The organism is Embleya sp. NPDC005575, assembly GCF_040605455.1.
Taxonomy (GTDB): domain Bacteria; phylum Actinomycetota; class Actinomycetes; order Streptomycetales; family Streptomycetaceae; genus Embleya.
The window spans coordinates 57,672-113,126 of the sequence record NZ_JBEXCV010000001.1; the positions used below are offsets into that span (position 1 = coordinate 57,672).

The 55,455-nt window shown below is 71.4% G+C and carries 52 protein-coding genes (1 of these 52 cut by a window edge); 21 read left to right on the forward strand and 31 right to left on the reverse strand.

The features are described from left to right. Positions 1 to 366 precede the first annotated feature (366 nt). Positions 367 to 1,767: a M1 family metallopeptidase gene (locus ABZS54_RS00230; RefSeq protein WP_355528768.1), complete on the reverse strand. Its 1,401-nt coding sequence runs from the start codon at positions 1,765 to 1,767 to the stop codon at positions 367 to 369. 792 nt (positions 1,768 to 2,559) lie between these two features. Between ABZS54_RS00230 and ABZS54_RS00235 the strand changes: the two genes are divergently transcribed. Continuing rightward, on the forward strand, positions 2,560 to 3,660 hold the full coding sequence (locus ABZS54_RS00235) for a saccharopine dehydrogenase NADP-binding domain-containing protein (protein WP_355528771.1): 1,101 nt from the start codon (positions 2,560 to 2,562) through the stop codon (positions 3,658 to 3,660). A 234-nt stretch (positions 3,661 to 3,894) separates the two neighbouring features. Here the strand turns inward: ABZS54_RS00235 and ABZS54_RS00240 are convergent, their stop codons facing one another. The 10 genes from ABZS54_RS00240 to ABZS54_RS00285 form a co-directional block, all read right to left on the reverse strand. Further along, entirely contained in the window at positions 3,895 to 4,551 is a 657-nt protein-coding gene (locus ABZS54_RS00240; protein WP_355528774.1) for a TetR/AcrR family transcriptional regulator, read from the reverse strand. Further along, positions 4,548 to 5,864 carry a cytochrome P450 gene (locus ABZS54_RS00245; RefSeq protein ID WP_355528776.1) on the reverse strand — a complete coding sequence of 439 codons (1,317 nt, stop codon included), beginning with the start codon at positions 5,862 to 5,864 and terminating at the stop codon, positions 4,548 to 4,550. Before ABZS54_RS00245 ends, ABZS54_RS00240 begins: the two co-directional genes overlap by 4 nt. A 35-nt stretch (positions 5,865 to 5,899) precedes the next feature. After that, positions 5,900 to 7,108, reverse strand: a complete 1,209-nt coding sequence (locus ABZS54_RS00250) for an alanine racemase (protein WP_355528779.1) — start codon at positions 7,106 to 7,108, stop codon at positions 5,900 to 5,902. After that, complete coding sequence (locus ABZS54_RS00255; RefSeq protein WP_355528782.1) at positions 7,105 to 8,343, reverse strand: MFS transporter; 1,239 nt, start codon at positions 8,341 to 8,343, stop codon at positions 7,105 to 7,107. The genes ABZS54_RS00250 and ABZS54_RS00255 overlap by 4 nt, the downstream gene beginning before the upstream one ends. Then, positions 8,340 to 9,938 (reverse strand): class I tRNA ligase family protein, encoded by a 1,599-nt coding sequence (locus ABZS54_RS00260; RefSeq protein WP_355528785.1) that lies wholly within the window; start codon positions 9,936 to 9,938, stop codon positions 8,340 to 8,342. Before ABZS54_RS00260 ends, ABZS54_RS00255 begins: the two co-directional genes overlap by 4 nt. A 23-nt stretch (positions 9,939 to 9,961) precedes the next feature. Further along, positions 9,962 to 11,254, reverse strand: coding sequence for an ATP-grasp domain-containing protein (locus tag ABZS54_RS00265; RefSeq protein ID WP_355528788.1), 1,293 nt, complete (start codon positions 11,252 to 11,254; stop codon positions 9,962 to 9,964). Continuing rightward, positions 11,251 to 12,393, reverse strand: a complete 1,143-nt coding sequence (locus ABZS54_RS00270; protein WP_355528791.1) for an FAD-dependent oxidoreductase — start codon at positions 12,391 to 12,393, stop codon at positions 11,251 to 11,253. Before ABZS54_RS00270 ends, ABZS54_RS00265 begins: the two co-directional genes overlap by 4 nt. After that, positions 12,384 to 12,770 (reverse strand): cupin domain-containing protein, encoded by a 387-nt coding sequence (locus ABZS54_RS00275; RefSeq protein WP_355528794.1) that lies wholly within the window; start codon positions 12,768 to 12,770, stop codon positions 12,384 to 12,386. The genes ABZS54_RS00270 and ABZS54_RS00275 overlap by 10 nt, the downstream gene beginning before the upstream one ends. Positions 12,771 to 12,831: 61 nt before the next feature. After that, positions 12,832 to 14,118: a SidA/IucD/PvdA family monooxygenase gene (locus ABZS54_RS00280; protein ID WP_355528797.1), complete on the reverse strand. Its 1,287-nt coding sequence runs from the start codon at positions 14,116 to 14,118 to the stop codon at positions 12,832 to 12,834. A 12-nt stretch (positions 14,119 to 14,130) separates the two neighbouring features. Beyond that, entirely contained in the window at positions 14,131 to 14,793 is a 663-nt protein-coding gene (locus ABZS54_RS00285; RefSeq protein ID WP_355528800.1) for a GNAT family protein, read from the reverse strand. Between the two features lie 440 nt (positions 14,794 to 15,233). Here ABZS54_RS00285 and ABZS54_RS00290 point away from each other — a divergent pair, with 440 nt between their 5' ends. Further along, positions 15,234 to 17,453, forward strand: a complete 2,220-nt coding sequence (locus ABZS54_RS00290; RefSeq protein WP_355528803.1) for an NADP-dependent isocitrate dehydrogenase — start codon at positions 15,234 to 15,236, stop codon at positions 17,451 to 17,453. Between the two features lie 185 nt (positions 17,454 to 17,638). On the opposite strand, the gene thpR is transcribed toward ABZS54_RS00290, so the two are convergent. The 4 genes from thpR to snpA form a co-directional block, all read right to left on the reverse strand. Then, on the reverse strand, positions 17,639 to 18,226 hold the full coding sequence (gene thpR / locus ABZS54_RS00295) for an RNA 2',3'-cyclic phosphodiesterase (protein WP_355528806.1): 588 nt from the start codon (positions 18,224 to 18,226) through the stop codon (positions 17,639 to 17,641). Between the two features lie 204 nt (positions 18,227 to 18,430). Beyond that, on the reverse strand, positions 18,431 to 18,886 hold the full coding sequence (locus ABZS54_RS00300) for a hypothetical protein (protein WP_355528809.1): 456 nt from the start codon (positions 18,884 to 18,886) through the stop codon (positions 18,431 to 18,433). A gap of 132 nt (positions 18,887 to 19,018) precedes the next feature. Continuing rightward, on the reverse strand, positions 19,019 to 19,441 hold the full coding sequence (locus ABZS54_RS00305; protein WP_355528811.1) for an NTP pyrophosphohydrolase: 423 nt from the start codon (positions 19,439 to 19,441) through the stop codon (positions 19,019 to 19,021). A 440-nt stretch (positions 19,442 to 19,881) separates the two neighbouring features. Further along, positions 19,882 to 20,553, reverse strand: coding sequence for a snapalysin (gene snpA, locus ABZS54_RS00310; RefSeq protein WP_355528814.1), 672 nt, complete (start codon positions 20,551 to 20,553; stop codon positions 19,882 to 19,884). A gap of 229 nt (positions 20,554 to 20,782) precedes the next feature. Here snpA and ABZS54_RS00315 point away from each other — a divergent pair, with 229 nt between their 5' ends. Together ABZS54_RS00315 and mtnB are read left to right on the forward strand one after the other, a co-directional pair. Next, the gene (locus ABZS54_RS00315) at positions 20,783 to 21,766 is read left to right on the forward strand and encodes a LysR family transcriptional regulator (RefSeq protein ID WP_355528817.1); all 984 of its coding nucleotides are present in this window, start codon (positions 20,783 to 20,785) and stop codon (positions 21,764 to 21,766) included. A 165-nt stretch (positions 21,767 to 21,931) separates the two neighbouring features. Continuing rightward, on the forward strand, positions 21,932 to 22,579 hold the full coding sequence (gene mtnB, locus ABZS54_RS00320; RefSeq protein WP_355528820.1) for a methylthioribulose 1-phosphate dehydratase: 648 nt from the start codon (positions 21,932 to 21,934) through the stop codon (positions 22,577 to 22,579). A 173-nt stretch (positions 22,580 to 22,752) separates the two neighbouring features. Here mtnB and mtnA read toward each other — a convergent pair whose 3' ends face one another. Beyond that, positions 22,753 to 23,748: an S-methyl-5-thioribose-1-phosphate isomerase gene (gene mtnA, locus ABZS54_RS00325; RefSeq protein WP_355528823.1), complete on the reverse strand. Its 996-nt coding sequence runs from the start codon at positions 23,746 to 23,748 to the stop codon at positions 22,753 to 22,755. Between the two features lie 675 nt (positions 23,749 to 24,423). On the opposite strand from mtnA, the gene ABZS54_RS00330 reads away from it, so the two are divergent. Next, positions 24,424 to 25,038: a sulfite oxidase-like oxidoreductase gene (locus tag ABZS54_RS00330; RefSeq protein ID WP_355528826.1), complete on the forward strand. Its 615-nt coding sequence runs from the start codon at positions 24,424 to 24,426 to the stop codon at positions 25,036 to 25,038. Between the two features lie 7 nt (positions 25,039 to 25,045). Then, positions 25,046 to 25,840: a ferredoxin reductase gene (locus tag ABZS54_RS00335; RefSeq protein ID WP_355528981.1), complete on the forward strand. Its 795-nt coding sequence runs from the start codon at positions 25,046 to 25,048 to the stop codon at positions 25,838 to 25,840. A gap of 136 nt (positions 25,841 to 25,976) precedes the next feature. Here the strand turns inward: ABZS54_RS00335 and mtnC are convergent, their stop codons facing one another. From mtnC to ABZS54_RS00350, 3 genes are all read right to left on the reverse strand, one after another. Continuing rightward, the gene (gene mtnC, locus ABZS54_RS00340; RefSeq protein WP_355528829.1) at positions 25,977 to 26,726 is read right to left on the reverse strand and encodes an acireductone synthase; all 750 of its coding nucleotides are present in this window, start codon (positions 26,724 to 26,726) and stop codon (positions 25,977 to 25,979) included. Further along, positions 26,723 to 27,304, reverse strand: a complete 582-nt coding sequence (locus tag ABZS54_RS00345) for a cupin (RefSeq protein WP_355528832.1) — start codon at positions 27,302 to 27,304, stop codon at positions 26,723 to 26,725. Before ABZS54_RS00345 ends, mtnC begins: the two co-directional genes overlap by 4 nt. A 353-nt stretch (positions 27,305 to 27,657) precedes the next feature. Continuing rightward, positions 27,658 to 28,521: a helix-turn-helix transcriptional regulator gene (locus tag ABZS54_RS00350; protein WP_355528835.1), complete on the reverse strand. Its 864-nt coding sequence runs from the start codon at positions 28,519 to 28,521 to the stop codon at positions 27,658 to 27,660. Between the two features lie 250 nt (positions 28,522 to 28,771). On the opposite strand from ABZS54_RS00350, the gene ABZS54_RS00355 reads away from it, so the two are divergent. Then, positions 28,772 to 30,454 (forward strand): AMP-binding protein, encoded by a 1,683-nt coding sequence (locus ABZS54_RS00355; protein ID WP_355528838.1) that lies wholly within the window; start codon positions 28,772 to 28,774, stop codon positions 30,452 to 30,454. A gap of 465 nt (positions 30,455 to 30,919) precedes the next feature. On the opposite strand, the gene ABZS54_RS00360 is transcribed toward ABZS54_RS00355, so the two are convergent. The 3 genes from ABZS54_RS00360 to ABZS54_RS00370 are packed head-to-tail and all read right to left on the reverse strand — an operon-like array spanning position 30,920 to position 34,121. Then, positions 30,920 to 31,732 carry an ABC transporter permease gene (locus tag ABZS54_RS00360; protein WP_355528841.1) on the reverse strand — a complete coding sequence of 271 codons (813 nt, stop codon included), beginning with the start codon at positions 31,730 to 31,732 and terminating at the stop codon, positions 30,920 to 30,922. After that, a complete protein-coding gene (locus tag ABZS54_RS00365; protein WP_355528844.1) occupies positions 31,705 to 33,195 on the reverse strand; it encodes an ABC transporter permease subunit in 1,491 nt (496 codons plus the stop codon). Before ABZS54_RS00365 ends, ABZS54_RS00360 begins: the two co-directional genes overlap by 28 nt. Continuing rightward, the gene (locus tag ABZS54_RS00370; protein WP_355528847.1) at positions 33,192 to 34,121 is read right to left on the reverse strand and encodes an ATP-binding cassette domain-containing protein; all 930 of its coding nucleotides are present in this window, start codon (positions 34,119 to 34,121) and stop codon (positions 33,192 to 33,194) included. The genes ABZS54_RS00365 and ABZS54_RS00370 overlap by 4 nt, the downstream gene beginning before the upstream one ends. A gap of 165 nt (positions 34,122 to 34,286) precedes the next feature. Here ABZS54_RS00370 and ABZS54_RS00375 point away from each other — a divergent pair, with 165 nt between their 5' ends. The 3 genes from ABZS54_RS00375 to ABZS54_RS00385 all read left to right on the forward strand — a co-directional run bounded on the left by ABZS54_RS00375 (position 34,287) and on the right by ABZS54_RS00385 (position 36,895). Next, entirely contained in the window at positions 34,287 to 35,507 is a 1,221-nt protein-coding gene (locus tag ABZS54_RS00375; RefSeq protein ID WP_355528850.1) for a sensor histidine kinase, read from the forward strand. Then, on the forward strand, positions 35,504 to 36,187 hold the full coding sequence (locus ABZS54_RS00380; RefSeq protein WP_355528853.1) for a response regulator transcription factor: 684 nt from the start codon (positions 35,504 to 35,506) through the stop codon (positions 36,185 to 36,187). Before ABZS54_RS00375 ends, ABZS54_RS00380 begins: the two co-directional genes overlap by 4 nt. A gap of 111 nt (positions 36,188 to 36,298) precedes the next feature. Continuing rightward, entirely contained in the window at positions 36,299 to 36,895 is a 597-nt protein-coding gene (locus ABZS54_RS00385; protein WP_355528856.1) for an HhH-GPD-type base excision DNA repair protein, read from the forward strand. A gap of 224 nt (positions 36,896 to 37,119) precedes the next feature. Here the strand turns inward: ABZS54_RS00385 and ABZS54_RS00390 are convergent, their stop codons facing one another. Next, positions 37,120 to 38,646: a DHA2 family efflux MFS transporter permease subunit gene (locus ABZS54_RS00390; protein ID WP_355528859.1), complete on the reverse strand. Its 1,527-nt coding sequence runs from the start codon at positions 38,644 to 38,646 to the stop codon at positions 37,120 to 37,122. A 112-nt stretch (positions 38,647 to 38,758) separates the two neighbouring features. Here ABZS54_RS00390 and ABZS54_RS00395 point away from each other — a divergent pair, with 112 nt between their 5' ends. After that, the gene (locus ABZS54_RS00395; protein ID WP_355528862.1) at positions 38,759 to 39,253 is read left to right on the forward strand and encodes a helix-turn-helix domain-containing protein; all 495 of its coding nucleotides are present in this window, start codon (positions 38,759 to 38,761) and stop codon (positions 39,251 to 39,253) included. Between the two features lie 207 nt (positions 39,254 to 39,460). Here ABZS54_RS00395 and ABZS54_RS00400 read toward each other — a convergent pair whose 3' ends face one another. Continuing rightward, a complete protein-coding gene (locus tag ABZS54_RS00400; RefSeq protein ID WP_355528865.1) occupies positions 39,461 to 39,718 on the reverse strand; it encodes an SCO5918 family protein in 258 nt (85 codons plus the stop codon). A 274-nt stretch (positions 39,719 to 39,992) separates the two neighbouring features. Between ABZS54_RS00400 and ABZS54_RS00405 the strand changes: the two genes are divergently transcribed. Together ABZS54_RS00405 and ABZS54_RS00410 are read left to right on the forward strand one after the other, a co-directional pair. Then, positions 39,993 to 41,420: a helix-turn-helix transcriptional regulator gene (locus ABZS54_RS00405; protein WP_355528868.1), complete on the forward strand. Its 1,428-nt coding sequence runs from the start codon at positions 39,993 to 39,995 to the stop codon at positions 41,418 to 41,420. A 588-nt stretch (positions 41,421 to 42,008) separates the two neighbouring features. Further along, positions 42,009 to 42,599 (forward strand): MepB family protein, encoded by a 591-nt coding sequence (locus ABZS54_RS00410; protein WP_355528871.1) that lies wholly within the window; start codon positions 42,009 to 42,011, stop codon positions 42,597 to 42,599. Between the two features lie 17 nt (positions 42,600 to 42,616). Here ABZS54_RS00410 and ABZS54_RS00415 read toward each other — a convergent pair whose 3' ends face one another. Next, a complete protein-coding gene (locus ABZS54_RS00415; RefSeq protein WP_355528874.1) occupies positions 42,617 to 43,156 on the reverse strand; it encodes an SRPBCC family protein in 540 nt (179 codons plus the stop codon). A gap of 63 nt (positions 43,157 to 43,219) precedes the next feature. Between ABZS54_RS00415 and ABZS54_RS00420 the strand changes: the two genes are divergently transcribed. After that, positions 43,220 to 43,942: a TetR/AcrR family transcriptional regulator gene (locus ABZS54_RS00420; RefSeq protein ID WP_355528877.1), complete on the forward strand. Its 723-nt coding sequence runs from the start codon at positions 43,220 to 43,222 to the stop codon at positions 43,940 to 43,942. 170 nt (positions 43,943 to 44,112) lie between these two features. Here ABZS54_RS00420 and ABZS54_RS00425 read toward each other — a convergent pair whose 3' ends face one another. Further along, entirely contained in the window at positions 44,113 to 45,030 is a 918-nt protein-coding gene (locus ABZS54_RS00425; RefSeq protein ID WP_355528880.1) for a hypothetical protein, read from the reverse strand. Between the two features lie 8 nt (positions 45,031 to 45,038). After that, positions 45,039 to 45,641 carry a SigE family RNA polymerase sigma factor gene (locus ABZS54_RS00430; protein ID WP_355528883.1) on the reverse strand — a complete coding sequence of 201 codons (603 nt, stop codon included), beginning with the start codon at positions 45,639 to 45,641 and terminating at the stop codon, positions 45,039 to 45,041. 221 nt (positions 45,642 to 45,862) lie between these two features. Here ABZS54_RS00430 and ABZS54_RS00435 point away from each other — a divergent pair, with 221 nt between their 5' ends. Further along, positions 45,863 to 46,807 (forward strand): MerR family transcriptional regulator, encoded by a 945-nt coding sequence (locus tag ABZS54_RS00435; RefSeq protein WP_355528886.1) that lies wholly within the window; start codon positions 45,863 to 45,865, stop codon positions 46,805 to 46,807. A gap of 262 nt (positions 46,808 to 47,069) precedes the next feature. Next, a complete protein-coding gene (locus ABZS54_RS00440; protein ID WP_355528984.1) occupies positions 47,070 to 47,432 on the forward strand; it encodes a cupin domain-containing protein in 363 nt (120 codons plus the stop codon). Here the strand turns inward: ABZS54_RS00440 and ABZS54_RS00445 are convergent. Then, the gene (locus ABZS54_RS00445; protein WP_355528889.1) at positions 47,417 to 47,956 is read right to left on the reverse strand and encodes a Scr1 family TA system antitoxin-like transcriptional regulator; all 540 of its coding nucleotides are present in this window, start codon (positions 47,954 to 47,956) and stop codon (positions 47,417 to 47,419) included. The genes ABZS54_RS00440 and ABZS54_RS00445 overlap by 16 nt on opposite strands. Before the next feature lie 127 nt (positions 47,957 to 48,083). After that, positions 48,084 to 48,707, reverse strand: coding sequence for an RraA family protein (locus tag ABZS54_RS00450; RefSeq protein WP_355528892.1), 624 nt, complete (start codon positions 48,705 to 48,707; stop codon positions 48,084 to 48,086). Positions 48,708 to 48,924: 217 nt separating this feature from the next. On the opposite strand from ABZS54_RS00450, the gene ABZS54_RS00455 reads away from it, so the two are divergent. Next, the gene (locus tag ABZS54_RS00455) at positions 48,925 to 49,626 is read left to right on the forward strand and encodes an HNH endonuclease family protein (protein WP_355528895.1); all 702 of its coding nucleotides are present in this window, start codon (positions 48,925 to 48,927) and stop codon (positions 49,624 to 49,626) included. A gap of 67 nt (positions 49,627 to 49,693) precedes the next feature. Here the strand turns inward: ABZS54_RS00455 and ABZS54_RS00460 are convergent, their stop codons facing one another. Beyond that, the gene (locus ABZS54_RS00460) at positions 49,694 to 50,170 is read right to left on the reverse strand and encodes a MarR family transcriptional regulator (RefSeq protein WP_355528898.1); all 477 of its coding nucleotides are present in this window, start codon (positions 50,168 to 50,170) and stop codon (positions 49,694 to 49,696) included. Between the two features lie 101 nt (positions 50,171 to 50,271). Between ABZS54_RS00460 and ABZS54_RS00465 the strand changes: the two genes are divergently transcribed. Both ABZS54_RS00465 and ABZS54_RS00470 read left to right on the forward strand, forming a co-directional pair. Continuing rightward, positions 50,272 to 51,186, forward strand: coding sequence for an ABC transporter ATP-binding protein (locus ABZS54_RS00465; protein ID WP_355528901.1), 915 nt, complete (start codon positions 50,272 to 50,274; stop codon positions 51,184 to 51,186). After that, a complete protein-coding gene (locus tag ABZS54_RS00470) occupies positions 51,183 to 52,829 on the forward strand; it encodes an ABC transporter permease (protein ID WP_355528904.1) in 1,647 nt (548 codons plus the stop codon). Before ABZS54_RS00465 ends, ABZS54_RS00470 begins: the two co-directional genes overlap by 4 nt. 143 nt (positions 52,830 to 52,972) lie before the next feature. Here the strand turns inward: ABZS54_RS00470 and ABZS54_RS00475 are convergent, their stop codons facing one another. After that, positions 52,973 to 54,526 (reverse strand): sugar porter family MFS transporter, encoded by a 1,554-nt coding sequence (locus ABZS54_RS00475; RefSeq protein WP_355528907.1) that lies wholly within the window; start codon positions 54,524 to 54,526, stop codon positions 52,973 to 52,975. A 63-nt stretch (positions 54,527 to 54,589) separates the two neighbouring features. Between ABZS54_RS00475 and ABZS54_RS00480 the strand changes: the two genes are divergently transcribed. Continuing rightward, positions 54,590 to 55,102 (forward strand): VanZ family protein, encoded by a 513-nt coding sequence (locus ABZS54_RS00480; RefSeq protein WP_355528910.1) that lies wholly within the window; start codon positions 54,590 to 54,592, stop codon positions 55,100 to 55,102. Positions 55,103 to 55,236: 134 nt separating this feature from the next. Next, on the forward strand, positions 55,237 to 55,455 hold the 5' end (the start) of the coding sequence (locus ABZS54_RS00485) for an ROK family transcriptional regulator (RefSeq protein ID WP_355528913.1). It continues 993 nt past the right edge of the window; the window shows 219 of its 1,212 coding nt (coding positions 1-219); the start codon lies at positions 55,237 to 55,239; the stop codon falls past the right edge of the window.

Below are 55,455 nucleotides of genomic sequence, written 5' to 3' on the forward strand. Positions count from 1 at the left end.
CCCGGCGGAATTACCCGGGCGGTGACACCGTGTCCACACGCGACCCACTCGGCGAAATCCCGCGACCGACGAACGAGTTGCGGGAACGGGCCGATCGGGTCGCATACGAAGGTCCGGTTCTTCGACGGGCACGTCCCGGACGTCGGTCACCGGCCGGATGCCGGGCCCGGGCTCGGTCGTTCCGGAGCGGGCCCGCGTCGCGTCGACGCGGGCCCGCGTGCCACTGCGCTCGGCCGCGACGGTGAGCGAATCGACCTGACGGCCGATGCTCGCGCACCGCAACCTGGCGAGCTCAGCGCCAAGGCCGGGAGTTGGGTTCGCCGACCTCACCGGGTGTGGTGAGGTCGGCGAGGGTGGGTTACGGGGTTACGGGGTTGCCGGCTTGCCCTGGCCGTAGAGCCAGGTGGCGAAGAGGGCGTCGAGGTTTTTGCCGGAGATTCGCTTGCTGAGGGCGATGAACTGGGCGGAGTCGCCGTGGCCGTAGCGGTGGTCGGTGGCCCAGGTCTTGAGGATGGTGAAGAAGGCTCGGTCGCCGACGGTCTGGCGGAGCTTCTCCAGGACCATGGCACCGCGCTCGTAGGGCGGCTTGGCGAAGAGGTGCCCACCGTCGCCTGGGTCGCCGGCCGGGAAGGACCACAGCGAGTCGGTGGCCGGCAGCGCGTAGTCGGCGGCGAACTGCTGGGCGGTGCTGAGCCCGCCGTGTTCGGCGGCCCAGAGCCACTCGGCGTACGTGGCGAAGCCCTCGTTCAGCCAGATGTCCTGCCACTTGGTCGGCGTGACCGAGTCGCCGAACCACTGGTGCGCCGTCTCGTGGACGAGCGTTCCGATGTCCGGGGCCCGGTCGTAGATCGGCCTGGTCTGCGTCTCCAGTGCGTAGCCGACGTCGGGCGCGTCCTCGACGATGGAGCCGGCCGCCTCGAACGGATAGCGGCCGAACAACCCGCTCTCCCATTCGATCACGGCGGGCAGTTGGTCCAGAACCGGCTTGGCCTCCGCGGCCTGGCTCGGTGCCACGGCGTTGTAGACCGGCAGGCCGCTCCTGGTCACGTACTGCTCGACCTGGAACTTGCCGATGCTCGCGGTGGCCAGATAAGCGGCCATCGGCTTGGACTCGGACCACGAGAAGGTGGTCCTGCCGGCCTGGCTGCGCTGGTCGCGAAGTCGGCCGTTGGACACCGCGGTCCAGCCGTCGGGAACAGTCACTTTGACGTCGTACGTGGACTTGTCGCTCGGGTGGCTGTTGCTCGGGAACCAGGTCATCGCACCCTGCGGTTCGTTGGCCACGAAGACCGAGCCGTCCGGCTGGATGATCCACCCGTCGGGAGAACCGTCGGGGTCGGTCACGTACTCCGGTACACCCGAGTAGGTGACCACGACATGGAACCTGCTGCCCTTGTCCAGCGCATGCGCCGGAGTGACCGTGAGCTCGGCGCCGTCGCGAGTGAACGCGGCCCGCCTGCCGTCGATCCGCACGCTGTCCACGGTCAGTCCGGACAGGTCGAGATTGAACGAGCTGAGCTTGTGCGTGGTCGTGACGGCGAGGTCGGCAGAGCCTTCGAGCCGTCTGGTCGTCGGGGTGTAGTCGAGGTCGAGACCGTAGTGGGCAACGTGGTACCCGCCGTTGCCGGACAGCGGGAAGTACGGGTCGCCCGCGCCCGGGGCACCGGGCGTCGCAGCGCCTCCCGAGGTGGCGGCGCCGACCAGCAGGGCGGCGAGTGCGGGGGTCGCGACGAGGGCGAGGACAGGACGGGCGAACTTCGAAGCCAAGGCGTGGGCCTCCTGTGTCGTGGCTGAATTCCGAGGTGGCGACGGATCCGGCGGCGCACACGATCAACGCGTCGCCGGGTCCGCGTGCCGAGCCCACGCACCTCGGCCACCGACTCGGACGCGACGCGATACGACAGGACACACGAATCCGACCCGGCGAGGGGTCGGACAGGGGAAAACGGACGAACGATAGCTGAAGCAACGAAGGAACGGGGGCGAAGCGACGAAAAAGCGAACGACTCAGCGGCAAGTCGGGAACAGGACACGGACAAAGCAGTACAAAGCACGCGAACACGAGCCGCGCCGGCAATCACTCTACGGTCGAACTTCTGGACGATGAACCAGCCCCGGGCAATCATTCGGGTGATAATCGGCCCACCCTCACCCTCACCCACCCCCGACCGCGTCGGTCGAGTCCGGCCAATGCTCAGGGAAACGCGTCGCGCCGGGGCGGCATCACCGCGTGGGCATCGGCCGATTCGTCCGGGACGTGGATCGGTGTCGGGCGGTACGGGTTGCCGATTCGGGGTCGGTCTCGGTCGCGGAGGGTGGACACGTGTGCCGTGGGTCGACGAGCTCGGAGTGGTCGACGGCGAAGGGCTCACAGTCCGAAGTGGCCTGGAAAGGCGCGCATCCGTCGTGGACCACGAGTGCCCGTTCCCATGTCCGAAACTGTACGACCCTTGTCGTTTAAGCCGATGGTGGGTGTCGTGCCGCCAACGGATCATGGACACGTACTCCTTTCCGCCGGGCCGCATCGTCGGTCGGGCCCCGGTTCCAGAGAGAGAAACAATGACCGAGAACAGCGCCTCGAACCCGTCCGCCGCCGCCGAGACTTCGCGCATGTCCTCGGCTCGCCCGGTCGCCGTCTACGGGGCCTACGGGCACACGGCGCGCTTCGTGGTTGCGGAGTTGCACCGCAGAGGCCGGCCCGTGGTGCTCGTCGGCCGGGATCGGGCGAAGCTCGACGACATCGGCGCCGACTACCCGGACGCACCGCGGTGGGTCGCCGCCGCCGACGATGCCGAGGCGCTGGATCGCGCGTTCACCGGCGCCGCGGCGGTCGTGAACTGCGCGGGCCCGTTCTCGGAGACCACGCTCGCGGTGGCCGATGCGGCCATTCGCGCGGGTGCGCACTACCTGGACGTGGCCGCCGAACAGGCTGCCACGGCAGCCTTGTTCGACACCCGGTCCGAGCAGGCTGCGGAGCAGGGGCTCGTCCTCGCGCCGTCGATGGCCTTCTACGGCGGACTGGGCGATCTGCTGGCCACCGTCGCCATGGGCGATTGGCCGAACGCGGACGAGATCACCATCGCCTTCGGGCTGGACAGTTGGCTGCCGACCGCGGGCACCCGGCTCACCGGTGAGACCAACGCGGGACATCACCTCGTGTTCACCAAGGGTCGGTTGAGCCCGTTCTCCTACTCGACCGAGGTCTCCGACTGGGAGTTCCCGGCGCCGTTCGGGAAGCAGCAGATCAACGAGTTCGCCACCGCCGACCAGGTGACCATCCCGCGTCACCTGGACACTCCGGAGGTCCGCGCGGTGATGAACCTCGCGCCACTGACGGACATCCGCGACCCGGCCACCCCGGCGCCCTCGGCCGCCGACGAGCGGGGCCGATCGGCGCAGACCTATCTCGTCGAGGCGGTCGTCCGCCGCGGCGATCGGGAGCGGCGTGCGGTGGTCGCCGGGCGCGACATCTACGCGGTGACCGCACCGATCGTGGTGGAGGCCGTCGAACGTGTCCTCGCCGAAGAGCACACCGCGACCGGCGCGGTCGCGGCCGGCCAGGCGTTCGACGCGGAGAGCTTCCTGCGCGCGCTCACCCCGGAGCACCTGACCCGATTCGAGACCTTCACCGAACTCCCGGCGGAGATCCCGGCGGACTGACCGGGACGCGAACTGCGCGCGGTCGAGCCGGGCCGCGGACCGACCCGGCCCGCCCGCGGCCCGGTCACCCGCCCGGCGGGGCCGAAAACAAGGCAGGACCGGGACCGAACGGGGGTCGGCCCCGGTCCGGCCGGACAACAACGCAGCGCCCCGACGCGGCAACCGCCACCGCCGCGTCCCGCCGAACGCGCGGCGACCTCACGTCCGAGTACGAACTCCCGCCGCATCCGGCCCCTACCCGGGCACCGCACCATCGCCCGCGAGGTGGTCGCGCATGTAGTCGCGCAGGTAGGCGTTGACGACTCGCTTGGCCTGGGTCAGCAACGCGGGGTCGCCGTCGGGTGCGGCGCGAAAGGCAAGTTGGAGCACCGCGTCGGCCGCGTGGACGCCCGCGCGGGCGGCGACCGCCACGTCGGGGGTGTCCGGCAAGGCGTGCTGGGCGATCAGGATCCGGCGGATACCGTCGGCGACGAGGTCGTTGTTGGTGTCGTCGACGCGCAGCAGCTCCGGGGTGAGCCGGCGGCCGGCGCGGATGGCGAGGTAGCCGGGGTTGTCGCGGTAGAGCTGGACGTAGTTGTCGAAGAGGGTGTCGATCAGCTCCGGCCAAGGGGCTCGGCCGGCGCGGTTGATGAGGTCGTCCATCGCCGCTGCGAAGGCGTCCATGTGGTGGCGGGCGACGGCCGCGAGGACAGCGGGTTTGTCCTCGAAGAACTGGTAGAGCGTACCGCTGGGGACCCCGGCCGCGGCGGCCAGGCGGCGCATGGTCAGGCCCTCCACACCGTCCTTGGCGAGGATGTCGGTGGCGGCGCTGAAGATCGCCTCCACCCGGGCGCGGCTGCGCGCCTGCTGCGGTCTCTTGCGCAGCCCGGCGGGTGTGTTGCTCTGCGTCATAGTTCTGGCCTCCGACGCGATTCTACGAGCCGCCGTCCGGCCTGCGTAAACGATCCGGTCGTCAGCCGGAGCGGCAGTTCGGCGTAGCTGCGCAGGGTGAGCCAGTCGCCGCGGGTGGCTTCGCCGCCGGCGCGCAGTCCCGGCAGCAACTCGGAGCAGACGCGCAGGGCGACGGATGCCTCCCGGCGGGCCAGCGGGGCGCCGAGGCAGTAGTGGGCGCCTCTCCCGAAGCTCAGTGACCGCCCCGTGACCCGAGAGGGAAGGAAGCGGTCCGGTTGCGGGAAGCGGCCAGGGTCGCGGTTCCCCGCTCCGAGGAGGAGCATGGCGTTCGTGCCCGCAGCAAGCCGGACACCCGCAAGTTCCGTATCGCATACGGCCCACCGTCCGGTGACCTGGATCGGCGAGTCGTGCCGCAGGACCTCTTCGACGAAGGTCTCGGCCTGTGCCGCGGTCCGCACGGCGGCCATGCCTTCCCCGCCGGTCAGCACCCGGGCGAGGGCGTTGCCGAGCAGACCTGCGGTGGTCTCGAAGCCCGCGACGAACAACAGCGCCAGATTGGTGAGCAGTTCGCGCTCGCTGAGCCGCTGCTCGTCGGTGTCGCGGACGTTCAGCAGCATGCTGGTGAGGTCGTCTCCCGGGCTGCGCCGCCGGTCGGCGACCAGCTCGGCGAAGTAGTCGAGCAGCCGCTCGGCGGCCTGGTCCGCGGCCATGAGCTGGTTCGGCGTCAGCAGCGGGTCCATGACCTTGCCGAGGGCCGAGACCTGCGGCCGGAACCACTCGCGGTCCTGTTCGGGCACGCCGATCAGGTCGGCGATGACATGGATCGGCAGGGGGTACGCGAGGTGGGCCATGGCGTCGGCGTCGCCGCCGTCGCCCAATGCTTCGGCGAGCCGCGCGACCAGCCGGCGGGCGGTGCGCTCGATGGACGCCTCCAGCGCGGTCAGGCGCCGCGGGGTGAAGGCATGTGCGACCAGGCGGCGGACCCGCTCGTGGTCGGGCGAGCGGCCCATGAGCATCGAGTCGGCGAACAGCGCGATGGACGGCAGATGAGCGATCTCGGGCCGGTGGAGCGCGTTGTAAGCGGCGTCGTGGACCTCCAGGTCCGGATGGCGCAGCGCCTGTTCGAGTTCGGCGTATCCGGTGACGAGTACGAGGTCGTCCGTGACGGGCAGGACCGGGGCGTGCGCGCGCAGTACGCGGTAGAAGGGGTAGGGATCGGCTCGCCCTTCGGGGGTGAACAGGGCGGCCAGCGCGTCCGCGGGGGACATCGCGGGTTCGGGCGTCAAAAGGGTGGTCGGCATGGCCGCGGCCATCGAAGTCTCCACATCGGCATCGGTCGGGGTGGGGCTCACTGCAGGACCAGCCCGTCGCCGCGGTAGGTGGGCCAGCGGTCCATGCCGGCGTCGCCGGTCACGACCACGAACTCGTTGATGTGCTCGCACAGTTCGCCGGCCTTGGCGTGGCGGAAGAGCACCAGGTCACCAATGGCGAGGGTGTGCGCGTCGGGGCCCTGCAGGGGGGTCTGTGCCTCGCCTGCGTATTCGTTGGCGACGAAGTGCAGGCGGGTGGGCTGGGCGATGGTGGGAAGCCGGTCGCGGCCGGGGACGCCGGAGGCGACCCAGCCCGCTCCCGCGACGGTGACGATGTCGGGGGCCGGGCGGCGCACCACCGGGCAGGCGTAGAACGCCGCCGGGCGCAGCGGCAGGTCGCGGTAGCGGCTGAACAAACCTGGGGCGTAGATCCCCGAGCCCGCGGCGATCTCGGTGATCTGCGGGTCGGCGGCCGTGTAGGGGATGCTGCCGGTGCCGCCGCCGTTGACGAACTCGGGCTCGAAGACCTCCTTCGCCGCTGCGACCGCGGCCGCCCGCCGCGCGCGCAGCTCCTCGCGGGAGGCCCGCTGCATCCACCGCACGCCGTAGGCCCGCGGGGTGTGGCCGCCGTCGTAGACGCCGGCCAGTTGGGCCTCGTACGCCATGAGGCCCGCAAGCGTATAGCCGGCGCGGCGGGCGACGGCGGCGGCGAAAGACCGGAACTGGTCGGGGCGGAACAGCGGTGAGCGGCGAACACCGATGTGGAGCGGCCCCGCCTTCCAACTGGCGTCCAGTTCCAGGCAGACGCGCAGCATGGGGCGCCGCTCCGGTGGGAGTACCGCGTCGGTGAAATCGAGCTGCTCGGCGCAGTCGAACATCAGCGTTATGTCGGCACAGGCGGCTTCGTCGTCGGCCAGGCGCCGCAGCGAGCGCTGGTCGGTCGTGGGGTAGCCCACGACCAGATCACGGTATCCGCGCGCGTGGAGGTCGAGGGCCTCGGCGAGGGTGAGCGTGAGCAGCCCTTGGTAGCCGGGGGTGGTGAGCAGTTCGTCGAGGACGGCGCGGCAGCGGATCGACTTGGTGGCGATCCGGATCGGTTTGTTCTGCGCGCGACGGGTGAGCTCGCGGGCGTTCGCGCGGACCGCGTCGAGGTCGAGCAGTCCGTACGGGGGCGCGCCCAACGTGGCGCGCGCCTCGTGGAGGAGGGCCTGCAGCGCACGGGGGCGGGGGGAAGTCGAAAGGGTCACCGGGTCTGCTCCGTGGGTTGAGTGCCCTCAGCGGCTGTGGGTGCGGCGGGCGGAGGAAGCGGTGCGGCCGGCCCCTGCACCGCGGCGAGCGCCGCGAGCGCGACCGCGAGGAGCAGGTAGACCGCGACCGGGCCGGTCCACGTCAGCGCGACGCTGACCAGCGCGTAGAGCAGCAGCACCGCGATGGTGCCGATGCGGGTGAACGCGGCGAACACGCGCCCGTAGTGATGTAGCGGAACCAGGTCCTGGCAACGGACCTGGTAGAGCGTCATCGTCTGGAACCCCGCGCCGATGGCGGCATAACCGATGGCCGCCTGCGCGAAGCCGCCGCTGAGGGCGAACAGTGCGGTGCACCCGGCCAGGGCCGCGAGCCCGAGGTGCGCCGCGCGCTGCACCGGGGCGTTCGCGGTCCGTCCGAGCAGGAAGGCGCCCGCCGCCAGCGACCCGACGGCGAACGCCGCGTCCACTGCGGCGAACCGCTGCGAGTCCAGCCGCAGCACGGAGTCGGCGAAGGCGGGCAGGAGCGAGTTGTAGGTGCGCAAAAGCGCCGAGAGCACGACGACCACGACGAACGGACTGCGCAGGCCGCCGGCCGCCCGCAGCTGGGCCCGCGCCGGCTGCGAACCGGGACCGTCCGGGTCGCCCTCGGGGGTCGTGCTGTCGGCCGGGGCTGTTCGCGCCCCGCGCAGGCACATCAGGACGGCCGCGGACAAGACGTAACATCCGGCCAGTGCGGTGAACGCCGCTGCCGGTGCCAGACGTGCCGCGGCCAGCCCGCCGAGCCCCACACCGGACAGGGTGCCCAGTTGCGTCGACATGCTGATCCTCGTGGTGGCCGCGAGCAGAGCCTCGTCCGAGACCAGCGCGCGCAGCAGCGCGGTACGGGCGGGGGTGGAGAGCTGGTCGCAGGCCCCCATCACGGCGGCGAAGACCACCAGCGCACCGACCCACGGCCCTCGCACGGCGCTGAGGACGGCGACGGCCGCCAGTGCCACGACCCGGACCGTATCGGCGGCCAGGGCGACGCGGCGCCGGTCGTGACGGTCGATCAGTGCACCCAACACCCTCGTGAACAGCAGCCCGGGCAACATCTCGGCGACGAGCAGCCACACCGGCGCCGAGGAGATACCGGAGCGCTGGAGGACGATCCAGGAGCACAGGATGTAGCGCGCTCCGGCGGCGAGGGTGATGGACAGGTTCCCGACGACGAGCAGACCGGGGCCGCGCGGCTTCACCGGGTGCCGGTACGCAGAGCCGGCATGGCGGCGTCGGGAACCTCCATGCCGCGGAAGGAGCCTGCGGCCACGTCCTTGCGGGTGCCGACGAGATCGAGGCACGGGTTGTCCGGCAGGCCCAACGCCCTCCACAGGTCGCTCGCCCATCCGGGCGCGAACGGGTACAGGAGCCAGCTCATGACGGCCAGCCAGTGATACGGGGCCTCCTCGGCGAGGCCGGCCTCGCCGGCCCGGAGCCAGCCCAGAACCTGGTGTGCGGCGGCGCCGAGGTCGCAGTCCGCCACGGACAGCGCCGTCACTGTGGCGCGGACTGCGGCGTCCGCCTGGTGGGCCATGTGGTGGTCGAACTCGCCCGAATGGTCGGCCGCCCGCGCGAGCGTGTGGCGGGTGAGCGGCGCCAGGCGCTCGTTGACGACGGCGCGGGCGAAGCCGGTGAACGCGTCGATGCGGAAGTCGGCCTCGTGTCCGGGGGTGGTGATCAGCGCGGCGTGGAGCCGGAACAGGTCGGTGGGCAGCCCCGTATCGAGGTACTGCTGCGCGGTGATGGCGTGGCCTCGGGTGGTGGAGAACTTGGCCCCGTCCAGCAGCATGAACTCGTTGATCAGGTGGTGCCGGTAGGGCTGCCAGTCGAGTTCGGGATCGGTGAGGCCGGCCAACAGCATGCACGGGAGGACCGCGTCGAGCCCCGAGGCGAGGACCGTGGTGGTGGCCGAGTCGCGCGCGAACGGGTCGGGCAGGCCGCCGGCCTGGCAGTACAGGTCCTTGAGGATCCGGTTGGAGGCGTAGGTGCCCACCGCGTAGCTGGTGTGGACGGTGCCGGGCAGCAGCCCGGGGACGTCCTGCCAGGGCACCCCCCAGCCGAGCGGGTGGGAAAGCGGCACCCAGGGTCCGTTGAGCTTGAGGTAGGCGTCGACCAACCGCAGGTATCGGGGCGGGAAGCGCCGGGCCAGGTACGCGGTGCCGAAGTCGCGCGACAGGCGCAGATAGACGGTGGGGACGCGCACCGGCTCCGTCGGCTCGTCGGAGTCCAGTCGGGGCCGGACATCGCGCAGCAGTTCCGGGCCGAACCAAACGCCGCATTGCTCGCAGCAGGTCCCGGCTGCCTCCGCACCGCAGTCGGGGCAGGTTCCCACCGCGAAGGGGCCGACCACGACTCGGCCGCCGGCCATCGAACGCGACATGGCGACGGGACGGATCTCGGTCCGGCCGCGGGAGCGAAGCAGCCGCACCAGTTCGTGGCTGTACCGCGCGTATTGGTCGGCGAGGTCGGGGGCGCCGGTGTCGACGAACACGTCCTGGTGCATGCCGAAGCCGTTCAGCGCGTCCGACGCCGACGCGTGGTTCGGCTCGGAGACCGCCCGCGGCTCGACGCCGGCGAGGACGGCGCTGAGCAGCACGTAGGACTCGTGGGCGTCGGTGCCGGTGATCTGCGCGACGGACGCGCCGAGGCTTTCCAGGTGGCGGGCCAAAACGTTGCCGTGGAGGAACGGGCCGCCGAGGTGGCCCAGGTGGAGGGGGCCGTTCGGGGTGTGGTAGCCGGCGGAGATCAGGAAGGACTTTCCCGAAGGATTCGGCAGGTGGTCAGGCAGTCGCATGATGGCCTTCTGATGACGTGACGTCAGCGGACAGGGACGGGCGCGTCGGCGGGAGCCTCGGCGGTGGTCGTGATCCGGACGAGGCGGGCGCGTGCGGCGGCATCCGCCCGGGCCTGGTCGGGGGTGGCGGCGCGGACCACGATGGCGCCGCAACGGTCCATCGAGCTGCGCAGCTGCGAGACCCGGTCGCCCGGCGAAGGCGCGAGGTGGGCGTGGAGCAGTCCTTCGCCGACGTGGGCCTGTTCCCAGCCGGTCAGTTCGGTGACGGTGCCGGCCGGCGCGGTGAGGAAGGCGACGGCGGCCCCTCCGTCGGCGGTCAGGTCCGGGACGAAGGCGGGGTCGCCGAACGCGTCGAACAGGGCGCCGAAGTACCGGAACCGCGGGTGGGTGGCTTCCAGCAGCATGCTGATGTAGTCGCCTCCCGGGCGACAGTGCAGTTCGCCGAGGACGGGGCCCTTCTCGGTGAGCCAGAACTCGGCGTGGAAGAGCCCGAAGGAGAGTCCCACCGCCCGGACCGCCTGCTCCACTGCCGCCTTGGCGCGCGCGGTCACGTCCTCGGGCAGCGGCGCGGGCATGACGTGGCCGACCTCCACGAACAGCGGCGGCTCGGTCGTGGTCTTCGCGGTGAGCGCGACGACGACCGGCTGCCCGTGCAGGAACAGGCCCTCGGCGCTGTACTCCGGCCCGTGGACCAGTTCTTCGATGAGGAAGGGCCGGTCGCCCGGATCGAGCAGACGGACGGCGTCCGCGAGTTCGGCGGGATCGTCGACGCGCCGGACCGCCCGGCTGCCGGTACCGTCGCGCGGCTTGACCACCCACGGTCCGGCGGCTTCGGCAGCGAACGCGAGCGCCTCGTCGAGGTCTCGGCACAGCCGCCAGGCGGGCTGCCGCAGACCCGCTTCGGCCAGGACGGCACGGCACCTGTCCTTGTTCTGGGTGGTCTCGATGGCGGCCAGGCTGTTGTAGGGGAGCCCGAGGGCCTGGGCTATCGCGGCCGTGGTGCGTTGGGCGTCGTCGCGCGCGGTGACGACCATGTCGAAGCCGAGGCCGGTGCGGTGCTGCTGCACGGCCCATTCCACGCAGTGCGCGGTGTCGGTGAAGTCCAGCACATGCAGGGACGCGAACCGGCGCGTGACGTCGTCGGGGGCGAGATCGACGAACATCTTCTGGTCGGTCATGTGGATGCGGCAGTCACGCTGCTCGGCCTGGGTGAGGAAGGAGCGCAGCAGGCAGCGGCCGGGGTCGCCCAGACCGATGCCGCCGATGACGAGCAAGTGGCGCGGCCCGGGACGCGCGGCGGGGGAGTGGGTGGTCACGAGGCGCTCCGGTTCGGCCGGGGACAGGGACGGACAGGCAACGCGTCGGTGCCGGCGAGCCGGGCGAGAGCCGTCTCCGCGAGGGCCGGGGCCAGCCGCACCCCGCGTCCCGCGCCGCCGTTGAGCCAGCTCAGCGAGGCGGGCCCGATCGACGAGGGGGAGTCGACCGGGTAGGAGTCCCAGAACACCTGCCCACCGTCTGCTTGTTCGGCAAGGCGCGGGGCACGGAGGGCCAGCGCGTCGCGGCCCGCGGCCAAGTCGTCCGCGGTGAAGGCGGGCGCCTCGACGGGGCCGGCCGGGATCGGCTGCGAACGCCAGTACGGGTTGAGGAAGCTGACGCGCAGCCCGTCTCCTCCGGGCACCAGCAGCAGGTTGTCGGCGGGGAAGGCGACCAGTGGATCGTTCGGCCTTCCGATGTGCCCGGTGACGTGGAGCGCGGCGACCCGCTTGACCCTCGCCCGCGGCGGATTCCACACACCGTCGGCCGTCGTGATGAGCGGCGGCTGCCAGGGACCGACCGCAAACACCAGTCGAGGGCTGTGCCAGCGCACCTCTTCGGCCGTCAGCAGCTCCCACCGCCCGTCCGCTTCCCGGCAGGCGTCGACCCGCGCGCCGCACGCCACCGCGACTCCGGCTGCGGCGGGAAGGTCTGCGAGTGCCTGCGTGTCGACTTGGAGGAAATCTTCGTCGACCGCGAACACGGCTTCACCGGACCGCACATGGAGGTCGGGAAAGCACGCGTGCAGCCCTTGGAGGTCCGACGTGCGGGCACGCCGGACGGGGCTGGTGGTCTGCTGCCGCAGCAGCGGTTCGGCCTGCTCCGGCACGACGACCAGGGCGGCGCGCCGCCGCACGACCGCGCGCAGCCCGGTGGACCGGTAAAGCTCGATGCTGCGGGCCACCAGGCTCCGGATCGCGGCGTTCTCGCCGGTCGGGGCGACCACCGCTAGGGAGCGGCCGGTGGCACCCGCTCCCGGAGCGGCCTGGTCGAGCAGTGCGACGCGCCAGTCCGGGCGCGAGCGCCGCGCGTGCAGGGCGGCGGCGATACCGAGGGCTCCGCCTCCGACGACGACGAGATCGGCAACCCGAGCGGACGGCGGGCCGGATACGGAGCGGGTGCGCGCGGAGGTCACCACCATATCGAGTAGGCCTCCAGCGTCCCCTCGGCGTCGGCGGTCACGCGGTGGGGGACCTGCCTCGGGATGTAGACGATCTGCCCGCGCTGCACCGGTAGTTCGCGCTCACCCAGCGTCATGACGCCGGAGCCGGCGGCGATCAGCCACAGCTCCTGGGCCTCGTGCTGGTCGGGGAAGGACGTCTCCCCCGCGGTGACGCACCACCACGAAGCCTGCACCGGCGCGACGGACTTCCCGTCGGCGATGCTCGGCAGCAGGTGCTGGACAGCGGACTTGCCCTCGTAGTTCTCGATCAGCAGTGCTCCGGTCAAGATGCCGCCGACCGCGGCGTCCGGCGGCTCGGTGGTGTCGCTCGACGGAGTGGTGATGGAAGCGGTCACGACGGTGGTACCTGCTTTCTGTGACACGGTCGCGCACGTGGGCCGGTGGCCCGGGTGCGGGTCAGTGCAGGGCGATGGTGGTGTCGGGCAGCGAGAGGTCGTATCGCTTGCCACCGCCGAGGCTGTTGAGGATCGTCGCGCTGCGCCAGGCGTTGAGCGCCAGGTTCGGGTCGGCCACGCCGTGCGTGGGACGGGCGGCGTTCTGCACGTAGATGCCGCGCCCCGGCGGACCGTCCCACGCCAGCCGGTAGTCCGGCTGGACATCGGGACGACCCTCGCGCAGCGCGATCCGACCGGCCAAGGGATCCAGCAGCGCCGGCACCGTGTCGGTGTATCCGGTGGCCAGTACCACGGCGTCGACCTGCACCGTCAGCAGCGGCTCGTGGTCGGGGTGCGCCGCCGGGTTGGTCATGCGGGCCTTCAGCGCGGGGCCGTCCGACGCGAGAGCGGCCAAGCGGTGTCCGGGCAGGACACGGTGCCGCAGCCGGTTGCCGGAGTCGAGGAGGTAGTCCAACTCGTACAGGCGCACGTAGATCTGCTGCAGCAGTCCCGTGCTGACGCCGTCGCTGGACAGCGTCTGTTCGCTCAGCAGCCGCTGCCGCTGGTCCGCGCCCAGGGTATTGAAGTGCTGGGCGTAGCTGGGGTTGTACCACTCGTTGGCGAACGGCGAGTCGTCGAGTGGCAACAGGCCGGAGCGCCCCGTCGCCCAGGTCAGTGCGGCGGGCCGGTTCTGCGCCTGGAGCAGGTCGAGCACCACCTCCGCGGCGCTCTGGCCGCCGCCGACCACCAACACGCGGGCCTGAGGCAGGCGGTCGCGGCGCCGCAGGTACTCGGACGCGTGGAACACCCGCGGGCCGAGCAGCCCACGGGCCTGCTCCGGGATGTTCGGTGCCCGCCCGACGCCGAGCACCACGTTCCGCGCGGTAAACGCCTCCGAGCGTGTGTGCACGCGGAAGTCCCCGTCGTCGCCCAGTTCCACGGCGTGGACCTCGCGGTCCAGCTCCACCTCCGCCCACTGGCTCGCGGCCCACCGGTAGTACTGCGCGAACTCCTGGCGGCTGACCCCCGAGCGGTGTGCGGTCAGCGCCCGGTGCAGGCGGCCGGTGTCCCGCAGAAACGCGGTGAAGGAGTAGGGACTGGTCGGGTCCACCAGGCGGACCAGGTCCTTGATCGGATCCACCTGCAGGGCAGCTCCGGCAACCATCAACCCCGGGTGCCACTGCACACGCGCGTGGCGTTCCAAGACCCGGAAGTCCAAGTCCTGATGCGGTTTGGCCAGCGCGGCAAGACTCAGGTTGGCGGGACCTGCCCCGATGGCGACGAAATCGAGCGCTCGTTCCTCCCCCATGGCGCGGCTCCGTCAATCCGCGGTGCCGGAGAAGGCTTCGAGGCGCTTTTGCAGGAGCTCGCGAACTCCGGGCCACTGTGCGGCGCAAACGGCATACACGACGGAGTCCCGCATGGTCCCGTCGAGCCGGCGCTCATAGCAGCGCAGGATTCCCTCGTAGTCGGCGCCGATCCCGACGATCGCCCGACGGGACCGCTCGTTGCGTACATCGGTCCGGAACTGCACGCGTGCGCAGCCCAATTCCTCGAAGGCATGGCGCAGCAGCAACAGTTTCGCCTCCGGGTTGACGGCGCCGCCCCAGACGTCGGGACTGTAGGCGGTAGCGCCGATCTCCAGCCGGGCATCACGCACGGACACGTCCTGGTAGGACGTCATGCCGAGGACGGTTCCGGGCGGAACGCCCAGCCGGGAGCCGTGGGCCACGACGATCCACAGTTCGCGCGCGGGGTCGGCGTTCATCAGGCGCAGACCGGCCTCGGCCTCGTCGGCGCTTGATGGTCGAGGCGCGCCGAAGTGCGTCCAGACCTCGGCTGTGTCCAGCGCGCGGAACAGCCCGGCGGCATGCTCCTCGGGCGCGGCGGGGACCAGTCGGATGTGGCTCCCGACGAGTTCGGAGCCCGGTGGCACGGGCCAGGTCATCGGCCCCCACGGGGCATCGACAGGTGCGCTGGGCATACAGGGGTTCCTTCGCTGGGCAGCGGGGACTGGTAACGCGGGCCCAATACATGAACGCGCGTCATGTTCATGTTTCTAGCGGAGGCCTGGAGGGGTCGTCAATGCTGCCGGCCGACCGCTCCGGCGGCGGCGCGGCGGCATGGGGTGTTTATTTACTTTCGATGAACAGGGCTTTGCCTGCGCGGTGTTCGTGTCGGCTCGACCACGGCGACGACCGGCCGACTCTGCATCCGGGCCCCAAGCCGCGCGTCCGGGCCGGTCCGAACCGGCCCGACGCGACCCCGCCGAGGTGATCCCCCGCCGACGCGCGAACCGCGTGGCGCGGCGATCCCGGGCGGGCCGGCTCGCCGAGTCTCCCGGCCCGGGGCCGCGACACGCAGGGATCCGCCGCAAGATATCTTGATGTCGAGCAATGTTGCGGACATGGAGCGGAGCATCCTGTGACTGACCCGACCATCATCTATACGCACACCGACGAGGCCCCGGCCCTGGCGACGTATTCGTTCCTGCCCGTGGTCCAGGCGTACGCGGCGACGGCCGGGGTCAAGGTGGAGACCCGTGACATCTCCCTGGCCGGGCGGATCATCGCGCACTTCCCGGAGCACCTGAAGGCGGACCAGCGCATCGAGGACGCGCTCGCCGAGCTCGGTGAGCTGGCCAAGACGCCCGAGGCCAACATCATCAAGCTGCCGAACATCTCGGCCTCGATCCCGCAGCTCAAGGCGGCCATCGCCGAGCTCCAGGAGCAGGGCTTCGCGCTGCCGGACTACCCGGACGACCCGAAGACCGACGAGGACAAGGACGTCCGGGCGCGTTACGGCAAAACTCTGGGCAGCGCGGTCAACCCGGTCCTTCGCGAAGGCAACTCGGACCGCCGCGCCCCCGCGTCGGTCAAGAACTACGTACGGGCGCACCCGCACCGCATGGGCGCCTGGACCGCCGACTCGAAGACCAACGTCGCGCACATGACCGCCGACGACTTCCGCTCCACCGAGAAGTCCGCGGTGATCGCCGAGGCCGGCTCGCTGCGCATCGAGCTGGTGGGCGACGACGGCAGCACCACCGTGCTGCGCGAGTCGGTACCCGTGCTCGCGGGCGAGGTCGTGGACGCCTCGGTGATGCGCGCGGCGCCGCTGCGCGAGTTCCTCGCCGCGCAGGTGACCCGGGCCAAGGCGGAGGGCGTGCTGCTGTCGGTGCACCTGAAGGCCACCATGATGAAGGTCTCCGACCCGATCATCTTCGGCCACGCGGTCCGCGCCTTCTTCCCGCAGACCTTCGCCGAGCACGGCGCGGCACTCGCGGCGGCCGGCCTGAGCCCCAACGACGGTCTCGGTGCGATCCTCAAGGGCCTGGAGTCGCTGCCCGAGGGCGCCAAGATCAAGGAGTCCTTCGACGCCGAGCTGGCCGCCGGGCCGGCCCTGGCGATGGTCGACTCCGACCGGGGCATCACCAACCTGCACGTGCCCAGCGACGTCATCGTGGACGCCTCGATGCCGGCCATGATCCGTACCTCCGGCCACATGTGGGGCCCGGACGGCAAGGAGGCCGACACCCTGGCCGTGCTGCCGGACAGCAGCTACGCGGGCGTCTACCAGGTCGTCATCGACGACTGCCGGGCGAACGGCGCGTACGACCCGGCCACGATGGGCTCGGTGCCCAACGTCGGTCTGATGGCGCAGAAGGCCGAGGAGTACGGCAGCCACGACAAGACCTTCGAGATCGCGACCACCGGCACCGTGCGCGTCGTCGACGGCGCGGGCACCGTGGTCCTGGAGCAGGTCGTCGGCGCGGGTGACATCTTCCGGATGTGCCAGACCAAGGACCTGCCGATCAAGGACTGGGTCAAGCTGGCCGTCGGCCGCGCCCGCGCGACCGGCAGCCCGGCGGTGTTCTGGCTGGACGAGGGCCGCGCGCACGACGCGAACCTGATCGCGAAGGTCAAGGAGTACCTGCCCGAGCACGACACCGAGGGTCTGCGGATCGAGATCATGTCGCCGGTCGAGGCGACCGCGTTCTCGCTCGAGCGCATCCGTCGCGGCGAGGACACCATCTCGGTGACCGGCAACGTGCTGCGCGACTACCTCACCGACCTGTTCCCGATCCTGGAGCTGGGCACGAGCGCGAAGATGCTTTCGGTCGTCCCGCTGATGGACGGCGGCGGCCTGTTCGAGACCGGCGCCGGCGGCTCGGCGCCCAAGCACGTGCAGCAGTTGGTCAAGGAGAACTACCTGCGCTGGGACAGCCTGGGCGAGTTCCTCGCGCTCGCGGTCAGCTTCGAGCACCTCGCGCAGTCCGTCGGCAACGCCCGCGCCCAGGTGCTGGCCGACACGCTCGACCGCGCCACCGGCACCTTCCTGGACAACGACAAGTCGCCCAGCCGTCGGCTCGGTGGCATCGACAACCGGGGCAGCCACTTCTACCTGGCGCTGTACTGGGCCCGGGAGCTGGCCGCGCAGACCGAGGACGCCGCGCTGGCCGAGGCGTTCGCGGGCCTGGCCCGGACGTTGTCCGAGCAGGAGGAGACGATCGTCGCCGAACTGATCGCGGTACAGGGCTCGCCCGCCGACATCGGCGGCTACTACCGCCCCGACCCGGCCAAGGCGTCGGCCGTGATGCGCCCGTCGGCCGCCTTCAACGAGGCGCTGGCCTCGCTGAGCTGACCCCTTCGAACCGCCCCGGCCGGCAACACGCCCGGCCGGGGCGGTTCGATCACAGCGCGATCGTAGAGGAACCGACCGGGCGGCGTCGACGTCCCGCCGATGCGTGCCGACGGCCGCCGGCGATGGCGTCGGACCGCGCCCTCGGGTCGGCCCCGGTGCCGCCCGAGCGGTACGGCGGCACCGCCTCAGCGGCCGGTCAGCGGCCAGGCGTCCACGTCGCGGTAGTGGATCGGGCCGGGGCCGCGGCCCAAGTTGCTGCCGACCAGGTGCAGGCGCCGGGCCGACCAGCGGCGGCCGACGAAACCGGCCAGTTCGCCGGCGGCGGCCGCGATGCCGTCGAGGTTGTCCCGGCGGGCCCGGGCCAGGGTCAGGTGTGCACGCAGCGGTCGGTCCTCCAGCGCGACGCCGCCCGCTCGGACCACGCCGCGCACCGCGTCGGCCAGCGTGTGCAGCGCGTCCGGTTCGCCGTGCACGCCGCTCCACAACACCCGCTCGTCGAACTGCCCGGCGCCGCGCAGTTCGAGGCCGATGGGCCGGGTCGAGGCGGCGACCTCGGCCAGTGGTGCGCGCAGCGCCTCGACCACGTCGACCGGCACCTCGCCGAGGAAGGCCAGTGTGATGTGCCAGTCCTCGATCCGGTTCCAGCGCAGCCGCGGATGTGCGGCGTGGACCGGCCGCAGCGCCCGGGCCAATTCGTCCTTGGCGTCGTCCGGCGGGGCCAGCGCCACGAACAGTCGTACGGTCCGGGGCGGGGTCGGGGCATCGTCGTTCACAGGTGATTTCGTACCCCATCGCCGCCGCCCGGCGCGCACCGGCCCACCGACCACCGCTGCGCGCCCACCGGAGCCCGGGTTGCCTGCGGTCGACGCGAGCCGTTCCACCCCGTCCCGAACAGCGCTCGCGTGTCCCGCCAACGCTTCCGACTCCAGCGCATACCGAACAACCGGCGCTGCCCCTCGCGCGGGGGGCCCGTGGCGTCAGGCGGAGAGGTTCGGGTGGCCGATGCCCTCGAACGGCTTGATCCGCACGATCGGCTCCTGGCCGCCGCGTCGCGGGACGGTCTGCGCGGCGCCCCAGGGGCGGTCCGGGAGGGTCACGGTGAAGGAGTAGCTGTTCGCGCAGCCGGTGCAGTCGTACCGGTCCTGCCATACCTCGACGTCGGTGTCGCTGCCGGGGGTCCGGGCGGCGTGCCGGTAGGTCGCGTGGCAGCGGGTGCAGCGCTCGCCAGGAGCGCAGGTGCCGCCGCACGGGCAGGGCAGGTCCGGACTCTCGGCGGGTTCCCAGTAGCGGGTGGCCAGCGCTGCGGCGGTCCGGGCGTCGGGGGCCTTGGACCCGCGCGGGACGGTCATCCGGCGGGCGGCGACGACGTACGACTCGCCGGAGGCGGCCATCCGGCCTCGGATCACGCCCTTGCGGACTCGGTTGGTGGTCATGCTTCCTCCGGCGATTGCCCACGGGGCGGGGTGTCGGGTACGACCGGCGGCGCGGACGGGACCTCGGGATGTCGGCCCCACGTGGGCGGGCCGCCGTACCTCACGATATCCGCCATCCGGGGTGAGCCCGAATCAGCCCGGACGCACCGCCCGAGGACCCGTCACCTCGGCGCCGTGCGCACGCACCCGATCCCGCAGCCCGCGGTCGGCGGTCACCACGAGGCAGCGACGCGCGGGCGCGCTCGCGCGCTCGGCCGCGACGAGCTCGACCATCCGGTCGTCGCCGCTGCCCGGGGCCCGCACGACCCGCACCCCGGGCACCTCGGCGACTCCGCCGGCCGCTCCCTCGACCACCAGGACGATGTGCAACGGCCCATGCCGCGCCCACTCCGGCACACTCGCCCCACCCGGCAGCCCGGCCGACGCCATCCCGACCAAAACATCCCGCAACCGCTCGGTGGCCCCGCGCCGATCCTTCCACCACCCATCCGGCACCGACCCGACCACATTCGCCGCATCCACCACCACAACCGGCACCCCACCATCCCCAACCATTCCCCCATCCTCCCGCCCAACCACCACACCCGACAGCCACGGCAGCAACGGCGACGTGGCGAACGCGACGACGGCAGTGCGGGCGCAACGGCGGGCGCGGCGTAGGCGGGCACGCGGGCGCAACGGCGGGCAGACGCGAGCGGGGGCATCGGCGCACGTGCAACTCCACCCGACAACCCAGCCCGCCCGGCACCTGAGGACAAACCGCAACAGTCCCGGCAAACCCACCGGCTCCCCACACCCAACCCAGCCCGTCCGGCGCCTGAGGACAAAAGCCGACGCCAGGGCCAGACGCGCCCAACGGCCGGCCGATTCCCCCCGCGGCCCAGCCATGGAACGGCACCCGGCCACCGCGGGGGGCGATGGCCGGGTGCCGGATCAGGGGACGAGGCGACCCACAGGGGAGCCCGGAGCATCCGGGTGCGCGTCGCCGGATCGGATCAGGAGGCCACGGAAGCGCCAAGTGCCGCGAGGCCGTTGCGCCAGAGCTGGTTCACCCGTGCGCGTTCCGTCGCGTTCGGGTTCGGGTTGGTGCAGGACGGGCCGGGGCCGCCGCCGGACATCAGTTCGCTGCACGGACCCGAGTAGTGGTCCGGCAGACCGAGCACATGTCCGGTCTCGTGGGCGGTGACCCGGGTCGAGTTGTACTGCTGGTTCTGTCGGTAGTCGAGGAAGATATAGCCACTGCCGTGGCCGTTCGTGCTCGCGTACGAACCCCGCGAGTCGTTGCCCTCGTAGTACCGAAAGTCGGGGTTGCTGCCTTCCTGGAGGCGAACGTTGGTGACCGAGCTGTTCCAGATCTGCGCGGAACGAGCGATCTGGGTACGGAAGGTGGGTGCACTGGCGGCGCTGTACGTGACGGTGACCACCGCCGCCGAGTTCCCCGCCGCGGCGCGCTTGCCTGCCACGGACTTCAGTACGGCATCGAAGAACGCCTGGTTCTGCGCCTGGCTTTCCTGACCGGAATACTGCGCGGAGGCGCGGAGGGGAGCCGCTACTCCGTCGTTGCCGGCCGCCGCCGAAGGCGCGGCGACCAGTCCGGCCGCGAGGCCGAGGCCGAGGATTGCGGTGATCACGGTCTTACGGGGGTTCCGGGGACGCACTGGGGACATCGGGAGCTCCTTGGGTGCCGAAGACCTGTTCGGTGCGCAACGAGTCTCACGGGAGCCCGGTCCGGCCCGGATGATGACAACCGGCGATAGCACCGTCGTATCACCGCCCGTTCCCGCACCGTCACCGCACATTCACGCATCGTGTTACGCAAGATTCACGCCCTACCCCGGGATCCCGCGCCCGCCGGTGTCTGGTCCGACCGCGTTGGTGCGTCCTATCCTCCGCATCATGGAGCTAGAGGTGAGGCACCTCCGCGCACTGTGTGCCATCGGCGACACCGGCAGCCTGCACGCTGCGGCCCGGTTGCTCGGCATGACCCAGCCGTCCTTGACCGCGCAGCTCAGAAGAATCGAAAACGCCCTGGGCGCGCCCTTGTTCGTGCGTGACCGGACCGGCAGCCGACCCACTCCACTCGGCCTCACGATGCTGCACCGGGCCCGCCCCATCATGGCCGAGATGAGCGCGCTGGTCATCGACACCCAGGCCGAGGCAGTCCGAACCGCCGGGCCACACCTGCGCATCGGCGGCACCGCGAATCGGGTGATCGCCGACTGGCTGCGCCGGCTGCGGCTGCGACTGCCCACCACCGACACGTACTTGCGGGTGGACGTATCGGCGAGCACGCTGCTCGGGATGGTCGCCGCCGGCCAGCTCGACGTCGCGTTCGTGCACGAGGTCGAGGGCTTCCCGCTGCGCGTGCCGGAGGGGGTCCGGCGTCGCGTACTGGTAGAGCGCGAGCCGCAGTTCATCGCGATGTCGCCGGATCATTCGGCCGCGGCCGAGTCCGAGGTCAAGCTCGCCGATCTGGCCGACGATCAGTGGATGGTGGACCCGAGCGTGGACGGCGAATGGGAGGGGCTGCGCGAGGTGTTGTCCGATGCCGGCATCAACCCCCGCATCCTGCACGGCGATTACCTCACCGCCGCGTCCCTGGTCGCGATCGGCGAGGTGGTCACGCCGTGCCAACCCACCTCGCGCCCGCGACCGGACATGGCGGTCCGGCCATTGGCCGGCGACCCACTCTCGGTCCGGTTGTTCCTGGCATTTCGAACCGAGAACGGTCCCGCGCCGGCCCTGATCGACACCGTCTACCACGAGTTGGAGGCCGCCTACCGCGAGGCCGCCTGGCTCGCGGTCGCCTACCGGCAGCGGCTGCTGCGCGAGGACAGCCCGATCCTGCGCTACGACGGCCAGAACCGTAGCCGGCCCTGAGCCGTCGGGCCGCGCGGCCGGCCGACCCGCCCTCGCCCGGTCCGACGCGGGCGGCCGGAACGGTACCGGTCCGGGCTCTCCGGGCATGGGTGAAATGATGGCCGGACCTGCCGGTTCGACCACACTGTGAGCCGGTTCGACCGAACCGTGAACAGTGAGGACCCCATGACGACCCCCGAAGCCGGTAACCCCGCCTCGGTTCCGGCCTCCGTGCGCGACGCCGCCGGGGCTACCCTCGCCCGCGAAGCCGCGCGCTTCGCCGGACTCGGCTGGATGCGCGGCACCTCCGGGAACCTGTCCGTGGTGCTCTCGCGTGAACCGATGCGGCTCGCGGTCACCGCTTCGGGCCTGGACAAGGGCGAGTTGGCGGCGGACGACCTGGTCGTCGTGGACGCGGCCGGCGTGCCCGTCCCCGAGGAGGCGAGCACGCCGCCGCGCCGGCCGTCCGCCGAGGCCGGGCTGCACGCGCGGGTGGTTGCGCTGACCGGCGCGGGCGCGGTTTTCCACGTGCACACCGTCTCGGCGGTGCGCGCGGGTCGGCGCTGGCCGGCCGGGATCGAGTTGCGCGACCTGGAGATGCTCAAGGGCATCGGCCGCTCCGCCCACGACGAGACGGTCACCATCCCGGTGATCGCCAACAGCCAGGACATGACCGAACTCGGCGACCGGCTCGAGGCCGCGCTGGTCCCCGGGGTGCCGGCCGTGGTGGTCGCCTCGCACGGGATGTACGTGTGGGGCGCGGACCCGCTCCGGGCCCGCCATCACGTCGAGGTCGTCGAATGGCTCCTCGAATACCGCGTCGCCGAGGGCTGATCCCGGCCGACACCCGAGCGGGCCGACGTCGGCCCACCATCCCGGGCCGATCGGCACGCCGGGGACGCGGCCGGGCCGCGTCCCCGCTTCGGGTGTACCGGACCGGTCCTCTCCTCGCGCACCGGATCGATCCTCTCCCCGGGTACCGACTCAGTCCCCTCCCGGCGTGCTGATCAGTACTCGCGTACGCCCGTCTCGTTGACGATCGCGCTGATCAACCGGGCCGGAGTGACGTCGAAGGCCGGGTTGAAGGCACGCGAGCCGGCCGGGGCCACCCGGACACCGGCCACCTCCAGCACCTCGGACTCGGGCCGCTCCTCGATGGTGATCTCGTCGCCGTGCGCGGTCGCGTCGTCGAACGTGGTCAGCGGCGCCGCGACCACGAACGGGATGCCCGCGTCGGCGCAGGCCAGCGCGACGCCGACCGAGCCGATCTTGTTCGCGGTGTCGCCGTTGGCGGCGATCCGGTCCGCGCCGATCACCGCGACGTCCACCAGGCCGCGCAAAATCGTGCTCGCCGCCGCGCCATCCGGCTGGACCAGGTGCGCGATGCCCTCCTGGTCCAACTCCCAGGCGGTCAGCCGCGAGCCCTGGAGCAGCGGGCGCGTCTCGTCGACGTAGACAACCTCCAGCACGCCGCGCGCGTGCAGTTCGCGGACGATGCCGAGCGCGGTCCCCCAGCCGGCGGTGGCCAGCGAGCCGGTGTTGCAGTGGGTCAGCACGCGCAACGGGCGGCGCTCGGCCCGGGACAGGATCCAGTCCGCGCCGTGCCGGCCGATCGCGTGGTTGGCCTCGACGTCCTCACGGACCACCGCCTCGGCCTCGGCGAGCACCGCCTCCACGCCCTTGGCGGCGAACGGCAGCACCCGGTCCACCCCGCCGGCCAGGTTGACCGCGGTGGGCCGGGCGTCCCGGATCCGGGCGATCTCGCCGGCCAGTCGGTCCGCGTCCCAGCCCTCGCGTGCGCCCTGAAGCATGGCCACCGCGACGCCGAACGCGCCGGCCGCGCCCAGGGCCGGCGCGCCGCGCACCGCGAGTCGGCGGATCGCATCGATCAGCGCGTCCACGTCGGTGATGTCGAGGTACCCGACCCGCCGCGGCAGCGCGGTCTGGTCGAGCAGGCGCAGGCCGGTGCCGTGCCAGGCGAGCGAACGTATCTCGGAGGCCATCGGGGTTCCTTTCCGGGCGGATGATCGGTGCCGGGCGGGGCGCGGCGGCCGCGAAATGTGGGAGGTCACCGACCCGACCGCGCGCCACGGGCGGGGGCGAGCGCACGCGGTGGCACCACGGATGCCAATGCCGCGCCCGGCAACGCCCTCCCGACCCCGCCCGGCATCCGGGACGGGTGCGTGTCGCGACGGTAACCCATTGTTCATATGGTGGACAATGAGTCCGCATTGTGAACAAGCGCGAGAAGTGCCAGGTGAGGGTGCTAACCTCCCCCGAAACCAGTCGGATGTGATCATCACATCAAGGCTAGGACTGGTGCGACCGGAAAGGAGCCGGCTGTGGCCGAAACGTGGCGTTGCGACGTACGTATCGAGTATCGCGGCCGCTCCATGGCGTGTGACCATCCGCCCCTTCCGCTCGACAAGCGTGGCGTCCGCGGCGTCTGTATCGGCCGCACCGGCCGCTGTTGTCGGCGCCCCTACTGATCGACCGAGCCTGATCGACCGAGCCCGATCGATCGCGCCGACCGCCGCCCTCGCCGCCACGCTGCCGAACCCGTCCGGTCGACCGGATCGGGATCTTGAGATGAACCACACCAGATCGGCACCCCTGTCGGAGGGCGTGCCCGGGGGCCTCCGCGTCGGAGGTCCCGGCATGAGTCGGGAGGTCTCGACATGAGTCCCGCCACGCGCGGCTTCGTCGGTCGGCACACCGCCGCCGAGCGCGACCCGCGGCTGCCTCCGGGTCAGTACGACGCACGCCGCGACTTCCCCGTGCTCTCCGCCGAAGTCACTCCCGAACTCGCGCCGGCCGACTGGTCGTTCCGGATCGACGGACTGGTCGACCGGCCGCGCGGGTGGAACTGGGAACAGGCACACGAGTTGCCTCGCGGGACCTACGACGGGCCGATCCACTGCGTCACGTCCTGGTCCAAGCTGAGCACCGACTTCGGCGGCGTCCCGCTGGACGCGTTCCTGGCCGAGGCGGCCCCGCGGTCGACGGCCACGCACGCGGTGGCCTACTCGCACACCGGCTACACCACCAACCTCGCGCTCGCCGACCTGACCGGCGGCCGGGCCTGGATCGCGTTCGACTTCGAGGGCGCGCCGCTGACTCCGGCGCACGGCGGCCCCGCCCGGCTGCTGGTGCCGCACCTGTACTTCTGGAAGAGCGTCAAGTGGATCGCGGGCCTGCGCCTGCTCGACCACGACGAACCGGGCTTCTGGGAGGTCAACGGCTATCACCACCGTGGTGACCCGTGGGCGGAGGAGAGGTATTCCGGTGACTGAGACGACGATGTCGACGAGCGGGCCGGGCGAGCCCGGCACGCCGCCGATTCCCGCCTTCGCCGCACCCGGCCGCGCCGCGCCGAGTCTGCGCGGGAAGGTGGACTGGCAGGCGGCGACCGTGGTCGAGGTGCGCCGCGAGACGCCCAACGCGGTCACCGTACGACTCGCGCTGCCGGTGTGGCACGCGCACGTCGCGGGCCAGCACTACATGCTGCGGCTGACCGCCGCCGACGGGTACACCGCGCAGCGCCACTACTCGGTCGGCTCGGCACCGGACGACGAGGGACACATCGAGTTCACCGTCGACCGCATGCCGGGCGGCGAGGTGTCCGGCTTCGTACACGACGTGGCCCGGGTCGGCGACGTCCTGGAGGTGCGCGGCCCGCTCGGCGGGTTCTTCGCGTGGCCCGGCGACCGGCCGGCGCTGCTGGTGGCCGGTGGTTCCGGGCTGGTCCCGCTGATGGCCATGGTCCGGCACCGACGCAGGCGCGGGTCGACCGTGCCGCTGCGCCTGGTGGCCTGCGCTCGTACTCCGGAGGATCTGTTGTACGCACGGGAGTTGACTCCGCTGCCGGGCGAGGAGCACACCGTGCTGTACAGCCGCGCGGCGCCGAGCGGGTATCCGCATCCGGTGGGTCGGCTCGGTGCGGAGACGATCGCGCCGCATGCGGCGGCGGTGCTCGCGGACGAGCGCTACGAGGTGTTCGTCTGCGGCTCGACCGGCTTCGCCGAGCACGCGGGGCGGTTGCTCACCGCGGCGGGTGTGCCGACCTCGCGCATCCGGGTGGAACGGTTCGGCTGAGGGAGGGGCGCGGGGGGCGGCTCGGCGGGGTGACCTGCGGGGGCGGCTTCCGTCCGGGCGGTCGGGGGGCTTTCGTCCGGGTGGCCGGTGGTACGAACTTCCGTGCCACCGGCCGCTTTTCGCTGTGCGCTCGGGTTCAGCTCGCGCGCAGGATCGCACGGTCGCCGGTGAGGTCCAGACGCGCGAAGGTCGCCGTCTCCGGGTGGTCACCCACACCTCGGTCGTAGTACGGCTCGTTCGCGTCGGGCCGGCGCACGCCGATCGTCCACCAGCCGGCCTCGCGCGCCGCGTCCAACTCCTCGACCAGGTCGGAGAGGAAGACCAGGCGCTCGGGTCGCGGCTCGCCGATCATCGCCGCGATCGTGCGGTACGAGTCGGCCACCCGCTTGGGACCCGCGTTCTCGGTGTCGAAGTGGCCGGAGAACAGCGGCAACAACGAACCCTCCGGCGAACTGCCGAACCACGCGCGCTGCGCGGCGACCGAGCCGGACGAGAAGATGTACAGCCGGTGCCCGGCCGCGTGCCACGCGCGCAGCGCCGGGATCGCGTCCGGGTAGAAGTGCGAGGTCAGTTCGCCGGACGCGAAGCCCTCGGCCCAGATCAGGCCCTGAAGGGCCTTGAGCGGGGTGACCTTCTCGTCCCGGTCGAGCCAGCCGTTGAGCGCCTCGACGATCCGCTTGGTGTCCGCGTCCGGCTCGCCGATCAGTGCGCGTACGCCGTCGGCCGCGCGCACGACGTCCGGGTGGTCGCCGTGTTCGTCCAGCAGGCGGGCGAAGTGCTCGCGGGAGTACGGGTAGAGCTGCTCCGTGATGAAGCCGGTGGCGCTGGTGGTGCCCTCGATGTCGATGACGACCGTGAGCGGTGCGGTGCCGGTGCCGTCGCTCACGCCGCGTACCCGGCCCAGATCTCGTCGAAGTCCGGGAAGCGGGAGGAGATCGGGTCGCCGGTGAAGTCGCCGATCCAACCGTCCTCGTCGTGGAAGAAGCGGATCGCGGCGACCGAGGGCTCGATGCCCATGTCGAACCAGTGGGTGATGCCCTTGGGCACCGAGAGCAGGTCGCCCGCCTCACACAGCACGGCGTGTACGCGGCCGGCGATGTGCAGGTAGAAGATGCCCGCGCCCTCGACGAAGAAGCGCACCTCGTCGTCGTCGTGGGTGTGCTCGGTGAGGAACTTGGCCCGCGCGCCGGCGGCCTTGGCCGGCCACTCCGGGTCGTCCGAGGGCTGGAGGCGGATCACGTCGACCTGGATGTAGCCCTCGGCGGCGGTGATCCGGTCCACCTCGGTCCGGTACGCCGCGATCACCTCGTCCTGCGTCGCGCCGTCCGGCAACTCGACGTCGGCCGTCCAACGCTCGAACCGCACGCCGATCGGCTCCAGCGCGGCGGCGATCTCGACCGGGTCCGAGGTACGCAGAATCAACTCGGCGGCGTCGGTCTCGGGCCAAACAGTCAGCAAGGACATGACATCCCTCCTCGGCTACTGAATCGGGGCGGACACCCCAGGCGACGGATCACCCCCAAAACTACCGTCTCCCCCCAACCCACCCACTCCCAAGCCCCACCCCCCGAGACACCCACCCACAACCTGCCCAACCATCCATCCCGCCCGCCGCTCGCCAACAAGCCGAACCGCAGCCCCTCCGGCACTTGAGGACAAACCAGACCGCAACCCAACCCCCACACCCCACCGAAGCCATCCAGCCGTCCGGCGCTTGAGGACAAACCAGACCGCAACCCAACCCCCCACAGCCCACCGAAGCCATCCAGCCCGTCCGGCGCTTGAGGACAAACCGGGCCACAGCCCAACCCCGCCGACTACGGCAAGTGCCCACCCGCACGCGCCGCAACGACCGCCTCGACCCGATTGTGCGCCCCCAGCTTCCGCATCGCGGCCCGCAGGTAACTCTTGACCGTCTCCACCCCCAGCCCGAGCGCCTGCCCCACCTCCACATTGGTCCGCCCCACCGCAACCAACGCCAGCACATCCGTCTCCCGAGGCGTCAACCGCACCCCACGCGCCCCGCGAACCTCATCCGCAGGCCCGCCGGAGGCCCCCGCGCCGGCCGTCCGCGCCAACCGCCCGCACACCTCCCGCAACCGCTCCCCCAGCCCGGGATCCGTCGCAGCCCCGGCCAGCGCCAGCAAATCGGCGTACGCCAGCCGGATCTCCAACGCCGCCCACCCCGGCAACTCCGCCGCCTGCGCCATACGTTGCTCGACCTCGCGGGCAACCTCGATCTCGCGCCCGGCGTCCCGCGCGGCGTCGCAGGCCGACGTCAGGATCCCGTCGCCGAAGTCGGACGGCCGCCGCAGCGCCCCGTACAGCACCGCCGCCACCCCGCGCCCCGCCGGCAACGGCACCGGCACCGCGAACACCGCACGCACCCCCTCCGTGGTGACCGCGCGGTCGTACTCGTGGCTGATCGCCGACGCCGCGACATAGTCCACCACCCGAACCGGCCGCCGCGTGGTGATCGCCTTGCCGCCGACCCCGGTCCCGGCCACCACCGTGAGCCCCGCGAGCACGCGCGTCGAGGTCCCGCTCAGATACGAGATCACCAGCCGATCCCCCGCATCGGGACACGGACCGGCGAACGCGACGTCCACCCCGGTCCGCGCCCGAAACCGCTCGACCGCCCGACCCACCGGATCGCCGACCGAGCCCGCGTACCCGCTCATGCTTCCTCCGTACGTCCGGCCTGTGTCCGGCCCGGGACCGACCCGGGTTCGGCTCGCCTCCACCCGCCACGAGCCCCACGCCCCCGGCGCAAGGGCAACGTACTGCCGGGCCCCGCATCGCATCACCCCCATTCGGGGGTACACCACTCGCCGCCCCCGTCCACGCCCACCTACCGTCGCGACAGCAACGCAGCACCGCCCCCTCGCGCCCTCGGCACCCCCCACATCCCGACCAGGCAGGTGACCCGCGATGACCGCTTCCACGCCCCCGTCCCCGCAGCCCTCGGACGCCCCGGCCCCGAATCGCCTCGCCACCCGCCAGGGCGAACGCACGCCGCCGCTCCCGCACGAGACCATCGGCGCCAACCTGGCCCGAATCGCCGCCACCCACCCCGACCACGACGCCCTCGTCGAGTGCGCGAGCGGCCGGCGCTGGACGTACGCCGAGTTCGACGCCGCCGTCGACGACCTCGCCCGCGCCCTGATCGGCATCGGCATCGAGGCGGGCGACCGGGTCGGCATCTGGTCGCCCAACTGCGCCGAGTGGACCCTCGTCCAGTACGCCTCCGCCCGGGTCGGCGCGATCCTGGTCAACCTCAACCCGGCCTACCGGGTGCACGAGATCGAGTACGCGCTGACCCAATCCGGCACCAGACTGCTGGTCGCCGCGTCGCGCGTGAAGACCAGCGACTACCCGGCGATGGTCGCCGAGGTCCGCCCCGCCTGCCCCGACCTGGAACGCGTCGTACACATCGGCACCCAGGACTGGCCGGCGCTGGTCGCCGAGGGCACCGCGGTCTCGGTCGAACGGTTGCGCGCCCGCGAAGCCACGCTGCGTCCCGAGGATCCGATCAACATCCAGTACACCTCCGGGACCACCGGCTTCCCCAAGGGCGCGACCCTCTCGCACCGCAACATCCTGGGCAACGGCTTCCAGGTGGCCGAGACCCAGGGCTGGACGGCCGCCGACCGGGTCTGCCTGCCGGTGCCCTTCTACCACTGCTTCGGCATGGTGATGGGCAACCTCGGCGCGACCAGCCACGGCGCGTGCATGGTCGTCCCGGCCGCGCTGTTCGACCCGGCCGCCACGCTGCGCGCCGTGCACGAGGAACGCTGCACCGTCCTGTACGGCGTCCCGACCATGTTCATCGCCGAACTCGCGCTGCCCGACTTCGAGGCGGGCAAGTACGACCTCTCCACGCTACGCACCGGCGTGATGGCGGGCTCACCCTGCCCGATCGAGGTGATGAAGCGGGTGATCGACCGAATGGGCATGACCGAGGTGACCATCTGTTACGGCATGACCGAGACCTCGCCGGTGTCCACCCAGACCCGCCGCGACGACTCGCTGGAGCGCCGCGTCGGCACGGTCGGCCGAGTGCACCCGCACCTGGAGATCAAGGTGATCGACCCGACCACCGGCGCAACCGTGCCCGAGGGCACCCCCGGCGAATTCTGCACCCGGGGCTACTCGGTGATGCTCGGCTACTGGCGAGACCCCGAGCGCACCGCCGAGGTGATCGACACGGACGGCTGGATGCACACCGGCGACCTGGCCACGATGGACGCGGACGGCTACGTCTCGATCGTCGGCCGGATCAAGGACATGGTGATCCGCGGCGGCGAGAACGTCTATCCGCGCGAGATCGAGGAATTCCTGTACGGCCACCCGGACATCGAGGACGTCCAGGTCGTCGGCGTGCCCGACGAACGCTATGGCGAGGAACTGATGGCCTGGATCAAACTCCGCCCCGGCGCCCCCGAACTCACCGCAACCGATCTCCGCGACTTCTGCACAGGCCGCCTCGCCCACTACAAAATCCCCCGCTACGTCCACCTCGTCGAAACCTTCCCGATGACGGTGACCGGCAAAATCCGCAAAATCGAAATGCGCGAACGCTCCATCGAACTGCTCGACCGGGAACCCACCTGACCACCCCGGGAACTGACGCCCGCTCCGAAAGACGACGCGGCCCGGCCCCGAACCGGGCCGCCTCGGATCCCGGGCCGGATCCCGGGCCGACCGCCGCGCGATGGACCGGGGTATCCCGAGGTACGGCAACAGCCGGCCGTCGTGGTCGATCGTCCCGGCGTCGTGGACGGTGACGATGCCGCCGTGGTGGAGCGAGGCCAGGGTCCGGGCCTCGCGGGCGAACCGCCCTGCCGCCTCCGGGTACTGCACGACGCCGGTGACGAACTTGACGGCGACCCGCCGGTCGAGCGTGAGATCCAGCGCGTCCCAGACTTCCCCCAACCCGCCTCTGCCCAGGACGTGCTCCACGCGGTAGCGGGCCCCCGATGATCGTGCCCCCGCCCGTTATCGCCGTTATGGGCACCCGGTCGCACGGCATCGTGCTCGATCGCTCCGACGGGCCCGGCTCCCGGCGCCGCCGCCTGTTCACGCGTCGCGGCGGGTGAAGCGCAGGCCGCCGAGGAGGAGGGCCGCCGCCGTATATCCCGCGAGCAAGGTGATGCCTGGCCAAGGGCCTATGGGGAGTTGGTCGAGGTTGCGGGTGTAGGTCATGGCCAGGCCGGCAGTCGTGGGTGGGAGCTTTTCGAGGCGGTCGTGCCAGGTGGCGTCGGTGATGGTTTGCACGAGGAGGGGGAGGATGTAGAGGAGGGTCAGGAGCACGGTGACGGCGCCGGCCGTGTCGCGGACCGTGATGGCGACGCCGAAGGCCAGCAGGGCGATCAGGACCAGGTAGAGGACGGTGCCCGCAGCTGCGCGCAGGGTCGGGCCGTCGGTCGGGGACAGGGCGGGGTAGCCGTGCTCGGGGGTGAAGCCGTTGCCGGCCAGGATCGTGCGCCCCGCCCAGAGCGACCCGAGCACCGCGAGCGTGCTCGTGGCCGCGACCAACGTCACCAGCAGTAGTGCCTTGCCGGTGAGCAGCGTGAGTCGGCGTGGGAACGCGGTCAGCGATGTCTGGATCATCCCGGTGCCGTATTCGTTGCCGATCACCGACACCGCGAGCAGGACGACCGCGATCTGGCCGACCCGGACGCCGGTGAGGCTGTCCTTGGTGGTGTCCTCGAGGCAGCCGGCCGGCGTCGGGCAGTGTGCGGTGTGCATGGTCGCGGTGGTCAGCGCGCCGACCAGCACGGTGGCCACGATCAGGCCGAGCAGCAGCCATCCGGTCGAGCGCACCGTGCGCAGTTTGGTCCATTCGGCGTGCGCGGCGTTCTTCATGTGTCCCGCCGGTGCAGCAGCCATCCGGCGACGACCAGGGCCACCGCGGCGTAGCCGCACATCACGCCGAGCCCGGTCCATGGCCCGATCGTGCTGTCGTAGCGGTCGAACGTGCGCTGGATGGCGAACCCGGCCGCGGGGGTGAGCCGTTCCAGCCAGGTCGCGGTGGACACCGACAGACCGCCGCCGACGATGCGCGGGATCAGCAGCAGCGCGAGCACGATGGCGATCGCGGGGGCGGCTCGGCGCAGGATCGCACCGATCGCCAGCGCGAACATCGCGACCACCGCGAGCAGCGCGGCCGTGCCGATCAGCGCGCGCAGCACGTTGGGGTCGGAGAGCCCGGCCGGTATGCGGTTCTTCGAGCGTTCCACCGGGCCGGTGACCAGGAACGCGCCGAAGGTGCCGACCAGTCCGGCGACGAATGTGGCCGCGCCGATCACGATCGCCTTGGCGGCGAGCACCCGGCCGCGACGGGGCACGGCCGCGAACGTGGTGCGAATCGTGTCCCGGTGGAATTCGGCGGTGATCGACAACACGCCGAGTGCCACCACTGCGATCAGGCCGATCAGCACGCCGCCGAGCATCGTCTGGGTGCCGTCCTCGCCGAACCGGTCCGGGCCGATGTCGCCGATGCCGATCACCGTGAACGTGCCGCCGGCCTCGGTGAAGCCCGGCGGTGGGCCGGCGCCGGGGCGATCGAGCGCGGGGCCCGAAGGGCCGGTCGAGCCGTCCGGTCCGACCCGCTTGTGCCAGGTCCCGGCCGGCTGTTGCGGCTGCGCGGGGGTCAGGCTCACGTGGTCGAAGGTGGCCTTGCCGGTGGTGTTCTGCCCGGAGATGCCCTCGTTGCCGAACTGCCGCTCGACCTCGACGGCGTCCGGCGAGCCGACGTACAACCCGATCCGGGCGGTCGGCGGGAGCTTGCCCGGATCGACCCGGCCGACCCGGCGCCACGCGGTGCCGTCACTCGACTCGTACGCGGTGATCGTGTGACCGGCCCGGACCAGCTTGAGCCAGCGCGGCGCGGGTCCTCCGCCACCCGCCTGGTCGCGGTCGTATCCACTTTGCAGCCGGACCCCGTGGTCGGGGGTGACCACCACGGCCGCGTACGCCGCGCCGGGCGCGTCGCTCGCCCGGATCATCAGGCCCGCCTTGGCCAGACCGGCGCTGCGCTCCTGCGTGTTCACCCGGGCGACCAGCTCGCCGTCGCCCGTCAACTCGCGCTCGACGAATTGCCCGCCGTCCACGAAGTGCTCGGCGAGCTTGACCTTGCCGCCCGTACCGCCGCCCGCCACCTCCCGGGTGCCGCCGGAGCCGCCCGCGATCAGCAGGCCGACCAGCACGGTCAGCACGGCCGCCGAGATCAGCGTGAGCAGCCATCGGCGGACCGATCTGAGCTTGGTCCACTCGGCGAGCAGCAGTCGACCGAACGTGTCCCGCCCGCCGGTCAGCGGGCTGCGGTACGGCGTGATCGTGGGGGCGCTCATGCTCGCTCCTCGACCTCGGCGGCGCGGAAGTCGACCGCGTCCCGGGTGAGTTCCATGTATGCCTCCTCCAGCGAGGCACGGTGCTCGGCGATCCCGGAGAACGGCACGCCGTGCTCGGTGAGCAGCCCGATGATCCGCTCGGCCGACAAACCGGTGACGGTCAGCGCGTCGCGCTCGGTCGCGGCAACCGTCGCGCCGACCCCGGTCAGCACGGTCATCGCCTCGCGGCGCTGCGCGGTACGCAGCACGATCCGCCCGCCGGAGGCGACCGCGAGCAGCTCGCCGATACTCGTGTCGGCGATCAGTCGACCGCGACCGATCACCACGAGGTGGTCGGCGCTGTCCTCCAGTTCGCTCATCAGGTGGCTGGACACCAGCACCGCGCGACCCTCCGCGGCCAGTGAGCGCAGCAGCCCCCGGATCCACATCACCCCCTCGGGATCGAGGCCGTTGACCGGTTCGTCGAGCATCAGCATCGGCGGGTCGCCGAGCAGTGCGCCGGCGATGCCCAGCCGCTGCCGCATGCCGAGCGAGAAGCCGCCCGCGGGCCGGCGCGCCGCCGACGTCAGGCCCACGGTCTCCAGCACGTCGTCCACCCGGCGCGCGGGCAGGCCGTTGGAGTGCGCCATCCACAACAGGTGGTCGCGGGCCGGGCGGGCCGGATGCAGCGCCGCCGCGTCCAGCAGCGAGCCCAGTTCGCGCAGCGGTGTGCGCAGCGTGTGGTACTGCCGGCCGCCGACGAGCGCGGAGCCGTCGTCGGGGCGATCCAAGCCGAGGATGATCCGCATGGTCGTGGACTTGCCGGCGCCGTTGGGTCCGACGAAGCCGGTGACCTGGCCCGGCTCGACGGTGAACGACAGCCCGTCGACGGCGGTATGCGGACCGTAGCGCTTGCGCAGGCCGCGCACTTCGATGGTTGCTTCCATGTCCACGAGGCTATGAATTCGGCCGGCCCCGGGGCATCACGCGGGCGAGCCAACTTGGCCTCCCCGCGTGGGGGGAAGCCCTGGGACGGTCTCCCCGATGCGGGGGAGACGGATTCCCCGGCCCGGGGGAAGCCGGCCGCGGGGCCCGACCGAGACAATGGCGCCATGAAGCACAGCGATCCGATCCCGGGCCGCGTCCCCGACCTCGATCGGTGGCGCGGCGAGTCGCTGTGGCGCACCCGAGCGGGGCGCGCACAACCCTGGCGAACACAACCCTGGCGAACACAGCCGTGGCGCGCGCAACCGTGGCGCCGAGAAACCCTGTTGTTCTCCTTCGGCGCGGGGGTGGCGCTCGCCCTGTTCTCGCTGCCGGAGACGGTGGTCCGCACCGCACCGCGCTCCGGCCAGGCGGCGGGCACGTTGTCGATCGCACTGATCCTGGGTCTGTGCGCGACGGTGCCGTTGGTGTTCGCGCCGCGCCGGCCGGCGACGGTCGCGCTGACGGTGACCGCGGCGGCGGTGCCCACCGGCGTGCTCTACCAGGGTGTCCCCGTCGCCGCGTCGATCGCGACGCTCGCCGCGTGGGCTGCGCTGGTGCGGATACGGGTGCGCGGCGCCCGCACCCGTACCGCCGAGCGGGACGCCTCCCGGCACGCGATCGAGAGCACCCTGCTCGAATTCACCGCACGCGGCGAACGGGCCAGGATCGCCCGGGAGTTGCACGACGTGGTCGCACACCACATCTCGATGATCTCGGTGCAGGCCGAGACCGCCCGCCTGACCACTGCGGGGATGCCGAAGGAGGGCGCCGAACGGCTGCTCGCGATCGGCGACACGGCCCGCACCGCGCTGACCGAGATGCGCCGCCTGCTCGGGGTGCTGCGCGAGGACGCCGGCGCCGAGCCGACCCGCCGGCCACAACCCGGCCTCCAGCAACTGCTCGATCTGATCGACGAGTCCAGGGACTTCGCCGGCGCGGGCATGCGGCTGATCGTGCACGGGCGGATCGCCGTGCTCGATCCGGGCGTCGAGCTCGCGGCCTATCGCATCGTCCAGGAGTCGTTGACCAACGCTCGCCGCCACGCACCCGGAGCCGCAGTGGACGTGCTGCTCGACTACTCCGACGAAGACCTGTTGCTGGTCCGCGTGCGCGACAACGGGCCGGGCCCGCGCACCGGCGCCGGCTCGGGCGGGCACGGCCTGCCGGGCATGCGCGAGCGCGCCGCGAGCGTGGGCGGCGAGGTGTGCGCCGGGGCGACTCCGATGGGCGGCTTCCTGGTCGAGGCCACGCTCCCGGCCCCCCGACCGACGGGCATCGGTGGGCCGGCGGCCACCGGCGGCATACCGGGCGCCGGTGGGCTCACCGGCACCGGGAGCACGGGGTGAGCGGGCAGGCGACGTTGCGGATCGTGGTGGCCGACGACCAGGAGGTGGTCCGGGCCGGTTTCGCCGCACTCCTGGACACCCAACCGGACTTCGTCGTGGTCGGCACCGCCGCGGACGGTGCGGAGGCGATCGTGCGCTGCCGCGAGCAGCGGCCCGACATCGTGGTGATGGACGTGCGGATGCCGGTCATGGACGGCATCGAGGCGACCCGGCTCATCCGCACCGGCGGCACCGACGGCGAGCCGCCCCGAATCCTCATGTTGACCACGTTCGACCTCGACGAGCACGTCTACGACGCGCTGGTCGCGGGTGCCGGCGGGTTCCTGATCAAGGACGTGACCGCCGAACGCCTCTTCGACGCGGTGCGCGTGGTGGCCGCCGGCGAGGCGCTCCTCGCGCCGAGCGTCACCCGCCGGCTGATCGGCGAGTTCACCCGTCTGCGACCGCGCCCGGCCCCGGCCGGTCTGGCGGACCTCACCCCCCGGGAGGTCGACGTGCTGCGCCTGGTCGCCGAGGGCCTGTCGAACGCCGAGATCGCCGCGCGCCTGGTGGTCGGCGAGGAGACGGTCAAGTCGCACGTGAGCCGGGTGTTGCGCCGACTGGGCCTGCGCGACCGGGTCCAGGCGGTGGTCATCGCGTACGAATCGGGCCTGGTCGTACCGCGCACCGGCAGCCGCTGAACCCACCGGCCCCGCGGCGCTCGCGGCCCGCCGCACCCGCGCGAACCCGGCTCGGGGCGGCGTCGGCGAGTCCGAGTGCGTGTCCGGCGCCCGCCGGGAGATCATCGAAGGATGAATACGACAGTGCACCTCGCCCAGCAGGCCGAGGCGGACGAATTGCTCGGACGCAGTGCGTTGGCGGCGCTGGTCGGCATGCTCCTGGATCAGCAGATCCCGATGGAATGGGCCTTCGCCGGCCCATACACGATCTCCCAACGCCTGGGCCGCACCGACCTGGACGCGCACGAGATCGCCGAGTACGACCCGGACGGATTCGCCGAACTCCTGTCCGGCAAGCCTGCCGTGCACCGTTATCCCGGGTCGATGGCCAACCGCGTGCAGCAGTTGTGCCGATACCTGGTCGAGCACTACGACGGCGAGGCGGGCGCGGTGTGGGCCGACGCGGCGACCGGCACGGAGTTGCTCAAGCGTCTCCAGGAGTTGCCTGGCTTCGGGAAGCAGAAGGCACAGATCTTCCTGGCCCTGCTCGGCAAGCAGTACGGCGTGACCCCGAAGGGTTGGCGCGAGGCGGCCGGCGGCTACGGCGAGGTCGGCTCGTATCGGTCGGTGGCCGACATCACCGGCCCCGAGTCGTTGGCCAAGGTTCGCGCGTACAAGCAGGAGGCCAAGCGCGCGGCCAAGGCCGCCGAGGCGGCGAAAAACTCCTGACCGACCCGATGCCGTGGCCGGGCCCTCCACCGCCTCCCGACCACGACACCGTCCGGGAGGCCACGCACGCAGCCGTCGGCCGCAGCCAAAGCCCGCCACCACTGTCAGTCCCACACCCGACACCAACCCGGGCCCGGCCCTGAGCCCCGGCCCTGGCCTGCGGCCCCCGGCCCCCGGCCCCCGGACCGTGACGCACCGGCCGCGAGCCCTCGCCCCACCACCGATCACGAACCCGGCATCGCCCCGGCCGCCCCGGCCACCGTCGAATCCGCCGCCGAGGCCACCGAGGCTCCCAAAGCCGCCGGCGTCCCGGAAGTCCCCGCGGTCCCCGCGGTCCCGGAGGTCCTCGAAGCCCCGGCAGTCCCCGAAGCCCCAGCCCCCGCGCCCCGCCCCGGCCGCGGCAAGAACAGCGCCGCCGTCGCGGTGAGCAAGGTCGCCGCGCCCAGGATGTACCAGGCCCGGTCGTACCCGTCGAGCGTGGCCGGCGCACCCACCGCCGCGACGAACACCGCGACGCCGAGCGCCGCGCCGACCTGACGCAGCATGGTGATCACTCCCGAGCCGGTGGCGAACCGGTCCGGGGTCAGTGCGCCGGTCGCGGTGGCGATCAGCGTGGGCAGAATCAGGCCGACACCGATCCCGGTGAGGATCGAGCCGGGCAGCAGGTCGCTCGCGTAGTGCGCGTGCGGTTCGAGCCGGGCGATCCACCACCCCAGACCCGCGCTGAACGAGAGTCCGCCGACCACGACCAACGGTCCGGGTCCGAAGCGGGCCACGTAGCGGCCGGCCACAATGCTCACGAACGGCACGCACAGCGGTCCGGGCACGGTGCCCAGCCCGGTGCGCAGCGCGCTCCAGCCCCACACGGTCTGCATCCACATCGTGCCGGAGATCAGCATCCCGGCGAACGCGATCCCGAACAGGATGTTGGCGATGCCCGAGACCGCATAGGTGCGGTTGCGCACCAGTGCGCCCTCGACCACCGGGCGCGGATGGCGCCCGTTGCGCAGCAGGAAGCCGGCCACGAACATCAGGGTGAGCACCCAGACGCCCACCGTACGACCGGACGACCAGCCCCAGTCCGGCGCGCGCACCACACCCAGCGACAGCGCGCCGATCGCCACGGTCAACAATGCGGCGCCGAGCAGGTCGGGCAGCGGCCCCCGGTCGGTGGGCGCCGGGTCGGGCAGCCGACGCGCGCCGAGTACCAGCGTGAACACGCCGATCGGCAGGTTGACCAGGAAGACCCAGCGCCAACCGGGTTCGAGCAGCAGCCCGCCCAGGATCGGACCGAGGGCTGCGGCGAGTCCGCCGATCGCGGCCCACGCACGGATCACCGCGCCGCGCCGCTCGGCCGGATAGGAGGTGAGCAGCAGGCCGAGCGACGCGGGCATCAGCAGCGCGGCGCCGACCGCCTGGGCGAGGCGGGCGATCACCAGCACCGCGAGCGTGGGCGACGCGGCGCACAGCGCGGAAGCCACGGTGAACACCGCGATTCCGGCCAGAAACGCACGCCGGTGGCCGATCCGGTCGGACAGGCGGCCGGCCGGTACCAGGAGCGCGGCGAATACCACGGTGTAGGCGTTGAGCACCCAGGACAGGTCGGCGAGCGAGGCGTCGGACCAGGTCTCGGCCAGCGACGGCATCGCCACGTTGACGATGAACAGGTCGAGATTGACGAGCACGACGCCCGCGCAGACCAGGACTGCGGCGAGCGCGCGTGGCGGGTGATCCGGATCGGTGCTGGCCATGACGGCGCGGCCTCTCGGTCGAGTTCTGTGACGAAACTCAAAGTAGGGCTCGTAAGTTCTATAATGCAACTTACTGAGTTCCATGAAAGGACTCACCCGTTAGGATGACGCCATGCGTCGGAAGAGTTTCCAGGAGATGCCCTGCTCGGTCGCCCAGTTCCTGGAGGTGGCCGGAGAGTGGTGGACGATGCTGATCGTGCGGGACGCCTTCTTGGGCGTGACCCGCTTCGACGACTTCCACGAGCGGCTGGGCATCTCCCGCAACGTGCTCACCCAGCGGCTGGAACACCTGATCGAACACGGCGTCCTGGTCCGCGAGGCGTACCAGGACAAGCCGGCACGCTACGACTACCGACTGACCGACAAAGGCCGCACGCTGTGGCCGGTCCTCAACGCGATGCGTCAGTGGGGCGACCAGTGGGCCGCGCCGGACGGGCCGCCGCTGATCGTCACGCACGCCAACTGCGGCCAACCCTCCACGGCCGTACACGTCTGCTCACACTGCGGGGAACCGCTGACCTCGCACGACCTGCGCGCCTCGGCCGGCCCCGGCGCCCGGGGCAGCCTCCTCGACGGCCTGCCCCGCCGAGCCACGCCCAGCGCCTGAAGCGACACCCGGCACCCGAAGCAGCACCCGCACCCGAGCGACGGCCGAAGCGGTGCCCGGCACCCGAGCGACGCCCGCCGGCCGAAGTGATGCCCGGCACCCGAAAGCCGGCGGACCACAAGCCGCCCCACACCCGAGAAGCCGACGCCGGCAAGCGCCGGCCGAGCGATCACAGCCCGGCCGGCATTCAAGCCGAATACCCGAAGGTCAGAGCTCCGGCGGAGCCGGCGGCGCCGCCGGCAAAACGGTGAACCCGAGCTTCGTCAGCGCCCGCGAGACCTCCGCCGCGCTGAAATCACGCGGAAGTTGTCCCGTGATCACCGATCCCACCTGCTTGACCGGATAGGTACGGCGCCCGATACGGACCGATTCGCCGGTGATCGGGTCGGGCTTGACCCCGCTCATCGCACGCTCCACCTCGTTCATCTGCAGGTGGAAGGACTGGCCAGCGATCGTGCAGCGCATATTGCCTCAGCAAAGGAAGGGGTGAGTGCTACCGGTGTGGCAAGTCTTGCGCAGTCCCGGCCGCAAGCACAGTCCACGACCGCCGTCCGAGGGCCGGCCGGGTAATACGGGGTGATATGTCACATCGTGTCGGGTCGGGTTCCAGCCTCGTACACCCATCCGGCAAAAGCGGAATGACTCGTTCCACCGCAGACAACCCCTACCGTCGTCTGTCACCCTGCTCCGGGCAGTGACCAACCGTCGACCATCCGGAGTTACCTCGGGGAGGACGAACGTGAACAGGCTCCCGAACGCGCCCGTCACCACAAAGGTCGCGTCCCCACCGCTAAAGGTCGCGTCGACACCGTTGTGGGCGGAGTTCGGCCGCACACTGCGGACCCGGCGCCGCCTGGCGGGAATGACGCAGCAGCAGCTCGGACTACGCGTCGGCTACCACCACAGCCTGATCAGCAAGCTGGAGGCCGGCCTGCGCGAGCCGCCCGCCGGCCTACCACGCCGACTCGACGATCTCCTGGACACCGGCGGGGACCTGTCCGCGCTGTTGACGAGCCGATCGATCCCGCCACCCGCCCTGCACCGCACCCACTTCTCGGTGATCCCCGGCGGCGAGGCGCCCGCCGGCCTGGCGCCGCTGGCCGACCGGTTCTGGCCCGATCGGCTGCCCTACCACGGGCTGCCCTGCCCGCTGCACGGCAAGGACGGCTGCCACGAGTGCGAGGTGCCGCCGTACGCCGACGCGCTCACCATCCTGGGCGGCATCGACGGGAACAACCCCGCCGGCGTCGATCCCGACGTCGTACACGTGCTCACGGCCCTGCTCGGCGGCTACACCCAGGCCGGTCTGCACGGCGGCGCCACCACCGGGCTGGTCGGCTCGGTCGAGTACGTGCTCCGCCGGATCGTCAGTTGGGCCGAATCGCTCAACGCGCACGGCCGTTCGCCGCACGCGCAGTTGCGCTTGGCCGCCGACTACGCCCAGTTGGCCGGTCGGTTCCGGATGCAGCAGGGGCAGAGCGTGATCGGCATGGCCTGGTACGACCGTGGGCTCAACTGGGCCGACGTGTGCGAGAGCGCGGGCGCCCGCGCGTCGTTGCTCGGCGACGTGTGCTCGCTGGCCCGGCTGGACGGCGACGCGGCGGCGGCGCTGGCCTACGCCCGCGCGCTGGAGGCGGTGGATCCCGATCGGGCCTGGATCACCACGCTGGCCCAGCTGTACCAGGCGCGCGGCCACGCGCTCGACGGCGACATCGCCGAGTGCCGCCGGCGCATCACCACCGCACACCGACACGTGAATCGCTTCGACGAACGCGACCGGGACGAGGCGCCGTGGTTGACCGGCTTGGCCGGCCGCCTGCGGATGGAGGCCACCATCGGCGGCGCATTGCGCGACCTGGCCGCGCGCACCGGCGACCTCCCCTCGGCGCGCTCGGCGGTCCGGTCGGTGCAGGCAGCGCTCGACCTGCTGCCGGTGTCGATGCGACCGGCGCGGGTGTTGCTCACCGTGCGCCTGGCGGACGCGCTCGCGTGCGCCGGCCAACCGGACGCGGCGGTGCTCGCCGCCGCGCCGGTGGTGCACGAGGCGGCGGGCCTGGGCACGGCCACCACCAATCGGGAACTACTGAGCCTGCGCCGACGTCTGAGTCGGCATTGGAGCGATCTGCCCGAGGTCCGCGACCTGTTGGAGCAGATGCCCGGTCACTGAGAGGCGGATCGGTGCGGCTCCCGGGGTCGTCGGACAATCCCGGAGCGGGCACCGAAAACCAGCGAACGGCCGCCCGATCGGTTGACCCGGCACTCCTGCGACTCCCGGGATCTGCTCGGCGTTTGCCAGAATTTGCCGGCCGTTGCCGATCACTTCACCAAGTCCCCACCCCCGTGTGAGTGTTTCGCTCGCTCGGGCACGAACCCGGCCTGCACGGTCGCCCGCGTCGCTCACAAGGCGTACGCGGCGCACGCCGGCGTCGTGGTCGAGGCCTGCCTTCCGCCCAAGGAGCCTCGATGAATCGCAGAACGACCACGGCCGGGACCGTCCTGGCCATGCTCGCCGGTTTGGCGATCGGCGCGGCCGGATCTTCGGCCGCCGCCGACCCGGCGGCCGCAAGCGGCCTGGACAGTCTCGCCAAGGGGCCCGACGAGCAGTACGAACGCCAGGTCGCGACCCCGTGGGTCGACGACCTCGTGGGACGGCCTACCGGGTATCACACCGTGACGGGGTCGGTCGATCGCGTCACGGCCGATCGCACGGGGTGCCGCCGCCGGTGCCGCCGGCCGGTGCCGGCAGGATGCCGGAATGACCACGAATCCCGACCATTGCGACTTCGCCGGGCCCGGGCCCGGACCCGAGTGCGCGCCCACTTCCTGGCCGGTCTCGCTTCCCGCCGACCTGCTTGCGGCGAAGTCCTTGGTCTACGACCCGAACGGGTTCGTGTGCTCGACGCCGGTGGCCGAGCCGGAGAGCGCGGAGTACGGGGCCCACGTGTTCACCGTCGACGGCGCCGAGGTGCGCTTCCGGGTCGCCGGGACCACGCCGACCAAGGTCGGCCAGTTCGTCACGCTGTGGCAGCGCTCGGCCGCCGGCCCGATCGAGCCGCTCGCCGCCGAGGATCCGCTCGACCTGGTGGTGATCAGCTCCCGGCAGGGCGAACACTTCGGGCAGTTCGTCTTTCCGAAGGCCGTCCTGCGCGAGCGCGGCATCCTCTCGGTGCACGGCAGCGGCGGCAAACGCGGCTTCCGCGTGTATCCGCCGTGGGTGAGCACCACCAACCGGCAGGCCGACCGGACCCGGGCCTGGCAGCTGGACCACTTCCTCACCATCACGCGGGATGTGCCGCCGGAGCCGGCCCGCAGCCGGGCGCTGTACCACCCGCACGACGGGCGGTAGCCGTCCCGGGCCCCGGGTCAGGGGGCTTTCGGGGCTGCGGGAGCCGGCGGAGCTCCCCCGCATGCGGCCCGGAGCCGGACCAGCGTCGTGCGCATGCCGTGGCGATTGCGCGCGGCACGGTGCGCGGGCGGGGTCCCGGTGAAGACCAGGCCGAGCAGTTCGGCGACCCGCCTACGCCAACCGTCGCGGCGCAGGTCGTTCCAGTACTCGGTGACCAGCGTCCCCTCCTCCGTCGGCGTCAGGCGATAGCCCCAGCGGGCGATCGGCAGGCCGAACGAGGTGACGTCGAAGGCGAACTCCCGGCCCGGGTCGGCGGTCACGATCCGGCACGTGGTGAACCAGACCCATGGACCTCGGCGGTTGAAGCCGACAAAGTTCCGGCCGCGCGGCCAGATCGCGAAGACTTCCGGACTCCAGTCCTTGGTCCGCCGCACATCGGCGACCACAGCGTAGACCGCCTCCGGTGGGAAAGGCACGGTCAGCGATTCCTCGATCTCCCAGACGCGCCCGCTCGTCGCCACCGGTTCGGGTTCGGGTCCGTGCTCATGAGGCTTCATGCGCGACACGCTAACACCATATGCAACGCAACGTCGCGTTGTATTTCGAGTAGGCTTCCCCGCATGAACAACGAGCAGCACACGGCGGGTGCCGGCGGCACGGGTGCCGGCGGCGCAGGCAGCGGTGACACGGGCAACGGTTCGGGTAACCGCGCCTCAGGCGACGGCACCCGCGGGAGCGGTGGGCGCGACGGGCGTGGGCCGCGCAAGTCGCGGGAGATCTTCGACGCCACGTTGGACCTCCTCGCGGACAAGGGGTACGAGGGACTGACCGTCGAGGGTGTCGCCGAGCGGTCCGGGGTCAACAAGACCACGATCTACCGCTGGTGGCCGTCCAAGGGTGCGCTCCTGGGCGCCGCGCTCACCGGCACCGGTCGGCTCGACTTCCCGCTGCCCGACACCGGCAGCCTCCGCGGCGACCTCACCGCCCTGATGAGCAAAATCGTCGCGCTGCTCACCACCGCGCCCACGGCCGACATCGCCGTCGCCACCCTCGGCGCGGTCACCCACAGTCCCGAACTGGCCGAGCACACACGGGCGTTCTTCACCGACCGACTGGCCCGCGAACAACCCCTCTTCGATCGGGCCGTCGCCCGAGGCGAACTTGCCCCGGACGCCGACCCGATGCTCATGATGGACCTCCTCGCCGGCGCCGCCTGGCTGCACCTGGTCTTCCGCCGGCTCCCGGCCGACGCGAACTTCGCGGCCCGCACGGTGGACATCGTCCTCGACGGTGCCGCCACCGCCTCGGGCGCACGCCGCACTGCGGCGAAAGCGACCCGGTAGTCCCACGGGGGCGCGGAGCAAAGTGGTCGGGGCATGCAGGCGTTGGATGGCCGACCACAGTCGGTCACCGCCGGCTGGGTTCCTCGGTAACCGATGGCAGTTGATGAGGCGATCACACCGGCACCGAGGCCGGGCTGTCCCGCCTCGGGATGGAACCTGTCTCGGTGGGGCTACTCGGCAGCCGGGACCAAGTTGCCCATCACCGGATTCGTCGGGCCGTCAGGCGGGCACACCGAGTTGCGGAACAGTACGCGGCACTCCTCCGGCTCGCCGTATCGCCACTCGAAGGGACCCGGCCGTCGCCCGCCATCGGGTGCCACTGTCGTCCCGACGATCTTGACGTTCAGCGGGACCGGTTCGTTCGGAGTGATCCCCGCATAGCCGGCCTTGTCCACGAGACCGACACCCACCAGTCGGTTCGTCTCCTTCTCCCGCAGTTCCACCGTCGATCCGGGTGGCCCGAACGCGGCCCAGGCGCTCCTACCCAGGCGCATCACCAGCGACGCGGGCTCTTCGACGCGCCCGGATGCCACCGCGGGATGGCTGACCGAGCCGTGGCTGGTGTTCAGAAAGTCGACGGCGTCGTTGCCTCGGATGATCCGCAGGATCACCCCCGATCCGCCGGTCGCGAACTCCCCTTGCCACATGATCCGGAAACTCAGATCGTCACTTCCATGCGCCCAGTAGTCCACCTGACACGCGGCGCGTCCCACCAGATCGCTCACCTGGTGTCCGTCCTCGCGTACATAATCGTCGACCGCTCGCTGGAGCTTGTCCGCGAGGGCACCGGTGGGCTCGTCGCGGAAGCCGGCCTTGTCTTCGGCGCAGTTGCGCCACGACGACCCGTTGTCGTTCGCCGGCGCGTCGTTGCCGTGCGTGTTCCCGTAGGACGTGAACACGATCCCGCCGGTGACCGCGAGGGTCGCCAGGCTCGCAGCGCACACCGCCACGGTTCGCCGGCGGGCGCGGCCGACCTCACGCCGCAGCCGCCCATAGGCCGCGGGGTCCGAAGCGACCGTGTCCGCGTGCACCCGCAACGCAGCCGTCAAGCGGGCCACGAGCGGGTCGTCGTGCGTGCCGTCGTCCATGTCATTCCTCATCTCGAGCGTGCTGCGGAAGGCTCGGACACAAGCGGTCGCAGGGCGGGTTCGGTGGTCAACGCTGCCCGCAACCGGGCCAGGCCGCGCGAATGTTGGCTCTTGACAGTGCCGGTGGGAGAGCCGAGGACTCGGGCGACCTCGGCTTCGGACATGTCCTCGTAGTAGCGCAGTACGAGCACGGCCCGGGTTCGCGGCGACAAGGTCGCGAGCGCGGCCCACATGTCGGTGTGCAGATCGACCAAAGCGTGCGCGTCGGGCCCGATGGCATCGGGTGGATGGGCCAGGCTCTGTTCGTGCGAAGATCGCCGCCGCCACCACGAGTTGTTGAGGTTGACCACCACACGTCGGGTGTACGCCTCCGCGCCGACACTCCGATCAATGCGCCGCCATCGGCGGTATACACGCATCAGCGCGGTCTGGACCAAGTCTTCCGCACGGTGATGATCCCCGGTCAGCAAATAGGCGGTCCGCAACAGCCGGGTCCGCGCGCCGACCACGAACTCCTTGAACTCGTGCTCGTCTTCCGCGCGCGCCCGACCCCCGATCCGACTTCCCAGACCGGCACGACCGTCCCCGTCCTCGACTTCGGCCTCGTTCATCCACACCCCGTTCCACTGCGCTGCGAACGCTTGTCGCAGGTAGTAGCCCTCGAGGCCCTCGAAAGGTTGCGCTCTCGTCCGACTTTTTGCGACGCGGCGCTCGAAGCACCGGGCTCGCCGCCTTCGAGTGTCCTGACACTCATCGCAATCCGGGAGAACTTCAGGACGAGGCCGGCAGCCCGGCTTGAGTCTCCAGTGGCTCGAGACAGCAGAGTGGGGGCATGGACGGTACGACCCTCTACTCGATCGGGGAGCTTTCCCGGCGGACCGGCTTGTCGGTCACGACGATCCGGTTCTACTCCGATTCGGGCGTGGTGGCACCGACAAAACGAAGTCCCGCCGGATATCGGCTCTACGACCTCGACGCCCTGGTTTGCTTGGAACTCGTGTGCACCTTGCGCGAGTTGGGAATGGATCTCGCCACGGTACGGCGGGTGGTCAACCGTGAACTCGCGGTGGCCGACATCGCCGCGGCGCATGCCGATGCGGTGGACGTGCAGATTCGGCTGCTGCAACTGCGTCGAAGTGTCCTGCGAGTCGTGGCCAAGCGCGGGTCCAGTCCCGAGGAGACCAATCTCATGCACCGACTCACCCGGTTGTCCGGCGAGGAACGCCGACGCCTGATCGACGATTTCCTGGACGACACCTTCGACACGGAGGCTGTGGATGCCGACCCGGTGGTCGCGGCGATGGTTCGATCCGCCACGCCCGATCTCCCCGACGACCCGTCCCCCGAGCAGGTCGCCGCCTGGGTGGAACTCGCCGAACTGGTCGGCGAGGCGGACTTCCGGGCCCGAATGCGCCGGGCGGCCCCCTACCAGGCCGGCCGACGCACGCTCGCCATCGAGACCGAGGCCGGCGACGAACTGATGGAGCTCACCCGCCGCAAGGTCACGGAGGCCAGGGAAGCGGGCATCGACCCGCTCGGCGAACAGGCCGCGCCCGTCGTCGACGACCTCGTACACCGATTCGCCGAGGTCTTCGACCGGACCCCGGACCCGGACTTCCGCAATTGGCTGGCCCGGCAGTTCGAGCCGGCCCACGACCCCCGGGTGGACCGCTACTGGCGACTCGTGTGGATCGTCCGAGGCTGGCAGGTAATCCCGGGCCTGCTCCCGATCCATCCATGGCTCATCCAGGCCCTGCGAGGCACCCCCGACGCTTGATGCCGCGCCCGGTTGGCGCGCGGCGCGTGCGTGGCCGGGTTGCGGCCTGCGCGGGACGGGCGTGTGTGGAACTGCACGCCGAAAAGCCTGATCGCAGCGTCGCCGTGGACCGGCGCAGGTCGTCGGGCCCTTGGAGAGGTCGCCCGGGCCGTCGGAGGGACGTAGCGTTGAGAGAGCGGGGGTTTTGTACATCGTTTTCGAGGCGTCGGCGGTCGATCGACACTCGGCTGTGATTGATGCCTCCGGACCTAAGGAGGAGATGATGGCTGGTCTCGTGCGTAAGAATTTCCAGGCGCCCGAGGAGACGCGCCCGTTCGAAGCGGGCATGGGCAAGGTCGATCTCGTTGCCCTGGATGCCATTCCCGTGGGTCGGGGCACGTTCGAACCGGGCTGGCGCTGGTCGAAGCACGTGAAGCCGATCGCCGGGACCGACACCTGTCAGGCGTCGCACATCGGCTTGACGCTCTCGGGGCGGATGCACATCGTCATGGACGACGGTGAGGAGATGGAATTCGGCGCCGGAGACCTCATGGTCTGCCCGCCCGGACACGACGCGTGGGTCGTCGGCGACGAGCCGTGCGTGGTGCTCGACTGGGCCGGCTTCGGCGACTACGCCAAGCGATAGTCCATCCGCGGGCACTGAGGGACCAGGCGATCTCGCCGCCGTATACGGCGCTGCCTGATACTGCGCACGGCCACCAAGTCCTCGACGTGGTCCCGGCTCAATCCGTTGAACTCCGCGTTCGTGACCTCCCACGAGTATCGCTCGGTCTGCAAGTGCGCCGGGATCAGTCCGGTTTGGTAGTCACGGCGGCGGGTTGCCGTTTCTTCGTACTCCAGCACCGCCGCATAGTTCGCGGAGAGGACGTCAGCGAACCTCGACCACCACGGTGGGTCCGCATCCCAGACCGCCATCACCATCTGTTCAAGGGTTTCGCGTTCAGTGCCGGCGAGGCCAAGCAGGTCGGCAAGGGCGTTGAAGTATGCCTCGGTGCAGAGCCGTTCGCCGGTTTCCGTGCGGGTCACCGTAGATGGACTCACGTTCAACTGTTGCCCGATGCTCGTCGCGGTCCTCTTCCCACGGGCCTTGCGGAGCCGCGCACCGAGGTCTCGTCGAGCCTTGAGATTGCCTGGACCGGTACTCGCCATCGCGTCCCCTCGTCATGACCTGCCTGGTCCAGAGCTTCGACGCCGCCCGTGCGTTCCTGACCTGTCTGTCCCTCGCGGACATCCGAGGAAGGCACCCGTCCGGTCCGGCCTTGACCGCGACGGCCGCTCAACCCGCGAACCCTCGCTCGGCCAGGATCGCGTCGATCCTCGCGCGGTGCGCCACCTCCCACGCGTCGAGCGATTCGTCGGCCTCCTCGGTCGATTTCACCCGGGCGTCCCGAAGTACCCGCTCGCGGCGCGCACCGGGTACGACCACCACGCCCTCCTCGTCGGCCACCACGACATCGCCGGCCGCAACCCACACGCCGCCGCACCGCACCCGCTCGCCGAACGGCGCGACGGCCGTCTTCGTCCCCGGGATCGGGACGACGCCACGCGCGAAGACGGGAAAGCCCATCTCGCGCACCTCGCCGAGATCCCGAATCAGCCCGTCCGCCACAAAGGCGGCGATCCCACGACGCTGCGCGACGGCGCACACGTTTGCGCCCGCCAACGCGTAGTCCACGTCGCCCGATTCGACCACGATGATCGACCCGGGCTCGGCGCGGTGAATGGCCGCGTGCAGCATGAGATTGTCCCCCGGCGCACACCGCACGGTGAACGCCGGGCCGGCGACGCGCGGCATCGAGGGCCACAGCGGACGGATGCCGATGTCCATCACCTGCGCACGGCCGAGTAGGTCGGCAAGGGTGGTCGGCGATATGTCCGCGAATCCGGCGACGTCGCTCATGTCCGTCCTTCGTTCGTACCGACGGCCGGGCGGCCCCGACGGCGGCGAGACTATCGAAGCCGGCCGCCGCGCCTTCGGACGGTCGATTCCGGCGAATGCCCAACGCTGGACCACTCTTTCGAGTGGCACAACCGCGCCGTTGCCGATCTCGCTCGGGCAACTCGCTACAACAGGAGCGGACCTGTCACGGCGACTCTGGGACGACGCGATGACGCACATGGGAATCACGACGGGACGTCGGACGGCCTCGCTGCTGGTGGCGGCGACGAGCTTGGGCGCGCTGCTGTTCGCGCCGGCGACGAACGCGGCGGCGGTCGAGCCCACGCAGGCCACCGTTGCCACCGAGACCGGCACGCGGATTCCGCTCCGGGACGCGATCGCGGGCCTGCGGGTGGCGGAGGAGAACCGGGCCGGCTACGACCGGGACGCGTTCCGGCACTGGGTCGACGCGGACAAGGACGGGTGCTCGACGCGCGCCGAGGTCCTCATCGAGGAGGCCGTCACGCCGCCCGAGATCGGCGCCAAGTGCGCACTCACCGGCGGACGTTGGTACTCGTACTACGAGGACGCCTACGTCGACGGCGCGTCCGGGCTGGACATCGACCACATGGTGCCGCTGGCCGAGGCGTGGGACTCGGGCGCGTCCGCGTGGACGCCGCAGCAGCGCGAGCAGTACGCGAACGATCTCGACCAGCCTCGGGCGCTGGTCGCGGTGACCGCCAAGTACAACCGTTCGAAGGCCGATCAGGATCCGGGCACTTGGCTGCCGCCGTACGAGGGGGCGCGGTGCACGTATCTGACGGACTGGGTGACGGTGAAGACCAAGTACGACCTGACGGTCGACACCACCGAACTCGCCACACTCGAACGGCTGGGCGCGCAGTGTCCCAACGTGCCGATTTCGCCCGGCACGCGATAGGGGCTGCGGCGGGCCGGCCTGCGGGCCGCTTCGTCCTCGAACGCCGGACGGGCCGAAGTTGGCCCGGCTAGCGTTCCCGGTTGCGCCACCGTTCCATGATTCCCACGAACTCCGCCTGGAGGAAGGCGAAGAACTCGGCCGATTCCTGGGCTCGGATGCCTGCCGGGGTGTTCGGCCCGAGGGCCTGTACGCCCTCGCGGAGGACGATCTCGAAGCGGGCCAGGAGTTTGTCGCGTTCGCTGTAGGTCTCGTACCAGAGTTCGTTGTGCAACCGGTAGCGGTCCCGGCGCGAGCCGGGTTCGCGTTCGCGGTGGACCATCCTGATCTGCGACAGGTAGGCGACCGCCGACGACACCGCGGCCGGGCTGATCTGCAACGACTCGGCGAGTTCGGCGGAGGTCATGCTCGCCGAGTCGGCCGCGAGCAGCGCAACGAACACCCGTGCGGCCATCCGTTGCATGCCGGCGTCGGCCAATTCGCCCGCGAAGCGCTCGATGTACCGAGCGACCTCGGCCTCGTCACGCACCGGCCCGTCGTCTCGCATTCGGGTCACCTTCCGCTCAGCCACTTCCCACCACCGTCCATTCATGATTCTTGACTTTTCCAAACTTCACAAGTTCCTGAAAGAAGCGTATGTTCTGAAACATGAACACGGCGATCAGTGTCTCCGGTCTACACAAGTCCTTCGGGCGCACCCACGCCCTCGACGGCCTCGACCTGCACGTCACGGTCGGCGAGGTACACGGCTTCCTCGGGCCCAACGGCGCCGGGAAGTCCACCACCATCCGCGTCCTGCTCGGCCTGATCCGCGCCGACCGCGGCGACGTCACCCTCCTCGGCGGCGACCCCTGGCGCGACGCCGTCGCCCTGCACCGCCGGGTCGCGTACGTGCCCGGCGACGTCACGCTGTGGCGCAACCTCAGCGGCGGCGAGGTGATCGACCTGTACGGCCGGCTGCGCGGCGGCCTGGACCAGGCCCGGCGCGCCGAGCTGCTGGCCCGGTTCGAGCTGGACCCGACCAAGAAGGGCCGCGCCTACTCCAAGGGCAACCGGCAGAAGGTGGCCCTGGTCGCCGCGTTCGCCTCGGACGTGGACCTCCTGGTCCTGGACGAGCCCACGTCCGGCCTGGACCCGCTGATGGAGGACGTGTTCCGGGACTGTGTGCGCGAGGAGCGCGAGCGCGGTCGAACCGTGCTGCTGTCCAGCCACATCCTGGCCGAGGTCGAGGCGCTGTGCGATCGGGTCAGCATCATCCGCAACGGGCGCACCGTCGAGTCGGGTTCGCTGGCCGACCTGCGGCACCTGAGTCGGACCACGGTGCGCGCCGAACTGCGCGGCCCGGGCGGGAGCCTGGCCGATCTCCCGGGCGTGCACGACGTGGCGGCGAGCGACGGCCACGTCGTGCTCCAGGTGGACAACGAGCATCTGGACCCGGTGCTGCGCCGGCTCGCCGAGATCGGCGTACGCGGCCTGACCAGCAGCCCGCCCACCCTGGAGGAGCTGTTCCTGCGGCACTACCGCGCCCAGGACACCGACGCCCCGCTGGTGGCGTCGCGATGACCACCGCCGTCCTCCCGCTGCCGCGCGGCGGCTCCGCACATCACCTGACCGGCACCGGCACCCTGATCCGCCTCGCGTTGCGCCGCGACCGGGTGTTGCTCCCGGTCTGGGTGCTGGTCGTGACCGGCGCCGTATCCAGCGTCGAGCGCTCCCTGGAGAACCTCTACGGCACCGGCGCCGAACGGGCCGAGCTCGCCGCCGACATGAACGCCAACAAGTCGCTCCGCGCCCTGTACGGTGCGGTCTTCGGCGACTCGTACGGCGCCCTCACCGCGTGGCGGATCGGCGGGTACGCCGCACTGCTCGCCGGTCTGATGAGCCTGATCATCGTGATCCGGCACTCCCGCGAGGAGGAGGAGACCGGCCGCCAGGAGGCGCTGTCCGCGGCGATGGTGGGCCGCCGGGCGCCGCTCACCTCGGCTCTGGCCACCGCCGCGCTGGCCGATGCGCTGCTCCTGGTGCTCTGCACGGCGATCCTGCTCGGTGCGGGCCAACCGGCGGCCGGCTCACTCGCGTTCGGCCTCACCATCGCGCTGTCCGGGCTGGTGTTCGCCGCCGTCGCCGCGGTCGCCGCGCAGCTCACCGAGAACGCCCGACTCGCCAAGGGCATCGCCGGCGCCGTCCTGGGCGTCGCCTTCGTACTGCGCGCCTCGGGCGACGCGGCCCGGGAAGCGGCCTCGGCCGGCAACCACCCGCTGGTCTGGGTGTCGCCGCTGGGCTGGGCGGAGAACGTACGGCCGTTCGCCGGCGACCGCTGGTGGGTGCTGCTCCTGCCGGTCGGCCTCATCGCCGGGTGCGTCGCACTCGCCTACACCCTCGCCGACCGGCGCGACCTGGGCGCCGGCTTCGTGCGGCCACGCCCGGGACCGGCGCACGCGCCCGCGTGGCTGGCCGGCGCCTACGGCCTGGCCTGGCGTCTGCAACGCGGCACGCTGCTCGCCTGGGCAGTCGGCTTCGCGTTCGCCGGCGCGGTGTTCGGCGGCATCGCCGACGGAGCACAGGACATCGTCGGCGACAACACCGGGACCCGCGACCTGATCCGCCGCATGGGTGGCCATGTGGCGCTGACCGACGCGTTCCTGTCCACGCTGGTGGGCATGCTCGGGCTGATCTGCGTGTTGTTCACCGCCGGTTCGGTGCTGCGGCTGCGCGACGAGGAGACGAACGGCCGGGCCGAACCGCTGCTGGCGAACACCGTCGGCCGGTTGCGCTGGGCGGGCGGGCACCTGGTGATCGCGTACGCCGGCCCCGTGCTGATCCTGGCCGCCGGCGGCCTCGCGATGGGCCTGTCGTACGGGATCACCGTCGGCGACGTATCCGGCGAACTGCCGCGCATCCTGCTCGCCGCACTCGCCCAGCTTCCGGCCGTGTGGGTGCTCACCGGGCTTGCCGTACTGGTCGTCGGTGCACTGCCGCGGCTGGCCGCGGCGGTGTGGGGCCTGGTCGGGCTGGTGATCGCGCTCGGCTGGCTGGGGCCGGTGCTGGGGCTGCCGCAGGCGGTGCTGGACGTTTCGCCGTTCGGCCACCTGCCGAAGCTGCCCGGCACCGACGTCACGGCCACGCCGTACCTGTGGCTGCTCGTCCTGGCGCTCGCACTGCCGACCGCGGGCCTGGCCGCCCTGCGCGAACGCGACCTGGACTGACAGTGCGGATGTGTGGTGGCTCCTCCGCCGGGTCCGACCGCCGGACCGGCCCCGGCCCCACATCGGGACCCGGCGGCGGAGGGAGCCGAAGCGGCCGAAAGCGGCCGAGCCTCGGCAGGGAGGCTCGGCCGCCGGCGCCGGGTTCAGCCCATCTCCTCCAGCGTCTTGCCCTTCGTCTCCTTGACGAACTTGAGCACGAACGGGATGGACAACACCGCGAAACACGCGTACATCACGTACGTCGCCGACAGGTTCCAGTCCGAGAGCGTCGGGAACGACACGGTGATCACCCAGTTGGCGATCCACTGCGCGGACGCGGCCACGCCCAGCGCCGCGGCGCGGATCCTGTTCGGGAACATCTCACCGAGGAAGACCCACACCACCACGCCCCACGACAGCGCAAAGAACAACACGAACGAGTGGGCCGCGATCAGCGCCACGGTGCCCTCGGTGTCCGGGAGCTTGATGTTCTTGCCCGTGCCGGTCCGGGCGGAGAAGGCCCACGCGACCAGGCCGAGCGAGAGCGCCATGCCGGCCGAGCCGACCAGCGCGAGCGGTCTGCGGCCCACCCGGTCGACCAGCGAGATCGCGATGATCGTGCCGATGATGTTGATGATCGAGGTGGTGAACGAGTACAGGAACGAGCTGGTCGGGTCGATGCCCACCGACTGCCACAGCGACGCCGAGTAGTAGAAGATCACGTTGATGCCGACCAGTTGCTGGAACACCGAGAGCCCGATGCCGACCCACACGATCGGCAGGAACAGGAATCCGCCGCCGCCCAGCAGGTCCTTGAACGTGGACTTGTGCTCGCGGCGCATCGCCTCCTTGATTTCGGCGACGCGCGCGTCCAGGTCGACCTGGTCGCTCTCCACCTCGGCGAGCACCTTCTTGGCCTGATCGTCTCGACCGACCGAGATCAAAAAGCGCGGCGACTCGGGGATGGTGAAGGTGAACAGGCCGTACAGCACGGCCGGGATCACCATCACGCCGAGCATCACCTGCCACGCCTCCAGGCCGAAGAGCAGCTTGCCACGCTGGTCGCCGTCGGCGAGGTTGAGGATGCCCCAGTTGACCAGCTGCGAGACCGCGATGCCGGTGACGATCGCGGCCTGCTGGAAGGAGCCGAGCCGACCGCGATAGGCGGGTGGGGCGACCTCGGCGATGTAGGCCGGGCCGATCACCGAGGCCATCCCGATCGCCATCCCGCCGAGCACGCGCCACATGGCCAGGTCCCACAGCGCGAACGGCAGCGCTGAGCCGACCGCACTGACCGCGAACAACACGGCCGCGATCTGCATCACCCGAATCCGGCCGATCCGGTCGGCGATCCGCCCGGCGATCGCCGCGCCGATCGCGCAGCCGACCAACGCTGCGGCGACCACCTGGGCGAGCAGGCTGGATCCGGGCTCGAACTTGCCCCGGATGCCCTCGACCGCGCCGTTGATCACCGAGCTGTCGTAGCCGAAGAGGAAGCCGCCCATCGCGGCGGCAGCGGTGATGAAGATGACGTGGCCGAGGTGTTCCGAATAGGTGTCCCCACCCGGCTGTCCGGTCGTCGATGTGCTGCCGGCCAACGCCGCCTCCTGCGCATTGTGCACCTCGTCCCGATCCGGCGCGGTGCGTGTGGTGCCGTGGTCCAAAGAACTCGCCGGACCCTGAGAGTTGCCCGAGAACACCGCCCTAACCATGCCCATGCGCCCGGATGGCGCCCGCCCGCACGCCCGCGCTCCCCGCCGTTCACCGGTACAGTCCGCCGAATGGGTGGGGTCTGGTCCCGATGGGGAGCGGTGCTGGTCGCGTGCGCGGTCGCCGCGCCCTTCGTGCTGCTGCTCGCACCGCGCCGGCCGCGCGTCGCGGTCGTCGCCGGGATGGTGCTCGGCACCCTCCCGTGGGTGTGGATGGTGCTGACCCCGGTCGGCTCGGGCCACGCGCTCAGCCTGCTGCCGCTGCGCGATCTGGCGGCCGTACTGCGTGGCGACCCGGTGACCGCGGTGGTCCAGGTGGGCGGCAATCTCGCGGTGTTCGCGGCGCTCGGCTTCCTGCTGCCCTTCCACGCGTCGCGCTTCGCCGGTCGGGCCGGCGCGTGGCGGATCGCCGGTCTGGCCGCGTCGGCGTCCGTCACGATCGAGATCGCCCAGTGGTGGCTCGCGATCGGGCGGGTGTCCTCGGTGGACGACGTGCTCCTGAACACCTCCGGTGCCGTCATCTCGGCCGGGCTCTGCGCCGTGTGCCGAGCCGCCGCGCGTGCCACGCGCACGCACGCCGGCTGACGTCGGCGGCGTTTCCCCTGCCCGGCAAGGGAAACGACCTTGGCGGACACCCTTGACAGTGCCGAGAGGGCGGGCCTAATTTCCTCTACAACTCTTAGGAAGGTTTCCTAACAGTGGCGAAGAGGAGGCCGCTCATGGCCGGCAGCACCGAGCGCGGCGCGGGAGCGTCCGGGCGGGAGCAGGCCGGGCGGCCGAGTCTTTTGCGCGCCATCAACGATCGGGCCGCGCTTGAACTCCTCTTGCGGCACGGGCGGCTGTCCCGGGGCCAGATCGGCTCGATGACGGGTTTGTCGAAGCCGACCGCCTCGCAGCTGCTCTCCCGCCTGGAGGCGGCCGGCCTGGTCGTCGGGGTC

What these genes read in the sequence shown, in the direction of transcription:
- ABZS54_RS00440 (WP_355528984.1), top strand. Translation starts at nt 47,070, where the DNA reads ATGGCTGGTCTCGTGCGTAAGAATTTCCAGGCGCCCGAGGAGACGCGC.
- ABZS54_RS00415 (WP_355528874.1), bottom strand. Translation starts at nt 43,156, where the DNA reads ATGAAGCCTCATGAGCACGGACCCGAACCCGAACCGGTGGCGACGAGC.
- ABZS54_RS00280 (WP_355528797.1), bottom strand. Translation starts at nt 14,118, where the DNA reads ATGGGGGAGGAACGAGCGCTCGATTTCGTCGCCATCGGGGCAGGTCCC.
- ABZS54_RS00480 (WP_355528910.1), top strand. Translation starts at nt 54,590, where the DNA reads ATGGGTGGGGTCTGGTCCCGATGGGGAGCGGTGCTGGTCGCGTGCGCG.
- ABZS54_RS00270 (WP_355528791.1), bottom strand. Translation starts at nt 12,393, where the DNA reads ATGGTGGTGACCTCCGCGCGCACCCGCTCCGTATCCGGCCCGCCGTCC.
- ABZS54_RS00355 (WP_355528838.1), top strand. Translation starts at nt 28,772, where the DNA reads ATGACCGCTTCCACGCCCCCGTCCCCGCAGCCCTCGGACGCCCCGGCC.
- ABZS54_RS00395 (WP_355528862.1), top strand. Translation starts at nt 38,759, where the DNA reads ATGCGTCGGAAGAGTTTCCAGGAGATGCCCTGCTCGGTCGCCCAGTTC.
- ABZS54_RS00420 (WP_355528877.1), top strand. Translation starts at nt 43,220, where the DNA reads ATGAACAACGAGCAGCACACGGCGGGTGCCGGCGGCACGGGTGCCGGC.
- ABZS54_RS00470 (WP_355528904.1), top strand. Translation starts at nt 51,183, where the DNA reads ATGACCACCGCCGTCCTCCCGCTGCCGCGCGGCGGCTCCGCACATCAC.
- ABZS54_RS00360 (WP_355528841.1), bottom strand. Translation starts at nt 31,732, where the DNA reads ATGGCTGCTGCACCGGCGGGACACATGAAGAACGCCGCGCACGCCGAA.
- ABZS54_RS00385 (WP_355528856.1), top strand. Translation starts at nt 36,299, where the DNA reads ATGAATACGACAGTGCACCTCGCCCAGCAGGCCGAGGCGGACGAATTG.
- ABZS54_RS00370 (WP_355528847.1), bottom strand. Translation starts at nt 34,121, where the DNA reads ATGGAAGCAACCATCGAAGTGCGCGGCCTGCGCAAGCGCTACGGTCCG.
- mtnA (WP_355528823.1), bottom strand. Translation starts at nt 23,748, where the DNA reads ATGGCCTCCGAGATACGTTCGCTCGCCTGGCACGGCACCGGCCTGCGC.
- ABZS54_RS00425 (WP_355528880.1), bottom strand. Translation starts at nt 45,030, where the DNA reads ATGGACGACGGCACGCACGACGACCCGCTCGTGGCCCGCTTGACGGCT.
- ABZS54_RS00400 (WP_355528865.1), bottom strand. Translation starts at nt 39,718, where the DNA reads ATGCGCTGCACGATCGCTGGCCAGTCCTTCCACCTGCAGATGAACGAG.
- ABZS54_RS00345 (WP_355528832.1), bottom strand. Translation starts at nt 27,304, where the DNA reads ATGTCCTTGCTGACTGTTTGGCCCGAGACCGACGCCGCCGAGTTGATT.
- ABZS54_RS00365 (WP_355528844.1), bottom strand. Translation starts at nt 33,195, where the DNA reads ATGAGCGCCCCCACGATCACGCCGTACCGCAGCCCGCTGACCGGCGGG.
- ABZS54_RS00410 (WP_355528871.1), top strand. Translation starts at nt 42,009, where the DNA reads ATGACCACGAATCCCGACCATTGCGACTTCGCCGGGCCCGGGCCCGGA.
- ABZS54_RS00245 (WP_355528776.1), bottom strand. Translation starts at nt 5,864, where the DNA reads ATGGCCGCGGCCATGCCGACCACCCTTTTGACGCCCGAACCCGCGATG.
- ABZS54_RS00390 (WP_355528859.1), bottom strand. Translation starts at nt 38,646, where the DNA reads ATGGCCAGCACCGATCCGGATCACCCGCCACGCGCGCTCGCCGCAGTC.
- ABZS54_RS00350 (WP_355528835.1), bottom strand. Translation starts at nt 28,521, where the DNA reads ATGAGCGGGTACGCGGGCTCGGTCGGCGATCCGGTGGGTCGGGCGGTC.
- ABZS54_RS00315 (WP_355528817.1), top strand. Translation starts at nt 20,783, where the DNA reads ATGGAGCTAGAGGTGAGGCACCTCCGCGCACTGTGTGCCATCGGCGAC.
- ABZS54_RS00235 (WP_355528771.1), top strand. Translation starts at nt 2,560, where the DNA reads ATGACCGAGAACAGCGCCTCGAACCCGTCCGCCGCCGCCGAGACTTCG.
- ABZS54_RS00335 (WP_355528981.1), top strand. Translation starts at nt 25,046, where the DNA reads ATGTCGACGAGCGGGCCGGGCGAGCCCGGCACGCCGCCGATTCCCGCC.
- ABZS54_RS00460 (WP_355528898.1), bottom strand. Translation starts at nt 50,170, where the DNA reads ATGCGAGACGACGGGCCGGTGCGTGACGAGGCCGAGGTCGCTCGGTAC.
- ABZS54_RS00260 (WP_355528785.1), bottom strand. Translation starts at nt 9,938, where the DNA reads ATGCGACTGCCTGACCACCTGCCGAATCCTTCGGGAAAGTCCTTCCTG.
- ABZS54_RS00455 (WP_355528895.1), top strand. Translation starts at nt 48,925, where the DNA reads ATGGGAATCACGACGGGACGTCGGACGGCCTCGCTGCTGGTGGCGGCG.
- ABZS54_RS00240 (WP_355528774.1), bottom strand. Translation starts at nt 4,551, where the DNA reads ATGACGCAGAGCAACACACCCGCCGGGCTGCGCAAGAGACCGCAGCAG.
- snpA (WP_355528814.1), bottom strand. Translation starts at nt 20,553, where the DNA reads ATGTCCCCAGTGCGTCCCCGGAACCCCCGTAAGACCGTGATCACCGCA.
- ABZS54_RS00285 (WP_355528800.1), bottom strand. Translation starts at nt 14,793, where the DNA reads ATGCCCAGCGCACCTGTCGATGCCCCGTGGGGGCCGATGACCTGGCCC.
- ABZS54_RS00430 (WP_355528883.1), bottom strand. Translation starts at nt 45,641, where the DNA reads ATGAACGAGGCCGAAGTCGAGGACGGGGACGGTCGTGCCGGTCTGGGA.
- ABZS54_RS00445 (WP_355528889.1), bottom strand. Translation starts at nt 47,956, where the DNA reads ATGGCGAGTACCGGTCCAGGCAATCTCAAGGCTCGACGAGACCTCGGT.
- ABZS54_RS00435 (WP_355528886.1), top strand. Translation starts at nt 45,863, where the DNA reads ATGGACGGTACGACCCTCTACTCGATCGGGGAGCTTTCCCGGCGGACC.
- ABZS54_RS00375 (WP_355528850.1), top strand. Translation starts at nt 34,287, where the DNA reads ATGAAGCACAGCGATCCGATCCCGGGCCGCGTCCCCGACCTCGATCGG.
- ABZS54_RS00305 (WP_355528811.1), bottom strand. Translation starts at nt 19,441, where the DNA reads ATGGTTGGGGATGGTGGGGTGCCGGTTGTGGTGGTGGATGCGGCGAAT.
- ABZS54_RS00450 (WP_355528892.1), bottom strand. Translation starts at nt 48,707, where the DNA reads ATGAGCGACGTCGCCGGATTCGCGGACATATCGCCGACCACCCTTGCC.
- mtnB (WP_355528820.1), top strand. Translation starts at nt 21,932, where the DNA reads ATGACGACCCCCGAAGCCGGTAACCCCGCCTCGGTTCCGGCCTCCGTG.
- ABZS54_RS00475 (WP_355528907.1), bottom strand. Translation starts at nt 54,526, where the DNA reads ATGGGCATGGTTAGGGCGGTGTTCTCGGGCAACTCTCAGGGTCCGGCG.
- ABZS54_RS00330 (WP_355528826.1), top strand. Translation starts at nt 24,424, where the DNA reads ATGAGTCCCGCCACGCGCGGCTTCGTCGGTCGGCACACCGCCGCCGAG.
- ABZS54_RS00300 (WP_355528809.1), bottom strand. Translation starts at nt 18,886, where the DNA reads ATGACCACCAACCGAGTCCGCAAGGGCGTGATCCGAGGCCGGATGGCC.
- ABZS54_RS00465 (WP_355528901.1), top strand. Translation starts at nt 50,272, where the DNA reads ATGAACACGGCGATCAGTGTCTCCGGTCTACACAAGTCCTTCGGGCGC.